The 57,256-nt window shown below is 64.1% G+C and carries 52 protein-coding genes (2 of these 52 cut by a window edge); 25 read left to right on the top strand and 27 right to left on the bottom strand.

What is annotated here, in order from left to right; all coding sequences use genetic code 11:
- The 3 genes from HU772_RS24460 to HU772_RS24470 all read left to right on the top strand — a co-directional run.
- Positions 1-537: the 3' portion of a hydrogen peroxide-inducible genes activator gene (locus HU772_RS24460; protein ID WP_186653019.1), read on the top strand. The gene continues 390 nt to the left of window position 1, outside the view; only the last 537 of its 927 coding nucleotides appear in the window; its start codon lies beyond the left edge, outside the window; its stop codon occupies positions 535-537.
- Between the two features lie 4 nt (positions 538-541).
- Positions 542-2,620 carry an ATP-dependent DNA helicase RecG gene (gene recG / locus HU772_RS24465; RefSeq protein ID WP_186653017.1) on the top strand — a complete coding sequence of 693 codons (2,079 nt, stop codon included), beginning with the start codon at positions 542-544 and terminating at the stop codon, positions 2,618-2,620.
- A gap of 78 nt (positions 2,621-2,698) precedes the next feature.
- On the top strand, positions 2,699-4,102 hold the full coding sequence (locus HU772_RS24470) for an aminoacyl-tRNA deacylase and HDOD domain-containing protein (RefSeq protein WP_186653014.1): 1,404 nt from the start codon (positions 2,699-2,701) through the stop codon (positions 4,100-4,102).
- Positions 4,103-4,163: 61 nt separating this feature from the next.
- Here the strand turns inward: HU772_RS24470 and HU772_RS24475 are convergent, their stop codons facing one another.
- From HU772_RS24475 to HU772_RS24490, 4 genes are all read right to left on the bottom strand, one after another.
- On the bottom strand, positions 4,164-4,538 hold the full coding sequence (locus HU772_RS24475; RefSeq protein WP_186653011.1) for a helicase: 375 nt from the start codon (positions 4,536-4,538) through the stop codon (positions 4,164-4,166).
- Between the two features lie 135 nt (positions 4,539-4,673).
- A complete protein-coding gene (locus HU772_RS24480) occupies positions 4,674-4,970 on the bottom strand; it encodes an HU family DNA-binding protein (protein ID WP_050707543.1) in 297 nt (98 codons plus the stop codon).
- A gap of 188 nt (positions 4,971-5,158) precedes the next feature.
- A complete protein-coding gene (locus HU772_RS24485; RefSeq protein ID WP_186653008.1) occupies positions 5,159-6,307 on the bottom strand; it encodes an NAD(P)/FAD-dependent oxidoreductase in 1,149 nt (382 codons plus the stop codon).
- A 35-nt stretch (positions 6,308-6,342) separates the two neighbouring features.
- On the bottom strand, positions 6,343-6,510 hold the full coding sequence (locus HU772_RS24490) for a rubredoxin (RefSeq protein ID WP_028689962.1): 168 nt from the start codon (positions 6,508-6,510) through the stop codon (positions 6,343-6,345).
- 215 nt (positions 6,511-6,725) lie between these two features.
- Between HU772_RS24490 and HU772_RS24495 the strand changes: the two genes are divergently transcribed.
- Positions 6,726-7,283 (top strand): chorismate--pyruvate lyase family protein, encoded by a 558-nt coding sequence (locus HU772_RS24495; RefSeq protein WP_186652994.1) that lies wholly within the window; start codon positions 6,726-6,728, stop codon positions 7,281-7,283.
- Entirely contained in the window at positions 7,283-8,173 is an 891-nt protein-coding gene (gene ubiA, locus HU772_RS24500; protein WP_186652992.1) for a 4-hydroxybenzoate octaprenyltransferase, read from the top strand. Before HU772_RS24495 ends, ubiA begins: the two co-directional genes overlap by 1 nt.
- 119 nt (positions 8,174-8,292) lie before the next feature.
- On the opposite strand, the gene HU772_RS24505 is transcribed toward ubiA, so the two are convergent.
- Positions 8,293-8,664, bottom strand: a complete 372-nt coding sequence (locus tag HU772_RS24505) for a COG4315 family predicted lipoprotein (protein WP_102684594.1) — start codon at positions 8,662-8,664, stop codon at positions 8,293-8,295.
- A 174-nt stretch (positions 8,665-8,838) separates the two neighbouring features.
- On the opposite strand from HU772_RS24505, the gene phoB reads away from it, so the two are divergent.
- The 3 genes from phoB (at position 8,839) to HU772_RS24520 (ending at position 12,432) form a co-directional block, all read left to right on the top strand.
- Positions 8,839-9,528, top strand: coding sequence for a phosphate regulon transcriptional regulator PhoB (phoB, locus tag HU772_RS24510; RefSeq protein WP_003253341.1), 690 nt, complete (start codon positions 8,839-8,841; stop codon positions 9,526-9,528).
- A gap of 128 nt (positions 9,529-9,656) precedes the next feature.
- On the top strand, positions 9,657-10,964 hold the full coding sequence (gene phoR / locus HU772_RS24515; RefSeq protein WP_186652990.1) for a phosphate regulon sensor histidine kinase PhoR: 1,308 nt from the start codon (positions 9,657-9,659) through the stop codon (positions 10,962-10,964).
- Positions 10,965-11,091: 127 nt separating this feature from the next.
- Positions 11,092-12,432, top strand: a complete 1,341-nt coding sequence (locus tag HU772_RS24520) for a hemolysin family protein (protein WP_186652988.1) — start codon at positions 11,092-11,094, stop codon at positions 12,430-12,432.
- Positions 12,433-12,538: 106 nt separating this feature from the next.
- Here HU772_RS24520 and HU772_RS24525 read toward each other — a convergent pair whose 3' ends face one another.
- The 8 genes from HU772_RS24525 to HU772_RS24560 all read right to left on the bottom strand — a co-directional run bounded on the left by HU772_RS24525 (position 12,539) and on the right by HU772_RS24560 (position 23,406).
- Entirely contained in the window at positions 12,539-13,438 is a 900-nt protein-coding gene (locus HU772_RS24525) for a peptidoglycan DD-metalloendopeptidase family protein (RefSeq protein WP_186652986.1), read from the bottom strand.
- Positions 13,439-13,728: 290 nt separating this feature from the next.
- Complete coding sequence (locus tag HU772_RS24530) at positions 13,729-14,637, bottom strand: response regulator (protein ID WP_186652984.1); 909 nt, start codon at positions 14,635-14,637, stop codon at positions 13,729-13,731.
- Between the two features lie 163 nt (positions 14,638-14,800).
- Positions 14,801-15,571 carry a phosphate signaling complex protein PhoU gene (gene phoU, locus HU772_RS24535; RefSeq protein ID WP_023630537.1) on the bottom strand — a complete coding sequence of 257 codons (771 nt, stop codon included), beginning with the start codon at positions 15,569-15,571 and terminating at the stop codon, positions 14,801-14,803.
- Between the two features lie 129 nt (positions 15,572-15,700).
- On the bottom strand, positions 15,701-16,534 hold the full coding sequence (gene pstB, locus HU772_RS24540; RefSeq protein WP_186652982.1) for a phosphate ABC transporter ATP-binding protein PstB: 834 nt from the start codon (positions 16,532-16,534) through the stop codon (positions 15,701-15,703).
- Positions 16,535-16,638: 104 nt separating this feature from the next.
- Positions 16,639-18,309, bottom strand: a complete 1,671-nt coding sequence (pstA, locus tag HU772_RS24545; RefSeq protein WP_186652981.1) for a phosphate ABC transporter permease PstA — start codon at positions 18,307-18,309, stop codon at positions 16,639-16,641.
- Positions 18,310-18,326: 17 nt separating this feature from the next.
- Complete coding sequence (locus tag HU772_RS24550) at positions 18,327-20,615, bottom strand: ABC transporter permease subunit (RefSeq protein ID WP_186652979.1); 2,289 nt, start codon at positions 20,613-20,615, stop codon at positions 18,327-18,329.
- A 148-nt stretch (positions 20,616-20,763) separates the two neighbouring features.
- Complete coding sequence (locus HU772_RS24555) at positions 20,764-21,762, bottom strand: phosphate ABC transporter substrate-binding protein PstS (RefSeq protein WP_011536436.1); 999 nt, start codon at positions 21,760-21,762, stop codon at positions 20,764-20,766.
- Between the two features lie 354 nt (positions 21,763-22,116).
- Positions 22,117-23,406 (bottom strand): MFS transporter, encoded by a 1,290-nt coding sequence (locus tag HU772_RS24560; protein WP_186652972.1) that lies wholly within the window; start codon positions 23,404-23,406, stop codon positions 22,117-22,119.
- Between the two features lie 361 nt (positions 23,407-23,767).
- On the opposite strand from HU772_RS24560, the gene HU772_RS24565 reads away from it, so the two are divergent.
- Together HU772_RS24565 and HU772_RS24570 are read left to right on the top strand one after the other, a co-directional pair.
- Positions 23,768-24,166, top strand: a complete 399-nt coding sequence (locus HU772_RS24565; protein WP_003253317.1) for an acyl-CoA thioesterase — start codon at positions 23,768-23,770, stop codon at positions 24,164-24,166.
- A gap of 73 nt (positions 24,167-24,239) precedes the next feature.
- Complete coding sequence (locus HU772_RS24570) at positions 24,240-25,136, top strand: D-hexose-6-phosphate mutarotase (RefSeq protein ID WP_186652970.1); 897 nt, start codon at positions 24,240-24,242, stop codon at positions 25,134-25,136.
- A 130-nt stretch (positions 25,137-25,266) separates the two neighbouring features.
- Here HU772_RS24570 and HU772_RS24575 read toward each other — a convergent pair whose 3' ends face one another.
- From HU772_RS24575 to HU772_RS24595, 5 genes are all read right to left on the bottom strand, one after another.
- Positions 25,267-25,800 (bottom strand): DUF3299 domain-containing protein, encoded by a 534-nt coding sequence (locus HU772_RS24575; protein ID WP_186732178.1) that lies wholly within the window; start codon positions 25,798-25,800, stop codon positions 25,267-25,269.
- Positions 25,801-25,851: 51 nt separating this feature from the next.
- A complete protein-coding gene (locus tag HU772_RS24580) occupies positions 25,852-26,097 on the bottom strand; it encodes a GlsB/YeaQ/YmgE family stress response membrane protein (protein ID WP_186652966.1) in 246 nt (81 codons plus the stop codon).
- A 97-nt stretch (positions 26,098-26,194) separates the two neighbouring features.
- Positions 26,195-27,277, bottom strand: a complete 1,083-nt coding sequence (locus HU772_RS24585; RefSeq protein WP_186652964.1) for a 5-(carboxyamino)imidazole ribonucleotide synthase — start codon at positions 27,275-27,277, stop codon at positions 26,195-26,197.
- 10 nt (positions 27,278-27,287) lie between these two features.
- Positions 27,288-27,779 (bottom strand): 5-(carboxyamino)imidazole ribonucleotide mutase, encoded by a 492-nt coding sequence (gene purE, locus HU772_RS24590; RefSeq protein ID WP_050707559.1) that lies wholly within the window; start codon positions 27,777-27,779, stop codon positions 27,288-27,290.
- A gap of 171 nt (positions 27,780-27,950) precedes the next feature.
- Positions 27,951-28,880: a LysR substrate-binding domain-containing protein gene (locus HU772_RS24595; protein WP_186652963.1), complete on the bottom strand. Its 930-nt coding sequence runs from the start codon at positions 28,878-28,880 to the stop codon at positions 27,951-27,953.
- A gap of 181 nt (positions 28,881-29,061) precedes the next feature.
- Between HU772_RS24595 and aspA the strand changes: the two genes are divergently transcribed.
- From aspA to HU772_RS24615, 4 genes are all read left to right on the top strand, one after another.
- On the top strand, positions 29,062-30,486 hold the full coding sequence (gene aspA / locus HU772_RS24600) for an aspartate ammonia-lyase (RefSeq protein WP_186652961.1): 1,425 nt from the start codon (positions 29,062-29,064) through the stop codon (positions 30,484-30,486).
- 179 nt (positions 30,487-30,665) lie between these two features.
- Complete coding sequence (locus tag HU772_RS24605; RefSeq protein WP_186652960.1) at positions 30,666-31,658, top strand: AraC family transcriptional regulator; 993 nt, start codon at positions 30,666-30,668, stop codon at positions 31,656-31,658.
- 183 nt (positions 31,659-31,841) lie between these two features.
- Positions 31,842-32,882 carry a histone deacetylase family protein gene (locus HU772_RS24610; protein WP_186652959.1) on the top strand — a complete coding sequence of 347 codons (1,041 nt, stop codon included), beginning with the start codon at positions 31,842-31,844 and terminating at the stop codon, positions 32,880-32,882.
- Positions 32,883-32,884: 2 nt separating this feature from the next.
- Positions 32,885-33,988 carry a polyamine ABC transporter substrate-binding protein gene (locus tag HU772_RS24615; protein WP_186652958.1) on the top strand — a complete coding sequence of 368 codons (1,104 nt, stop codon included), beginning with the start codon at positions 32,885-32,887 and terminating at the stop codon, positions 33,986-33,988.
- Between the two features lie 30 nt (positions 33,989-34,018).
- Here HU772_RS24615 and pdxR read toward each other — a convergent pair whose 3' ends face one another.
- Complete coding sequence (pdxR, locus tag HU772_RS24620; RefSeq protein WP_186652956.1) at positions 34,019-35,539, bottom strand: MocR-like pyridoxine biosynthesis transcription factor PdxR; 1,521 nt, start codon at positions 35,537-35,539, stop codon at positions 34,019-34,021.
- 91 nt (positions 35,540-35,630) lie between these two features.
- Here pdxR and HU772_RS24625 point away from each other — a divergent pair, with 91 nt between their 5' ends.
- The 3 genes from HU772_RS24625 to HU772_RS24635 are packed head-to-tail and all read left to right on the top strand — an operon-like array spanning position 35,631 to position 37,398.
- Positions 35,631-36,260: an FMN-binding negative transcriptional regulator gene (locus HU772_RS24625; RefSeq protein WP_186652954.1), complete on the top strand. Its 630-nt coding sequence runs from the start codon at positions 35,631-35,633 to the stop codon at positions 36,258-36,260.
- A gap of 12 nt (positions 36,261-36,272) precedes the next feature.
- Positions 36,273-36,719 carry a GNAT family N-acetyltransferase gene (locus HU772_RS24630; RefSeq protein ID WP_186652952.1) on the top strand — a complete coding sequence of 149 codons (447 nt, stop codon included), beginning with the start codon at positions 36,273-36,275 and terminating at the stop codon, positions 36,717-36,719.
- Positions 36,720-36,726: 7 nt separating this feature from the next.
- Entirely contained in the window at positions 36,727-37,398 is a 672-nt protein-coding gene (locus tag HU772_RS24635; RefSeq protein WP_186652950.1) for a GNAT family N-acetyltransferase, read from the top strand.
- A 184-nt stretch (positions 37,399-37,582) separates the two neighbouring features.
- Here the strand turns inward: HU772_RS24635 and oadA are convergent, their stop codons facing one another.
- Both oadA and HU772_RS24645 read right to left on the bottom strand, forming a co-directional pair.
- Entirely contained in the window at positions 37,583-39,391 is a 1,809-nt protein-coding gene (gene oadA / locus HU772_RS24640; protein ID WP_186652948.1) for a sodium-extruding oxaloacetate decarboxylase subunit alpha, read from the bottom strand.
- 97 nt (positions 39,392-39,488) lie between these two features.
- Positions 39,489-40,904 carry an acetyl-CoA carboxylase biotin carboxylase subunit gene (locus HU772_RS24645; RefSeq protein ID WP_186652946.1) on the bottom strand — a complete coding sequence of 472 codons (1,416 nt, stop codon included), beginning with the start codon at positions 40,902-40,904 and terminating at the stop codon, positions 39,489-39,491.
- Positions 40,905-41,108: 204 nt separating this feature from the next.
- Between HU772_RS24645 and HU772_RS24650 the strand changes: the two genes are divergently transcribed.
- On the top strand, positions 41,109-42,056 hold the full coding sequence (locus tag HU772_RS24650) for a LysR family transcriptional regulator (RefSeq protein ID WP_186653179.1): 948 nt from the start codon (positions 41,109-41,111) through the stop codon (positions 42,054-42,056).
- On the opposite strand, the gene HU772_RS24655 is transcribed toward HU772_RS24650, so the two are convergent.
- Positions 41,998-42,216, bottom strand: coding sequence for a PA3496 family putative envelope integrity protein (locus HU772_RS24655; RefSeq protein ID WP_186652944.1), 219 nt, complete (start codon positions 42,214-42,216; stop codon positions 41,998-42,000). The genes HU772_RS24650 and HU772_RS24655 overlap by 59 nt on opposite strands.
- Positions 42,217-42,414: 198 nt before the next feature.
- Positions 42,415-43,281, bottom strand: coding sequence for a transcriptional regulator HexR (gene hexR / locus HU772_RS24660; RefSeq protein WP_023630201.1), 867 nt, complete (start codon positions 43,279-43,281; stop codon positions 42,415-42,417).
- A 103-nt stretch (positions 43,282-43,384) separates the two neighbouring features.
- Between hexR and zwf the strand changes: the two genes are divergently transcribed.
- Complete coding sequence (gene zwf, locus HU772_RS24665) at positions 43,385-44,827, top strand: glucose-6-phosphate dehydrogenase (RefSeq protein ID WP_186652942.1); 1,443 nt, start codon at positions 43,385-43,387, stop codon at positions 44,825-44,827.
- 90 nt (positions 44,828-44,917) lie between these two features.
- A complete protein-coding gene (locus HU772_RS24670) occupies positions 44,918-45,235 on the top strand; it encodes a hypothetical protein (RefSeq protein ID WP_186652940.1) in 318 nt (105 codons plus the stop codon).
- Positions 45,236-45,256: 21 nt separating this feature from the next.
- Here the strand turns inward: HU772_RS24670 and HU772_RS24675 are convergent, their stop codons facing one another.
- On the bottom strand, positions 45,257-48,133 hold the full coding sequence (locus HU772_RS24675; protein ID WP_186652937.1) for a putative bifunctional diguanylate cyclase/phosphodiesterase: 2,877 nt from the start codon (positions 48,131-48,133) through the stop codon (positions 45,257-45,259).
- Between the two features lie 239 nt (positions 48,134-48,372).
- Between HU772_RS24675 and uvrD the strand changes: the two genes are divergently transcribed.
- The 3 genes from uvrD (at position 48,373) to HU772_RS24690 (ending at position 52,157) form a co-directional block, all read left to right on the top strand.
- Positions 48,373-50,556: a DNA helicase II gene (gene uvrD / locus HU772_RS24680; protein WP_186652935.1), complete on the top strand. Its 2,184-nt coding sequence runs from the start codon at positions 48,373-48,375 to the stop codon at positions 50,554-50,556.
- 231 nt (positions 50,557-50,787) lie between these two features.
- Entirely contained in the window at positions 50,788-51,636 is an 849-nt protein-coding gene (locus HU772_RS24685) for a Tim44 domain-containing protein (RefSeq protein WP_186652933.1), read from the top strand.
- Between the two features lie 113 nt (positions 51,637-51,749).
- Positions 51,750-52,157, top strand: coding sequence for an SMI1/KNR4 family protein (locus HU772_RS24690; protein ID WP_186652926.1), 408 nt, complete (start codon positions 51,750-51,752; stop codon positions 52,155-52,157).
- Between the two features lie 170 nt (positions 52,158-52,327).
- Here the strand turns inward: HU772_RS24690 and HU772_RS24695 are convergent, their stop codons facing one another.
- Entirely contained in the window at positions 52,328-54,085 is a 1,758-nt protein-coding gene (locus HU772_RS24695; RefSeq protein WP_186652924.1) for a cation:proton antiporter, read from the bottom strand.
- A gap of 326 nt (positions 54,086-54,411) precedes the next feature.
- Between HU772_RS24695 and HU772_RS24700 the strand changes: the two genes are divergently transcribed.
- The gene (locus HU772_RS24700; protein WP_050707577.1) at positions 54,412-54,897 is read left to right on the top strand and encodes an acyl-CoA thioesterase; all 486 of its coding nucleotides are present in this window, start codon (positions 54,412-54,414) and stop codon (positions 54,895-54,897) included.
- 79 nt (positions 54,898-54,976) lie between these two features.
- On the opposite strand, the gene pdxY is transcribed toward HU772_RS24700, so the two are convergent.
- Entirely contained in the window at positions 54,977-55,852 is an 876-nt protein-coding gene (gene pdxY, locus HU772_RS24705; RefSeq protein WP_186652922.1) for a pyridoxal kinase PdxY, read from the bottom strand.
- Positions 55,853-55,972: 120 nt separating this feature from the next.
- On the opposite strand from pdxY, the gene HU772_RS24710 reads away from it, so the two are divergent.
- Complete coding sequence (locus HU772_RS24710) at positions 55,973-56,365, top strand: DUF3301 domain-containing protein (protein WP_186652921.1); 393 nt, start codon at positions 55,973-55,975, stop codon at positions 56,363-56,365.
- Here HU772_RS24710 and HU772_RS24715 read toward each other — a convergent pair whose 3' ends face one another.
- Positions 56,366-57,256, bottom strand: the 3' portion of a protein-coding gene (locus HU772_RS24715; protein ID WP_186652919.1) for a CobW family GTP-binding protein. It continues 78 nt past the right edge of the window; 891 of the gene's 969 nt are visible here — the last part of the coding sequence; its start codon lies off the right edge, out of view — the gene reads right to left on this strand; it ends in the stop codon at positions 56,366-56,368.

Raw genomic sequence — 57,256 nt, forward strand, 5'->3', positions numbered from 1 at the left:
GTGCTGCGCGAGAAACTGCGCAATGGCGAGCTGGACGCAGTGATCATCGCCCTGCCGTTCAACGAAGCCGATGTGCTGACCCTGCCGCTGTACGACGAGCCCTTCTGTGCGCTGATGCCGGCCGACCACCCGTGGACCGCCAAGGACACCATCGACACCGCCATGCTCAACGACAAGAGCCTGCTGCTGCTGGGCGAAGGCCATTGCTTCCGCGACCAGGTGCTGGAGGCTTGCCCGACCCTGAACAAGGGTGGCGAAGGCGCCAAGCACACCACGGTCGAATCCAGCTCGCTGGAAACCATCCGCCACATGGTCGCCTCGGGCCTGGGCGTGTCGATCCTGCCGCTGTCGGCGGTGCACAGCCACCATTACGCGCCGGGAGTGATCGAAGTGCGCCCACTGACCGCGCCCGCGCCGTTCCGTACCGTCGCCATCGCCTGGCGCGCCAGCTTCCCGCGGCCGAAGGCCATCGAGATCCTCGCCGACTCGATCCGCCTCTGCTCGGTAGCCAAGCCACCCGTGGAACAACCGGCCTGAGCCCATGACCGAGCTGTCGAACGTCCCGGTCACCGCGCTCAAGGGCGTAGGTGAGGCCATGGCGGAGAAACTCGCCAAGGTCGGCCTGGAGAACCTGCAGGACCTGCTGTTCCACCTGCCGCTGCGCTACCAGGACCGCACCCGCGTGGTGCCCATCGGCCAGCTGCGCCCGGGCCAGGACGCGGTGATCGAGGGTGTGGTCAGCGGTGCCGATGTGACCATGGGCAAGCGCCGCAGCCTGGTGGTACGCCTGGGCGATGGCAGCGGCTCGCTGAGCCTGCGCTTCTACCATTTCAGCAACGCGCAGAAGGAAGGCCTCAAACGGGGTACCCACCTGCGTTGCTATGGTGAAGCCCGCCCCGGCGCCTCGGGCCTTGAGATCTACCACCCGGAATACCGCGCCCTCAACGGCGACGAAGCCCCTCCACCGGTGGAGCAGACCCTGACGCCGATCTACCCGACCACCGAGGGCCTGACCCAGCAGCGCCTGCGCCTGCTGTGCCAGCAAAGCCTCGGCCAACTGGGGCCGCGCAGCCTGCCCGACTGGCTGCCCGATGAGCTGGCCCGCGACTACCAGTTGGCGCCGCTGAGCGACGCCATCCGCTACCTGCACAACCCGCCGGCCGATGCCGACCTCGACGAACTCGCCGAAGGTCATCACTGGGCCCAGCACCGCCTGGCCTTCGAAGAACTGCTGACCCACCAGTTGTCGCAACAGCGTCTGCGCGAAAGCCAGCGTGCCCTGCGCGCGCCGGTACTGCCCAAGGCCACGCGCCTGCCGGCACAGTACCTGGCCAACCTCGGCTTCAGCCCGACCGGCGCCCAGCAGCGGGTCGGCAACGAAATTGCCTACGATCTCAGCCAGCCCGAGCCGATGATGCGTCTGGTGCAAGGCGACGTCGGCGCCGGCAAGACCGTGGTCGCCGCGCTGGCCGCCCTGCAGGCCCTGGAAGCCGGCTACCAGGTGGCACTGATGGCGCCCACCGAGATTCTCGCCGAACAGCACTTCATCACCTTCAAGCGCTGGCTCGAGCCCTTGGGTATCGAAGTCGCCTGGCTGGCCGGCAAACTCAAGGGCAAGGCCCGCGCCAGCGCCCTGGAACAGATCGCCAGCGGCGCGCCGATGGTGGTCGGCACCCACGCGTTGTTCCAGGACGAAGTGCAGTTCAAGCACCTGGCCCTGGCGATCATCGACGAACAGCACCGCTTTGGTGTGCAGCAGCGCCTGGCCCTGCGCAAGAAGGGTGTGATGGGCCAACTGTGCCCGCACCAATTGATCATGACCGCCACGCCGATCCCACGCACCCTGGCCATGAGCGCCTATGCCGACCTCGACACCTCGATCCTCGACGAGCTGCCGCCTGGCCGCACCCCGGTGAACACCGTGCTGGTTGCCGACAGCCGCCGCTTCGAAGTGGTCGAGCGCGTCCGCGCCGCCTGTGCCGAAGGGCGTCAGGCATACTGGGTGTGCACCCTGATCGAAGAGTCCGAGGAACTGACCTGCCAGGCCGCCGAAAGCACCTACGAGGAGCTGGGCAGCGCCCTGGGCGAGCTGCGCGTGGGCTTGATCCATGGGCGCATGAAGCCCGCGGAAAAAGCCGCGGTAATGGCCGAGTTCAAGGCCGGTGCCCTGCAACTGCTGGTAGCCACCACGGTGATCGAAGTCGGCGTGGACGTGCCCAACGCCAGCTTGATGATCATCGAAAACCCCGAGCGCCTGGGCCTGGCCCAGTTGCACCAGCTGCGTGGCCGGGTTGGCCGGGGCAGCGCGGTGAGCCACTGCGTGCTGCTCTACCATCCGCCGCTGTCGCAGATTGGCCGCGAGCGCCTGGGAATCATGCGGGAAACCAACGACGGTTTCGTCATCGCCGAGAAGGACCTGGAGCTGCGCGGCCCCGGCGAGATGCTCGGGACCCGCCAGACCGGCCTGCTACAGTTCAAGGTCGCCGACCTCATGCGCGACGCCGACCTGCTGCCGGCCGTGCGCGATGCCGCCCAGGCCCTGCTGGCGCGCTGGCCGGCGCATGTCAGCCCGCTGCTCGACCGCTGGCTGCGCCACGGCCAGCAATATGGCCAGGTGTGACGCCCGTCCCATAATGGATCCAGCTTGCCGGTCAGGCTGGTTATACTTCGCGTTTAAAAGAATCAATGGATACAGACCATGACTGAAGTTGCCCTGGATACCGCAACCCCACACGCACCGTCTGTCATCCGGCTGTTGCTCGACAAACTTGGCGTGACCTACCGCGAGGTGCCCGAGCACCCGGGGTTGCCAGCCGCCTCGCGGGTCCAGGCCGTGCTGCTCGACGACGAGATCGGCGCGCTGATGGTGCTGTTCCCGCACAGCCAACTGCTGGACCTCAAGCGCCTCGAGGAACTCACCGGCCGCAAGCTGACCGCCGTGCCGCTAGCGCGTCTGAAGCAGATGCTCGACAAGCATCACCTCAAGACCCTGCCCGCCATCCCGGCGCTGACCAGCTCGCCGTGCCAGTACGAGAAAAGCCTGCTCGACAACGAGACCCTGCTGATCCAGTCCGGTGAAGCCGGCCTGCTCCTGGAAATCGGCCGCACCGCCTTCAAGAAGATGCTGGCCAAGGCCAGCGCCAGCACGTTCGGCCAGCCGATCAGCGATATTCGCCTCAGTTTCGAACAACTGGACGGCCCACCCAAGGAAGTCATCCGCGCCGTCCAGGCCTTCACTGCCCGGCGCATCCAGCAGCGCCTGGAACAGACCATTGAGATCCCGCCGCTGGCCGACACCGCGCAGAAGATCATCAAGCTGCGCGTCGACCCCAACGCCAGCATCGACGACATCACCGGCGTGGTCGAGACCGACCCGGCCCTGGCCGCGCAGGTGGTCAGCTGGGCCGCCTCGCCCTACTATGCCTCGCCCGGCAAGATCCGCTCGGTGGAAGACGCCATCGTCCGCGTGCTGGGCTTTGACCTGGTGATCAACCTGGCCCTGGGCCTGGCCCTGGGCAAAACGCTCAGTCTGCCCAAGGACCACCCGCAGCAAGCCACCCCGTACTGGCAGCAATCGATCTACACCGCCGCTGTGATCGAGGGCCTGACCCGCGCCATGCCGCGTGCCGAGCGCCCGGAAGCCGGCCTGACCTACCTGGCCGGGCTACTGCACAATTTCGGCTACCTGTTGCTGGCGCATGTCTTCCCGCCGCACTTCTCGCTGATCTGCCGGCACCTGGAGGTCAACCCACACCTGTGCCACAGCTATGTGGAGCAACATCTGCTGGGTATCAGCCGCGAGCAGATCGGTGCCTGGCTGATGAAGTTGTGGGACATGCCGGACGAGCTGTCCACGGCCCTGCGTTTCCAGCACGACCCGGCGTACGACGGTGAGTATTCGGCCTTCCCCAACCTGGTGTGCCTGGCGATCCGCCTGCTGCGCTCGCGGGGCATCGGCTCGGGGCCACAGGACGAGATTCCCGACGCCCTGCTCGAACGCCTGGGGCTGACCCGGGACAAGGCCGATGAAGTGGTGAACAAGGTGCTGGAGGCCGAGGCGCTGCTGCGCGAGCTGGCGTCGCAGTTCCACACGTCACATTGATGCAGCCCTCCTGTGGGAGCGGTTTACCCACTCCCACAGGCGCTTTGTTCTGTGTTGTATATCAGCCCTTCTTCTTCGGCTTGAGGTACTTCATCAAGCCCTGGAACCAGATCACCAACGCCGGATTGCCCTTGATCTGGATGTTCTTCTCCTGAATCCCCTGCATGAACGCCAGCTGCTTGTTGCCCGCCTGCAGCGTGGCGAAGCCGTAGGCGGCGTCCTTGAAGGCGATGGCGAAGGCCGGCTGTGGATGCAGGCCGCCGTGGCTGCTGATGCGCAGGTCCTTGACGATGAAGTGCCGGGCCACCTTGCCGTCCAGGGTCTGCATCTGGAACACCAGGTCCTTGTCCTGCAGCTGCTGCTGGAACGCCGGGTTGTTGCGGCTGGCCTTGGCCATCAGCCAACCCATGGCCCAGAGAAGAAAACGAAACTTCATCAACACGCCTCGAATGAAAAGTGACTGAGTCGGGCAGTTTATCCGTTTCTTGGTCTATTTATGCAAGTTCGCTGCATTTCCCCCCAGAAACGCAACGGGCGCCACCAGGGCGCCCGTTTGAACCGTTGAGGGGAATCACTTTTTCTTGGCGGGCTTGGCCGGTGCGTTGACGCTGTCGCGCAGGTTCTTGCCAGGTTTGAAGGCAACGGTGTTGCTGGCCTTGATCTTCACTGGCTGGCCGGTTTGCGGGTTCTTGCCGGTGCGAGCGCCACGGTGGCGTTTTTCGAAGGTGCCGAAACCAACCAGGGTGACGGTGTCCTTGTCGAGCGCGCCGGTGATGCTATCGAGAATCGCGTTGAGGACCTGGTTGGCCTTTTCCTTGGTCAGATCGGCCTTTTCGGCGATGACGGCGGCGAGTTCTGGTTTACGCATAGTGAAGCCTCTTTGACGGGATTTCTTGTTGTTATGCCGTGCTGCCGAAAGGAGCAGCGTTCAAGGCACCGCAGGCTCTAGCCTGGGGTAGACGTCAGTGAGGATGGCACGCCGGCCAGGGCCGCGCCAGTATCTGGGCGGCCATTGTCGCGGCAAGAACAGGATAATTCCGACAGAACGCCCGCTATTTACGCCATCAGGGCCGGCAACTGTCGATTCAGCGCCAGTTTTTCCATGACCGCGCCGCCGGTCAGGGCGTAGCCCAGCAACTGCCCATCCGCGCCGTGGCAGAGCACTTTCAGGTCGGCGCCCACGCCCTCCACCATCCAGGTGCCGTCGTGACCGGCAGGTGGCGGCGACACCACCAGCGGGCAGGCCGGGGTTTTCACCGTGACCGGCATCGGCCCGTAGCTGACCGTGGTCGGGTTGCCGGCCAGGGTCTGGGCCAGGGCGCGGGCGCAGGTCATCAATGGCATCACGTACAGCAGGTTGATGCCGTCGACCTCAGCACAGTCGCCCAGGGCGAAGATATTGGCGTGGGAAGTGCGCAGTTGGCGGTCGACCACCACCCCACGGTTGACCTGCAAGCCCGCCGCAGCAGCCAGGTCGGTGCGTGGGCGCAGGCCGATGGCCGAGACCACCAGGTCGCAGCCAACTACGCTGCCATCGGACAACTGCGCCTCGAGCGCCGCGCCGGCCCGCTGCAGGCGGGTCAGCACCGGGCCGAGGTGGAAGCGCACGCCCAGCCCTTCCAGGCCAGCCTGCACCGCAGCGGCAGCGGCGGGATGCAGCAAGGTCGGCATGACTTGCTCGCAAGGAGCCACCACCTCGCACTGCAGGCCACCCAGGGTCAGATCATTGGCGAACTCACAGCCGATCAGGCCGGCACCAAGGATCAGCACCCGCTGCTTGCCGGTGGCCGCTGCGCGGAAACGGGCGTAGTCCTCGAGGTCGTTGATCGGGAAGACCAGCTCGCTCGCATCGCCTTCGATCGGCACCTGCACGGTCTGTGCGCCCCAAGCCAGCACCAGGTCGCGGTACTCGACCGCTTCCTCACCAATCCACAGGCGTTTGTGGCCCGGATCGATGCCGCTGATGCGGGTATGGGTGCGGATCTCGGCCTTGAGCTGCTCGGCCATGGCTCCCGGCTCGGCCATGCACAGGCCATCGGCGTCCTTCTGCTTGGCAAAACCGGTGGACAGCATGGGCTTGGAATACGAGCGACCATCGTCGGCGGTGATCAACAGCAGCGGCGTATCGCCATCGAGCTTGCGAAATTCCCGCGCCAGGTTGTAACCGGCCAGGCCGGTGCCAATGATCACCACAGGGGACGTCATGTCGTGCATTCCTTCTTCAGAACTTGGGGGTGCGATCAGCCGATGGCGATCATTTCGAAGTCGCTCTTGCCCACGCCGCAGTCAGGGCACAGCCAGTCTTCCGGTACGTCTTCCCAGCGGGTGCCAGGGGCGATGCCGTCGTCCGGCCAGCCTTGGGCCTCGTCGTAGATCAGGCCGCAGACAATACATTGCCACTTTTTCATCGCTTCTTTTCCTCGGTACAGGCTCAGGCTTTGTGTTGTCGCTGATAGCCCTTTCGCGGGCAAGCCCGCTCCCACAGGGGGCGCGAGCCATACTCGTGAAGGGGCCACCGCGCAATTCGTGGGGGCTTTTTTACTGGCCCTGCTGGCAGGATGCAAGCAGCAAGGGCAAACATGCTAAGCTCGCCGCCTCTCTGGCCTGTCTCAAGCATACCCACGTGCCGTACGAAACCCCGCAAGCAGCCGCTGTCGCGTGGCTGCCGTATCCACAGCTGGCGAACACCCTCGACCAGCCGACTCTCGACTGGCTGTTCGACGAAGGCTCCCTCACCCGCCGCCTGACCCGCCTCTCTCACGACCATTTCAGCGTCACGCCCCTGTTCGAAGGCTGGCAAGGGCTGCGTGCCGATGAATGCGCCGCTCTCGGACTGGCGCCGGGCGCGCAAGGCTGGGTGCGCGAGGTCTACCTGCGTGGCCATGGCCAGCCGTGGGTATTCGCCCGCAGCGTGGCCAGCCGCGCGGCGCTGGAGCGCGGCGGGCTGGACCTGGAAACCCTGGGCAGCCGTTCGCTGGGCGAGCTGCTGTTCTGTGACCAGGCATTCGTCCGCCACCCTATCGAGGTGTGCCGTTATCCACAGGCCTGGCTGCCCGCCGAGGCCGCCCATTCCGGGCTTTGGGGGCGGCGCTCGCGCTTTGAGCGTGATGGCCTCGACCTGCTGGTGGCCGAGGTGTTCCTGCCCACCTTGTGGCACGCGGCCAAGGAGGAGAACCGCTGATGTACCTGAACCTGCTCAAGTCGCTCAATCGCCTGCACCCCCGGGCCTGGGACTTCATCCAGCTCAGCCGCATGGACCGGCCCATCGGCATCTACCTGCTGCTGTGGCCGACGCTGGTGGCGGTGTGGATCGCCGGCAACGGCGCACCCAGCGTGAAAAACGTGCTGATCTTCGCCCTCGGCGTGGTACTGATGCGCGCCGCCGGTTGTTGCATCAACGACTTCGCCGACCGCAAGGTCGATGGCCACGTCAAGCGCACCGCCGACCGGCCCCTGGCCAGTGGCCGGGTCAGGCCGCGCGAAGCCCTGGCCTTGTGCGCGGCGTTGGTGGGGGTGAGCTTCCTGCTGGTGCTGTGCACCAACGCCACGACCGTGTGGCTGTCGTTCGGCGCCGTGGCCCTGGCATTCTGCTACCCGTTCATGAAGCGCTATACCTACTACCCGCAGGTGGTACTGGGCGCCGCGTACTCCTGGGGCATCCCCATGGCCTTCACCGCCGCAGGCGGCGAGCTGCCGGCCAGCGCCTGGCTGCTGTACATCGCCAACCTGCTGTGGACGGTGGGCTACGACACCTACTACGCCATGGTCGATCGCGACGACGACCTGAAGATCGGCGTGAAGTCCACGGCGATCCTGTTCGGCGAGGCCGACCGGGTCATCATCCTGACCTTGCAATTGCTGTCGCTGGGCTGCCTGCTGCTGGCCGGCAATCGCTTCGAGCTGGGCGGCTGGTTCCACCTGGGGCTGCTGGCGGCGCTGGCGTGCTTTGCCTGGGAGTTCTGGTCGACGCGCACGCTGGACCGCGACGCCTGCTTCAAGGCGTTCCTGCACAACCATTGGGCGGGGATGCTGATCTTTATCGGCGTGGTGCTGGATTACGCGTTGCGCTGAAGCTCATCGGCCTTGAGGCTGGCATGGCCTCTGTGGGAGCGGGCTTGCCCGCGAATGCGCTGGTGCTGCCACTACCGCCTTCGCGGGTGAACCCGCTCCCACAGGCTTGGTGCCTACGGCTAAGGCTTGGCCACGTGCCAGACGTCCTTCATGCCATCGCCGGTGGTCTCCCCGGCCTTCTTGTCCTTGACGAAGGTGTACAGCGGCTTGCCGTCGTAGGCCCATTGCATCGAACCATCGTCGCGGGTGACATGGGTCCATTTGTCCTTCGGTGCCTCGTCGTCCTTCTTGACCATCAGCGGTGGCCAGTTCTTGGCGCACTCGCCGTTGCACATGGACTTGCCACCGGCGTCCTTGTCGAAGGTGTACAGGGTCATGCCGTCGTGATCGACCCACATGCCATCTTTTTCCATGGCGTGATGAGCCGACGCCACCCCCGGCACTGCCAGCGCAGCGCAAAGGGCCATCCAGCTCAGCGTATGTCGTGTCATTGGAATCACCATTGTTTCGGGAGTGGAAGAGTTCGCAGTGCCGCCGCGGCGGCCCTTTGTAGCCTAGTCCAGACACGCAATGTCGCCAGAGTCGCCCATGACCTGTCACACAGCTGCAATAATTCCGTTATCTAATGCGGGCCAAGACATCGTTCCTGGGAGAGGTAATTGAGCATGGTTGGCAGAAACATTCTGATCGTCGACGACGAAGCGCCTATCCGCGAGATGATCGCCGTTGCATTGGAAATGGCTGGCTATGACTGCCTCGAGGCCGAGAACTCGCAACAGGCCCACGCCATCATCGTCGACCGCAAGCCGGACCTGATCCTGCTCGACTGGATGCTGCCGGGCACCTCGGGCATCGAGCTGGCCCGGCGCCTCAAGCGCGACGAGCTGACCGGCGACATCCCGATCATCATGCTCACCGCCAAGGGCGAAGAGGACAACAAGATCCAGGGCCTGGAAGTCGGTGCCGACGACTACATCACCAAGCCGTTCTCGCCCCGCGAACTGGTCGCGCGCCTGAAGGCCGTGCTGCGCCGCACCGGCCCGAGCGACAGCGAAGCACCGATCGAAGTCGGCGGCCTGCTGCTCGACCCGATCAGCCACCGCGTGACCATCGACGGCAAGCCTGCCGAAATGGGCCCCACCGAATATCGCCTGCTGCAGTTCTTCATGACCCACCAGGAGCGTGCCTACACCCGTGGGCAACTGCTCGACCAGGTCTGGGGCGGCAACGTCTACGTCGAGGAACGCACCGTCGACGTGCACATCCGGCGCCTGCGCAAGGCGCTGGGTGAAGCCTACGAAAATCTGGTACAAACCGTCCGCGGCACCGGCTATCGCTTCTCGACCAAGAGCTAGCCCCAAGCTGCAAGCTGCAAGTAAAAGCTCGTAGCGTCAGGCTCGCCAAAGGACTATCAGCACCACCGATCCGCTTCTACTTGCAGCTTGAAGCTTGCAACTTGCAGCTGGACCCGAAGGATCCGTAATTGAACCAGAACTGGCACGCGACCCTGATTCGCCACCTGCTGCTGCTGATCACCGCCTGCCTGATCGGTGGGCTGGTCAGCGGCTACTACGGCTGGTGCCTGGCCATCGGCCTGGCGCTCTACCTGGCCTGGACGCTGAAGCAACTGCTGCGCCTACATGACTGGCTGCGCAATCACCAGCCCGATGAAGCCCCGCCCGATGGCTACGGCCTGTGGGGCGAAGTGTTCGACAGCATCTACCACCTGCAGCGCCGCGACCAGCGTGTGCGCGGCCGCCTGCAGGCGGTGATCGACCGGGTCCAGGAGTCCACCGCAGCGCTGCGCGACGCGGTGATCATGCTCGACAGCGACGGCAACCTGGAATGGTGGAACCGCGCCGCCGAGACCCTGCTGGGCTTCAAGACGCCGCAGGACGGCGGCCAGCCGGTGACCAACCTGGTGCGCCACCCTCGGTTCAAGGAGTACTTCGAGTCGGAGAACTACGCCGAGCCGCTGGAGATCCCCTCGCCGATCAACGACCGCCTGCGCGTGCAACTGCACCTGACCCGCTACGGCAACAACGAGCACCTGATGCTGGTGCGCGATGTCACCCGCATCCACCAGCTCGAGCAGATGCGCAAGGACTTCGTCGCCAACGTTTCCCACGAGCTGCGCACACCGCTGACGGTGATCACCGGCTACTTGGAAACCCTGCTGGACAACGTCGAGGACGTGAACCCGCGTTGGGGCCGCGCCCTGCAACAGATGAGCGCGCAAGGTTCACGCATGCAGACCCTGCTCAACGACCTGTTGCTGCTGGCCAAGCTCGAGGCCACCGACTACCCGTCGGACAACCAGCCGGTGCTGGTCGACACCTTGCTCGGCGCCATCAAGAACGACGCCCAGGCCCTGTCCGGCCCGCGCAACCAGCGCATCACCCTGGAGGCCGCGCCCGGCATACGCCTGAAGGGCAGCGAATCGGAGCTGCGCAGCGCGTTTTCCAACCTGGTGTTCAACGCGGTCAAATACACCCAGGACGAGGGCAACATTCGCATCCGCTGGTGGGCCGACGAACAGGGCGCGCACTTGAGCGTGCAGGACTCGGGGGTGGGCATCGATGCCAAGCACCTGCCGCGTCTCACCGAACGCTTCTACCGGGTCGACTCCAGCCGCGCCTCCAACACCGGCGGTACCGGGCTCGGCCTGGCAATCGTCAAGCACGTGCTGATGCGCCATCGCGGGCGCCTGGAGATCAGCAGCGTGCCGGGGCATGGCAGCACCTTCACCTGTCATTTTGCCCCGGCACAATTGGCGGCGAACAAGGGCTGAAACCCAGGGGCTGCTGTGCAGCCCTTTGCTTTTACGGCCTCAGCCGCTACATTGGATCCCCTGTGCCAGCCATCGCTGGCACTTTTTTTCTCCCATTCTCAAAGACGGACCCCGTAAAAACCCCATCATGGACCCTTCCCCTGGTATCAGCCTCACCTCGTTGTTCGCCGATTTCGGCATGATTCTCTTTGCCTTGTTCCTGGTGCTGCTCAACGGCTTCTTCGTTGCCGCCGAGTTCGCCATGGTCAAGCTGCGCGCCACCCGCGTCGAGTCCATCGCCGAGCTGCATGGCTGGCGCGGCAGCATCCTGCGCAAGGTGCACAACCAGCTCGACGCCTATCTCTCGGCCTGCCAGCTGGGCATCACCCTCGCCTCGCTGGGCCTGGGCTGGGTTGGCGAGCCAGCGTTCGCCCACCTGCTCGAGCCGCTGCTGGCCTATTTCGGCGTCGACACCCCCGAGCTGATCAAGGCCATCTCGTTCTTCGTCGCCTTCTTCGTGATTTCCTACTTGCACATCGTGGTCGGCGAGCTGGCGCCCAAGTCCTGGGCGATCCGCAAACCCGAGCTGCTGTCGCTGTGGACCGCCGTGCCGCTGTACCTGTTCTACTGGGCGATGTACCCGGCGATCTACCTGCTCAACGCCAGCGCCAACACCATCCTGCGCATCGCCGGGCAAGGTGAACCGGGCCCGCACCATGAGCACCACTACAGCCGCGAGGAGCTCAAGCTGATCCTGCACTCCAGTCGCGGCCAAGATCCGAGCGACCAGGGCATGCGCGTGCTGGCCTCGGCGGTGGAAATGGGCGAGCTGGAAGTGGTCGACTGGGCCAACTCGCGCGAGGACATGGTCAGCATCGATGCCCGCGCGCCGCTCAAGGAAATCCTCGCGCTGCTGCGCCGGCACAAGTTCAGCCGCTACCCGGTGTACGACGCCGAGCGCGAGGAATTCACCGGCCTGCTGCACATCAAGGACTTGCTGCTGGAGCTGGCCGAGCTGGATCACTTGCCCGAGACCATCGACCTCGAAGACCTGGCCCGCCCGCTGGAGCGTGTTTCCCGGCACATGCCGCTGTCCCAGCTGCTGGAGCAGTTCCGCAAGGGTGGCGCGCACTTCGTGCTGGTCGAGGAAGCCGACGGCAAGGTCATCGGCTACCTGACCATGGAAGACGTGCTGGAAGTCCTGGTCGGCGACATCCAGGACGAACACCGCAAGACCGAGCGCGGCATCCTCGCCTACCAGCCCGGCAAGCTGCTGGTGCGGGGCGATACGCCGCTGTTCAAGGTCGAGCGCCTGCTGGGCATCGACCTCGACCACATCGAGGCGGAGACCCTCGCCGGGTTGATCTACGAGACCCTCAAGCGGGTGCCCGAGGAAGAGGAAGTGCTGGAGGTCGAAGGCCTGCGCATCATCATCAAGAAGATGAAAGGGCCGAAGATCGTGCTGGCCAAGGTGCTCAAGCTCGATTGATATCCCTGGGGCTGCTTTGCAGCCGTTCGCGGCACAAGGCCGCTCCTACAGTAGATCGCATTCCCCTGTAGGAGCGGCCTTGTGCCGCGAACGGGCCGCAAAAGCCTCAAGGGTTGCCGGCAGTGAAATCCGGCAACCCACCAATCGGCCGGTCGAACTGATACGGGATCGACTCCAGCGCCAGCCCCACATTGCGCTGCACCACGAAATGCAGGTGCGGCCCGCTGCTGTTGCCGGTATTGCCCGACTTGGCCAGCGCCTGCCCCTGGACCACCCGTTGCCCCTCGCCCACCACCACCGACCCGCGCATCAGGTGCAGGTACACACCCATGGTGCCGTCAGGGTGCAGGATCCTCACGAAATTACCCGACGGGTTGGTGCCACGCCCGCTCTGGTTGTTCTCGATCTTCACCACCACCCCGCCGCGGGCGGCAATGATCGGTGTGCCCTCGGGCATGGCGATGTCCATGGCATAGCGGCCCTTTGGCCCGAAGTGGCTGAAACGGCCATTGGGCCCCTGGCTCAGGCGAAACGGCCCGCCCTTCCACGGAAACGGGTAGCGGTAGCCCTGCGGGCGCTGGCCCGGATCGCCCATGGCATAACGGAACTTGGTGTCGTACTTCAGCCGGGCCCCCTGGCGGGTCTGCACCACACTGAGCACCTGGGTCGAACGCGCGGGCACCAGGCGTCGTACGATACGTGGCGCATTGCCGCCCTGGGCGTTGGCCAGGCGCTCGATCCGCAGTTCCACCTCCATCGCCACGAACAGCTCGTTACGCGCGACAAAGCGCACGCCGCCGGCAAATGCTTCAGTTTGCAGGCGAACCTGGCCGTCTAGGCGCTCGACCATCGGCTCGCGAAACACGAAGGCCTTGGCGCCGGGGCTGGGGCGGTCGGAATAGGAAACCACGCCAAAATTGTCGGTGGTCTTGTAGATGGTCATGCCCAGGCTCGACGCCGAGGCCGTGAGCAAGGCACAGAACAGCAGCAGGCGGGCGGGCGGCATGATGGTGGCTTTTTGACAGTTGTGTTCTGTCGAAGCCTAGCAGCCCGAATAAAGACAAGTTGTGACAGTTGGTCGGAAGTTTCAGAGGATCAAGCAGAGAGCATTGATCCCTGTGGGAGCGGGCTTGTCGGACCACCGCACCGCCGCGAAGCAAGCGACGCGGTGTCTGGCACCGGCTACGCAGGTGTTCGCGGCTGAAGCCGCTCCCACAGCGACCGCGCTAGCTTTAGCAGTTGAGCAAGACAGTTGCTCCCACAGGGTTCACGCCCACCTACCCAATCCAGGGGCCATCAGGCCCCGGGCGTGAAGTGCTTCTGCGCGGTGCCGCGGGCGATCAGCCGCGACAGGTAGTCGAGCTTCTGCGCATCCTGGTCGACGAACTTGAAGGTCAGTTGCAACCAGTCGCTCTCGGGCTTGGGCTCCAATGCCGCAATGGCGTGCAGGTAGCCGTTCAGCCGCGCAGTCTCGGCGTTCTCGCCCTGCTCCAGGTCAAGCACCGCGCCTTCGAGCACCTGCGGCAGGTTAGCGCTGCGACGCACCACCAGCAGCGCCTCTTTGAGGCTCAGGGCCTTGATCACGCACGGCTGGGTGCCGCTGGCCAGGCGCAACTGGCCTTGGCCACGGCCGCTCGGCGCCGAGGCGGCGGCGGCCCTGGGCGTCGGTGCGTTGATCAGCGGCTTGGTCGCAGGCGCGGCGGCCACGGCTGGGGCTGCAACCTTGGCGGCGTCCGGACGGCCGCCGGTCAGGGCACTCAGCGAGTCGTTGGCGAACGCCGAGTTGACCCGGGCCGGAGCGCTGGCCACCAGGCTGTCGAGCTTGCCGATCTTGGTCAGGGATTTCTTTACCTTGGTCAGCAGCTGCTCGTTGGTGAACGGCTTGCCGACAAAGTCGGAGACGCCGGCCTGAATGGCCTGGATCACGTTCTCCTTGTCACCACGGCTAGTCACCATGATGAACTGCATGGTCTTCATCTCTTCCTGCTGGCGGCACCAGGTCAGCAGTTCGAGGCCGGACATTTCCGGCATCTCCCAGTCGCACAGGACCAGGTCGAAACGTTCCTTGCTCAGCATGGCCATGGCTTTGCGGCCGTTGACCGCATCCTCGATCACCATGCCCGGGAAGGCATTGCGCAGGCACTTCCTCACCAGGTCGCGGATGAACGGGGCGTCATCCACAACCAGTACATTGACTTTACTCATCGATACTCCTCTTGAATCCCGGCTAGCATACCGCCGACTGATGGCCATTTGCCAAACCACTGGTCACGCCGGGACTTCTCACACGGTTCGCGGGTGCCTGCTGGTGCTCGACCGCAAACGAAAACGCCCGGCGGTTGCCGGGCGTTCATGCTCGGGAGCAATCCTATTTATCGTCCGGTTCAGCCGGAACATTAGCGATTTCACCCTCATCGAATGCCTCGCCCTGCACCTCGGCTTTCATGCGCTTGAGGCCCATGTGGCGCACATCGGTGCCGCGCACCAGGTAGATCACCAGCTCCGAGATGTTGCGTGCGTGGTCGCCGATGCGCTCCAGCGAACGCAGGGCCCAGATCACGCTGAGCACGCGGGAGATCGAGCGTGGATCTTCCATCATGTAGGTGACCAGCTCGCGCAGCGCGGTCTTGTACTCACGGTCGATGGTCTTGTCGTACTGCGCCACCGACAATGCCAGGTCGGCGTCGAAGCGGGCGAAGGCGTCCAGCGCGTCGCGGACCATGTTGCGCACCTGGTCGCCGATGTGGCGCACCTCGACATAGCCGCGCGGCGACTCGCCTTCCTCGCACAGTTGGATGGCGCGGCGGGCGATCTTGGTGGACTCGTCGCCGATCCGCTCAAGGTCGATCACCGACTTGGAGATGCTGATGATCAGCCGCAGGTCGGAGGCCGCCGGCTGGCGACGGGCGAGGATGCGCACGCACTCCTCGTCGATGTTGCGCTCCATCTGGTTGATCTGTTCGTCGACCTCGCGCACCTGCTGGGCCAGGCCCGAGTCGGCCTCGATCAGCGCGGTGACGGCGTCGTTCACCTGTTTCTCGACCAGCCCGCCCATGGCCAGCAGGTGGCTGCGCACCTCCTCGAGTTCGGCGTTGAACTGCTGGGAGATGTGGTGGGTAAGGCTTTCTTTGTTGATCATCGTTCGCTCCGCGAAGTTGCAAGCTTCAAGCCGCAAGCTTCAAGTAGTTCGTGTCGTTCTCCGGCTCCGCGCTAACCGCTCTTTCTTGAGGCTTGTAGCTTGAAGCTTGCAGCTGCGCCAAAGGCGCCGTTAACCGTAGCGACCGGTGATGTAGTCTTCGGTCTGCTTCTTCGCCGGGTTAGTGAACAGGGTATCGGTATCACCGAACTCGATCAGTTTGCCCATGTACATGAACGCGGTGTAGTCCGAAACCCGGGCCGCCTGCTGCATGTTGTGGGTCACGATAACGATGGTGTACTTGGATTTCAGTTCGTAGATCAGCTCTTCGACCTTCAGCGTCGAGATCGGGTCCAGCGCCGAGCATGGCTCGTCGAGCAGCAGTACTTCCGGCTCCACGGCGATGGTGCGGGCGATCACCAGACGCTGCTGCTGGCCACCGGACAGGCCCAGGGCCGAGTCGTGCAGGCGGTCCTTCACCTCATCCCACAGCGCCGCGCCCTTGAGCGCCCACTCGACAGCTTCGTCGAGCACGCGCTTCTTGTTGATGCCCTGGATGCGCAGGCCATAGACCACGTTCTCGTAGATGGTCTTGGGGAATGGGTTGGGCTTCTGGAACACCATGCCCACACGGCGGCGCAGCTCGGCCACGTCCTCGCCCTTGCGGTAGATGTTGTTGCCATACAGGTTGATGGCGCCCTCGACACGGCAGCCGTCAACCAGGTCGTTCATGCGGTTGAAGGTGCGCAGCAGGGTCGACTTACCGCAGCCGGACGGGCCGATGAAGGCCGTCACGCGCTGCTTGGGGATGTTCATGCTGACATCGAACAGCGCTTGCTTGTCGCCGTAGAACAGGGACAGCCCGGGTACTTCGATGGCCACGGTCTCTTCGGCCAGGCGCAGGCTCTGCTTGTCGCGGCCCAGGGCCGACATGTCGATACCGTGGGTATGAGCTTCGTGTTGCATGTTCTTACTCCTTTTGTAGCTGCAAGCTATCAGCTGCAAGCTGCAAGTTTGAGCAAAGCGGCGAGCAGCTTGGCGCTTGCCGCTTGTGGCTTAAGGCTTGGAAATCAGTGGTCGAGGGCCTTGTACTTCTCGCGCAGGTGGTTACGGATCCACACCGCCGAGAGGTTGAGGATGGCGATCACCAGCACCAGCAGCAGTGCGGTGGCGTACACCAGCGGCCGCGCGGCCTCGACGTTGGGGCTCTGGAAGCCGACGTCGTAGATGTGGAAGCCCAGGTGCATGATCTTCTGGTCCAGGTGCAGGTACGGGTAGTTGCCATCCAGCGGCAACGACGGCGCCAGCTTCACCACGCCCACCAGCATCAACGGGGCCACTTCGCCGGCGGCACGGGCCACGGCGAGGATCATGCCGGTCATCATGGCCGGGCTGGCCATCGGCAGGACAATCTTCCACAGGGTCTCGGCCTTGGTCGCGCCCAGGGCCAGCGAGCCCTCGCGCACGGTGCGCGGAATCCGCGCCAGACCTTCCTCGGTGGCCACGATCACCACCGGTACCGCCAGCAGCGCCAGGGTCAGCGAGGCCCACAACAGGCCCGGGGTGCCCAGGGTCGGCGCCGGCAACGATTCGGGGAAGAACAGCCGGTCGATCGAGCCACCCAGCACATAGACGAAGAAGCCAAGGCCGAACACGCCGTAGACGATCGCCGGAACGCCCGCCAGGTTGTTCACCGCGATGCGGATCAGCCGGGTCACCGGGCCCTGCTTGGCATATTCGCGCAGGTACACCGCGGCCAGCACACCGAACGGGGTGACGATCACGGCCATGATCAGGGTCATCATCACGGTGCCGAAGATGGCCGGGAAGATACCGCCTTCGGTGTTGGCCTCACGCGGGTCGTCGCTGAGGAACTCCCACACCTTGCTGAAGTAGGCGCCCATCTTGGTCAGGCCGGACATGGCGTTCGGCTGGATGGCGTGGACCACCTTGCTCAGGTTGATCTCCACTTCGCGGCCGTTGCCGTCGCGGGCCACCAAGCTGTCGCGAGCGAAGGCCTGGTGCAGGCCGGTCAGGCGCTCTTCGATCGCCTTGTAGCGGTTGTTCAGCTCGGCGCGCTCGGCGTCCATGTCGGCCTGGGCGGCGGCATCCAGCTTGCCGTTCAGCTCCAGCTTGCGACCATGCAGACGCAGGCGCTCGAGGCCATGGTTGATGGCACCGATGTCCTTCTTCTCCAGCTGCACCAACTGGTCGTTGAGCTGGCTGGCCCGCTTGAGGCGCGCCTGCAACTCGTTCCAGGCCTCAGGGCCCTGGGCGACCACGCGACCTTCTTCCTTGACGCTGACCAGGTAGCCGTAGAAGTTGCCCCATTCGCGGCGCTCCAGGGCGATCAGGTCCGCCGGCTTTTGCTGGTCCACCAGCCAGTCGCCGACCAGCCAGGTGAAGTCGCTGCCGTTGAGGTCGCGGTTGCCGATCTTGACCAGTTCGCGGGTCATGAACTCCGGGCCCTGCTCAGGAACCGGCAGGCCGGCCCCTTTGAGGCGCTCGCGGGGGACCTCTTCCTTCTGCACCACTTCACCGATGATCACATGGTCGGCCTGGCCCGGCACCTTGTAGGTGGCCTGGATCAGGTCGGCCGGCCAGAAGTGGCCCAGGCCGCGCACAGCGATCACGGCCAGCAGGCCGACGGTCATGATCACCGCCATGGCGACCGCGCCACCACTGATCCAGACGCCTGGGGCGCCGCTCTTGAACCAGCCTTTGAGGGAATCCTTTTTCACGGATCTCTACCTTTCTATCAAAGCGACGAGTATTTCTTGCGCAGGCGCTGGCGAATCAGCTCGGCCAGGGTGTTCATCACGAAGGTGAACAACAGCAGCACGAGGGCGGCGAGGAACAGCACACGATAGTGGCTGCCGCCGACTTCCGATTCGGGCATTTCCACGGCCACGTTGGCGGCCAGGGTGCGCATGCCCTCGAACAGGTTCATCTCCATCACCGGGGTGTTGCCGGTGGCCATCAGCACGATCATGGTCTCGCCCACCGCACGACCCATGCCGATCATCAGCGCCGAGAAGATGCCCGGGCTGGCGGTGAGGATGACCACGCGGGTCAGGGTCTGCCAGGGCGTGGCGCCCAGGGCCAGGGAACCCAGGGTCAGGCTGCGCGGCACGCTGAACACGGCGTCTTCGGCGATGGAATAGATGTTCGGGATGACCGCGAAGCCCATGGCGATACCGACCACCAGGGCGTTGCGCTGGTCGTAGGTGATGTTCAGCTCGTGAGTGATCCACAGGCGCATGTCACCCTGGAAGAACCAGCTCTCGAGGAATGGGCTCATCGCCAGGGCGAACCAGCCGATCGCCAGGATCACCGGAATCAGGATGGCGGCTTCCCAACCATCCGGGATGCGCAGGCGAATCGACTCCGGCAGGCGGCTCCAGCTGAAGCCGGCGACCAGGATGCCGATGGGCATGATCACGAACAGGCTGAACACGCCTGGCAGGTGGCCTTCCAGGTACGGCGCGAGGAACAGGCCGGCGAAGAAGCCGAGGATCACCGTCGGCATCGCTTCCATCAGTTCGATCACCGGCTTGACCTTGCGGCGCATGCCCGGGGCCATGAAGTAGGCGGTGTAGATGGCAGCGGCGATGGCCAGCGGCGCCGCCAGGATCATCGCGTAGAACGCGGCCTTGAGGGTACCGAAGGTCAGCGGCGACAGGCTCAGCTTGGGCTCGAAGTCAGTGTTCGAGGCGGTCGACTGCCAGACGTATTTAGGCTCGTCGTAGTTCTCGTACCAGACCTTGCCCCACAGCGCGCTGACGGAAATCTCCGGGTGCGGGTTGCGCAGGCTCAGGGGCAGCAGCTTGCCGCCTTCCTCGATGATGATGCGGTTGGCCCGCGGCGACAGGGCGAGGATGCCCGCGCCTTCGGCCACCGGCTCGACCAGCAGGGTCCGGTGCGCGGTGCTGTGGAACACGCCAAGCTTGCCGTCGCTGTCCAGGGCAATGAAGCCCTTGCGGCGCTCTTCGGCGTCGATCTGCACCACCGGCGCCTTGCCCAGCTGGAAGCTGCGGATCAGTTTCAGGCGCGACTCGCCGTCCGGATCGCGGGCCATGAACCACTGGCTCAGGCCGCCCTTGGAGTCACCGAAGATCAGCGAAATACCACCAACCAGCTGGGCGGTCGCGGTGATTTCGGCGTTGCCGTCTTCCAGCAGCTTGTAGCGGCCGTTCAGGCTCTTGTCGCGCAGGCTGAACACGTCGGCGGTGGCGCGGCCGTTGACCACATACAGCCACTGCTGACGCGGGTCGATGAAGATGTTCTTCACCGTCTCGGTCATCTGCGGCAGCTCGATGCGGTTCTGCTCGACCGTGACCTCGTCGGTCATCATGTTCTCGGTGCGCGACAGCTCGATCACCTGCAGGTGGGCACCGGTGGAACCGGCCAGCAGCAGCGTGTCGCCATTGACGTTGACGCTCACGTGCTCCAGCGCACGGCCCTGGTCATCCAGGGTGAACAGGTCCTGACCATAGGGGTAGTCGATACCGGCCTCGATGGTCTTCTTGTTGTCCGGGTAGGTGATCTTGTAGGTGTGGTGGAACACCAGCGCCTGGCCGTTGGACAGGCCCAGCACCACCAGCGGGCTGCCGGGCTGGTCGGTGCTGATCGAGCTGACCTGGGTACCGGCGGGCAGCGGAAGGTCGACGCGCTTGAGTTCGCCACCGGTCTTGGTGTCGAAGAACAGCGCCTGGCCCTTGTCGGAAACGCGCATGCCCACGAGGTTCTGCTCCTCGAGGGCGATCATCAGCGGCTTGCCGGCATCCTGTTGCAGCCAGGTCGGCTCCAAGGCTTTCTTGCTGGTCAACTCGGCGCCCTGGAACAGCGGCAGCACCACGTAGGCCAGGTAGAAGAAGATCAGCGTGATCGCCGCCAGCACGGCGAGCCCGCCCACCAGGACGTACCAGCGGGTCAGGCGATCCTTGAGCGCGCGCAGGCGGCGCTTGCGTTGCAACTCGGGCGTATTGAAATCAATCCGCACGGGAGGGGAATTTTGGGTCATGGTGGAGTTGGCCAGATCATTCATGCGCACACCCTAGCGGTCCCGTATGACAAAAACATGACAGTGCAGTGACGCAACAAAGCCCGACGCGCAGGAGCCCTGGCCTCGGACTGACGAATTCGTGGAAAGAGGCCGATGCATTCGCCGTCGGCCTCTTCCGGTTACTGCCTAATTACTTCTTTGCAACGTTGCCAGCGTGGGACAGGCCCAGGTCAGCCAGGGTCTTGTCGACCACCTTGGCCGGCAGCGGGATGTAGCCGTCCTTCACGACAACTTGCTGGCCGGCCTGGGACAGGACCAGCTTGACGAACTCGGCTTCCAGCGGGGCCAGAGGCTTGTTCGGCGCCTTGTTGACGTAGACGTACAGGAAGCGCGACAGCGGGTAGGTGCCGTTCAGGGCGTTGGCTTCGTTGTCTTCGACGAAGGCGCCGCCTTCTTTCTTGGCCAGGGCCACGGTCTTGACGCTGGCGGTCTTGTAGCCGATGCCCGAGTAGCCGATGCCGTTCAGCGAGGAGCTGATCGACTGCACCACCGAGGCCGAGCCAGGCTGTTCGTTGACGTTAGGCTTGAAGTCGCCTTTGCACAGGGCTTCTTCCTTGAAGTAGCCGTAGGTGCCCGATACCGAGTTGCGGCCGAACAGCTGGATTGGCTTGTTGGCCAGGTCGCCGGTCACGCCGACGTCACCCCAGGTCTTGATCTCGCTCTTGCCACCGCACAGGCGGGTGGAGGAGAAGATGGCGTCGACCTGAGCCATGGTCAGGCCCTTGATCGGGTTGTCCTTGTGCACGAACACGGCCAGGGCGTCGACGGCAACCGGGATGGCGGTTGGCTTGTAGCCGTACTTCTGCTCGAAGGCCTGCAGCTCGACGTCTTTCATCTTGCGGCTCATCGGGCCCAGGTTGGCGGTGCCTTCGGTCAGCGCGGGTGGCGCGGTCGAGGAGCCAGCAGCCTGGATCTGGATGTTTACGTTCGGATATTCCTTCTTGTAGGCCTCGGCCCACAGGGTCATCAGGTTCGCGAGGGTGTCGGAACCGACGCTGGAGAGGTTGCCCGATACACCGGTGGTCTTGGTGTAGGTCGGGATTGCAGGATCGACAGCGGCGACCGCATTGGCGGCAGCGACGCCAGCGGCGGCAAAGGTCAGGGCCGCCATCAAACGCTTCAGTTTCATGCCTTGCTCCTAGCAGGAATATCGTGGGGTTTGTGATGGAACGGGCCCAAGTATCTGCAGGCCGCATGAACACTCTATGACTCGAATATGACAATTGGATGAAAGGCCATCACCCGTAGTCGGGGATGGTCTTTTCAGGATATTTCGGAAGGGATTACCTGGCCCTTAGGGCTGCGCTTTCACGCGGAGAGTCAGGCTCTGAAGTACACCGCGCACTCTGTAGTAGCGGCCTTGTGTCGCGATAGGGCTGCATAGCAGCCCCGGCAGTTTTGCATGATGCGCAGATCCTGGGGCTGCTTCGCAGCCCTATCGCGACACAAGGCCGCTCCTACAGGTCCGCGTGAATTGCTCGGCTCAGCGCTTGTTGACGAGCAGATAGGTACCCACCAGCAGACCAACGGCACACAGGCAAGCCACGTAATAGGCCGGTGCCATCGGGCTGAACTTGAGCAGCGCGGTCACCACCATCGGCGTCAAACCGCCGAAAATGGCATAGGCCAGGTTGTAGGAGAACGACAGGCCACTGAAACGCACCACCGGTGGAAACGCCTTGACCATCACATAAGGCACCGCGCCAACGATACCGACGCACAGGCCGGTCAGCGCGTACAGCGGGAACAGCAGGTCCGGACGGGTCGGCAAGCTGTGGTAGAAGGCCCAGGACGACGCCAGCAAGGCCAGGCTGCCGACGATGAACACGCGCCCGGCACCGAAGCGATCGGCCAGGCTACCGGCGCCAATGCAGCCGATGCTGAGCAGGACGATGGCCAGGCTGTTGGCCTTGAGCGAGTCGGTGGGGCTGACGTGGTACAGGCTCTGCAGCAACGCCGGGGTCATCAGGATCACCACCACGATGCCGGCCGACAGCAGCCAGGTCAGCAGCATCGACAGGATGATCGCGCCGCGGTGGTCGCGCAGCACCGCGCGCAGCGGCAGCTCCTCGGCCAGCGCCTTGCGCGCCTGCATCTCGGCGAACACCGGGGTTTCATGCAGCCAGCGGCGCAGGTAGACCGCGAAGAAGCCGAACACCCCACCGAGCAGGAACGGAATACGCCAGGCGTAGTCCGCCACTTCCTCGGGGCTGTAGAGCGTGTTGATCAGCGTCGCCACCAGCGAGCCGAGCAGGATGCCCGAGGTCAGGCCGGCGGTCAGGGTGCCGCAGGCATAACCGGTGTTGCGCGCCGGCACGTGCTCGGAGACGAACACCCAGGCGCCCGGCACCTCGCCACCGATGGCCGCGCCCTGGATCACCCGCATCAGCAGCAGCAGGATCGGCGCCCACAGGCCGATCTGCGCGTAGGTCGGCAGCAGGCCCATCACCAGGGTCGGCACGGCCATCAGGAAGATGCTCAGGGTGAACATCTTCTTGCGCCCGAGCAGGTCGCCGAAGTGGGCCATGACGATGCCGCCCAGGGGCCGCGCCAGGTAGCCGGCGGCGAAAATGCCGAAGGTCTGCATCAGGCGCAACCACTCGGGCATGTCGGCTGGGAAGAACAACTTGCCCACCACCGTGGCGAAGAACACGAAGATGATGAAGTCGTAGAACTCCAGGGCGCCACCCAGAGCGGACAGCGAGAGAGTCTTGTAGTCACTGCGGGACAGCGGCCGGGATGGCTGCTCGATACGGGTCTGCACGGAGGTCATCGCTGTTGTTTCTCTTATAGGTCTGCGGACCGCTTGGCATGCGGCTTCTCGGAGGTCAGGCAGGGAAGATAGCAAATTGCCGAGCCGCGCTCATAGCGGTACAAAATCCATACAGATATTCATGAATGTGCGGTCGTCGCTGGCTGTGCGGGTATATATACTGCTCGCTCGTAGGAAAAGACTGCTTCTGCCAAGGGATATTGTGCGAAAACGTCGGTCAGTATCGTCGGACTGTTTCGCAGAGTCTCCCTTCGGCCGCCTCCTGAAGCGAAATCAGCGTAGTATGCGTGTTGCTGAATCGTTTTTACGGCGTCCACTACTGCGCCACCAACGAAGCGTCACGGGTCAGAGGCCCCACGGCATGATTGAGCTCGAACAAGAAGATCCTATCCCGCAGGGCGACCTGGCCTTGCAGATCACCGCGCTGCCGCGCGAAACCAACGGTTTCGGCGATATCTTCGGCGGCTGGCTGGTCGCCCAGATGGACCTGGCCGGCACCGCCATGGCCAGCCGCGTCGCCGGTGGCCGGGTGGCCACGGTGGCCATCGACCGCATGGCCTTCCTGGTGCCAGTGGCCGTGGGCGCGCAGTTGTCCTTCTATACCCAGACCCTGGAAATTGGCCGCAGCTCGATCCAAATGATGGTCGAAGTGTGGAGCGACGACCCGCTGTCCAGCGAATGGCGCAAGGTCACCGAAGCCGTGTTCGTGTTCGTCGCCATCGACGGCAGCGGTCGCACCCGCTCGGTGCCTCGTCGCTGAGCCACGCGGGCGTTAAACTCATTGCACGTCACCGGGTCCAACGGCCCGACAGGCAACCAATGAGACGAGCGCAATGGCTAACTTCCAGGTCGACACCGAGCAACACGGCGAACTCAACTGCTGGCGCATCACCAGCGACCACGCCGAACTACTGATCGCCCAGCAGGGCGCGCAGGTCCTCAGCTACCAGCGGATCGGCGAACCGCCGCTGCTGTGGCTGAGCGACCAGGCCATTTTCCGCCAGGGCAAGTCGGTGCGTGCCGGCGCTCCGGTGTGCTGGCCCTGGTTCGGCATCTTCGAGCGCAACCCCGATTCGGTCAAAGCCATGTTCAAAGGTGGGCAAGCACCGGCCCACGGCCTGGTGCGCGGGCGCGACTGGCAGTTGCTGGGCGTCGAGGAGGCCGGCGACACCTTGCGCATCGAGTTCGCCCTACCCGAAGCCCTGGGCGATCTGCCGGGCTGGCCGCACGAAGTCGAACTCAAGCTCGTGGTGGAGTTGGGCCAACAACTGAAGCTGACCCTCACCAGCTATAACCTTGGCAACACCGATGTCACCCTGAGCCAGGCCCTGCACAGCTACTTTGCCGTGAGCGACGTGCGCCAGGTGCAGGTGGAAGGTGTGGATGGGTTGGCCTATATCGAAACCCTGGCCAACTGGGAGCAACGCCAGCAGCAGGGCAACCTGGGCTTCGCCGGCGAGACCGACCGCATCTACGTGAATGCCCCCGAGCGCCTGGCGATCGTCGATCCGCACTGGAACCGACGCATCACCTTGCAGGCTGGCGGCTCACGCACCGCGGTGATCTGGAACCCCTGGAGCGAGCGCGCCCGCGAACTGCCGGACATGGCCGACGATGGCTGGCAGCGCATGCTGTGCATCGAGACAGCGAATGTGCTGGATGATGTGGTGGTGCTCAAGCCTGGGGCGAGCCATGCGATGAGCGTGGCGATCGGTAGCGAAGCGCTCTGATCTGAAGGTTTCAGGGTCAGGGCCGGCCCTTTCGCGGGCAAGCCCGCTCCCACAGGCACTCCACTGTTCTCAAGGTCAGTGAAATGCCTGTGGGAGCGGGTTTACCCGCGAAGAGGCCGGCACAACCAACTCAGAGGTCGGCGTCTTCCACCACCCTCACCTGCCCCGCCTCCAGCGCATACGCCGCATCCGCCAGGTCATTGCTGACCGTCTCCACCTTCAGCGTGCCGGTCACCCACAACGGCGTGTAGATGTCGTCGATCTTCAACCCTTTCGGATAACGCACCAGCACCAGCTGGTTCGGCGGCGGCGGCGGCACATGGATGCACGCCCCTGGGTACGGCACCAGGAAGAACAGTGTGCTGTTGCCCTTGGCATCGCTTTCCAGCGGCACCGGATAGCCGCCCAGGCGGATCTGCTTGCCGTTCATCGCGGCCACTGTCTTGGTCGAATACATCACCGCCGGCAGGCCCTTGCTTTGCTTCAGGCCGCCCTTGGCGGTGAAGGTTCCTTGGGCTTCCGGGGAGTTGTGATCGATCTCGGGCATCTGCTCGAGGGCTTTCTGGTCCGACTTGGGCATCAGCTCCAGCCAGTCGGTCTCGGGCAGTTCGGCATGGGCCAGGGCACTGGCCAGCAGCAGGGGAACGAGGAATAACGCACGCATGGGAATGCTCGGCAACTCGAGGATTGAATTGCCGGGCATTCTAGCCTGTGTTCAGTTCTTCTTGATGAAGCCGTAGATCACCAGGAGGATGATCGCGCCCACCAGTGCGCCGAAGAAGCCCGCCGCCTGGCCTGCCTGGTAGATGCCAAGGGCTTGCCCGCCATAGGTGGCGGCCAGGGAGCCGGCAATGCCGAGGAGGATGGTCATGATCCAGCCCATGCTGTCGTCCCCCGGTTTCAGGAAACGCGCCAGCAGGCCAACGATCAGGCCGACGAAAATGGTTCCAATGATGCCCATGGCAAACCCTCTGTGGTGAAAAATGCAACAAGCCAAAGCCTAGACAGCGCTTTGGCTTGTTGCCATTTCAGAGCGGTGTTGCCCTGCAGAAGTTCGCTCAGCCGGCGATCAACGCCTCTACTTCGGCAATCTTGGCCTTGAGGGTGGCCATGTCGGCGCAACGCAGGGTGGCGTGGCCAACCTTGCGTCCGGCCTTGAAGGCCTTGCCGTAGTGATGCAGGTGGCAGTCATCGATGGCGACGACCTTGTCCACCGCCGGCACTTCGCCGATGAAGTTGAGCATGGCACTCTCGCCGACCTTGGCGGTCGAGCCCAGCGGCAGGCCGGCCACGGCACGCAGGTGGTTCTCGAACTGGCTGCACTCGCTGCCTTCGATGGTCCAGTGCCCGGAGTTGTGCACGCGCGGGGCGATCTCGTTGGCCTTCAGGCCGCCGTCAACCTCGAAGAACTCGAACGCCATCACGCCGACATAGTCCAGCTTCTGCAACACCCGGCCGACATAGTCCTCGGCCAGGGCCTGCAGCGGATGCGCCTCGCTGGCCACCGACAGTTTCAGAATGCCGCTGTCGTGGGTGTTGTGCACCAGCGGGTAGAAACGGGTTTCGCCATCGCGGGCACGCACGGCCACCAGCGAGACTTCACCGGTGAACGGCACGAAGCCTTCCAGCAGGCACGGCACGCTGCCCAGCTCGGCGAAGGTGTCGATCACGTCTTCAGGCTTGCGCAGGACCTTCTGGCCCTTGCCGTCATACCCCAGGGTGCGGGTCTTGAGCACGGCCGGCAGGCCGATGCTGGCCACGGCGGCGTCGAGGTCGGCCTGGGACAGGATGTCGGCGAAGGCCGGGGTCGGGATGCCCAGGTCGCGGAACATGCTCTTCTCGAACAGGCGGTCGCGGGCAATGCGCAGGGCCTCGGCGCTCGGGTAGACCGGCACGAACTGCGAGAGGAAGGCGACGGTCTCGGCCGGCACGCTCTCGAACTCGAAGGTCACCAGGTCGACTTCGTCGGCCAGTTGGCGCAGGTGATCCTGATCGCCGTAGTCGGCGCGCAGGTGCTCGCCCAACGGCGCGGCGCAAGCGTCCGGCGCCGGGTCGAGGAAGGCGAAGTTCATGCCCAGCGGGGTGCCCGCCAGGGCCAGCATGCGGCCCAGCTGGCCGCCACCGATTACACCGATCTTCATAGCGTCACCCTCAAGCCTGGCGCGGATCTGGATTGTCCAGCACGGTGTCGGTCTGCTCGGTGCGGAACTGCTTGAGCGCCGCATGGAACTGCGGGTACTTGGCGCCCAGGATGCTCGCCGACAGCAGCGCGGCATTGATCGCGCCGGCCTTGCCGATGGCCAGGGTAGCCACGGGGACACCCGCCGGCATCTGCACGATCGACAGCAGCGAGTCGACGCCCGACAGCATCGACGACTGCACCGGCACGCCGAGCACCGGCAGGTGGGTCTTGGCGGCGCACATGCCTGGCAGGTGAGCGGCGCCACCGGCACCGGCGATGATCACCTCGATGCCGCGGCCCTCGGCCTCCTCGGCGTACTGGAACAGCAGGTCCGGCGTGCGGTGGGCGGACACCACCTTCACTTCGTAGGGAATGCCGAGTTTTTCCAGCATATCGGCGGTGTGGCTAAGGGTGGACCAATCGGACTTGGAGCCCATGATCACGCCAACCAGTGCACTCATCGTCGAGCCTCTTCGCTTGTGCGCCCGCAGGCGCGTCAAAAAACAACAAGCCACGCGGGACGACCGGCGTGGCTTGTTTGCTGATCATGACCGGATCTATCCGGTCGAGGGGCCGCGCAGTATAGCGTAACGAAGGGCGATCACGGCACCCCCGGCGACCAACTGTCGGCCTTATTTTTCGGGGGTTTGGCTGACTTTTGGGTCAACTGAACCGCCCTCCAGCTTGCGCCACAGCAAGCGCACGTTGGCCTTGCGCACCAGGGCGCAGCGGTACAGGCGAATCTCCAGGGGCACATGCCACTGGCTGGCGCCACAGATCACCAGTTCGCCACGCTCCAGCTCGCCGCGCATCGACAGCTTCGGCACCCAGGCGATACCCATGCCTTCGAGGGCCATGCTCTTGAGACTGTCGGCCATGGCCGTTTCATAAACAGTGGTATAGCGCAGGTTGCGCTGGCGCAGCAGCAGGTTGACCGAACGGCCAAGGAAGGCGCCGGCACTGTAGGCCAAGAGCGGCACGCTGCCCTCGCCTTCCAGGTCGAACAACGGCTTGCCATCGGCGCCCACGGCGCACACCGGGAGCATTTCGGTGTTGCCCATATGTAAGGAGGGGAAGATTTCGGCGTCCATCTGCAGCGCCGCGTCCGGGTCGTAGAAGGCCAGCATCAGGTCACAGCCACCTTCGCGCAGAGCGTGCACGGCATCTCCGACGTTAGTCGCAACCAGGCGGGTGGCGATGTTCAGGCCATCGTTGCGCAGCTGCGCCACCCAACGGGGGAAAAAGCCCGAGGCCAGCGAGTGCGCCGCCGCCACCTGGATCACCTCACCCTGGCCACCTTCGAGGTGATGCAAGTGGCGAAGCACTTCGCTCAACTGGTCGACAACGGTGCGCGCGGTGACGAGAAACAGCTGCCCGGCTTCGGTCAACTCAATCGGGGTGCGGGAACGATTCACCAAGGTCAATCCCAGCGCCGCCTCCAGGCTGCGGATGCGCCGACTGAAGGCCGGTTGGGTGACGAAGCGGCGCTCGGCCGCCTGCGAAAAACTACGGGTGGAGGCCAGGGCACTGAAGTCTTCCAGCCACTTGCTTTCGAGGTTCATCGACTACTCCGCAACGCGTGCACCAAAATGGAACACGCTCGATTGTCAATCGGCGTCACATCAAACCGTATGCCGTTTGCGCATAGGTTAGCGTGCAACAGCATTGGCCGCAAAATCCGGGCAGCCCTAGGATTGGCGCCATTCCGGCAGGTGCCGGGTCAAAATCGAGATGATATCCATCATGTCCTCCGCTGCATCGTTCCGCGTCGAAAAAGATCTGCTTGGTACCCTTGAAGTCCCTGCCGATGCCTACTACGGCATCCAGACCCTGCGCGCTGCCAACAACTTCCACCTCTCCGGCGTTCCGCTGTCGCACTACCCGAAACTGGTAGTCGGCCTGGCGATGGTCAAGCAGGCCGCTGCTGACGCCAACCGTGAGCTGGGGCACCTGAGCGATGCCAAGCACGCTGCCATCAGCGCAGCCTGCGCCCGACTGATCAAGGGCGACTTCCACGATCAGTTCGTCGTGGACATGATTCAAGGCGGTGCTGGCACCTCCACCAACATGAACGCCAACGAAGTCATCGCCAACGTTGCGCTGGAGCACATGGGCCACCAGAAAGGTGAGTACCAGTACCTGCACCCGAACAACGACGTGAACATGGCGCAGTCGACCAACGACGCCTACCCGACCGCGATCCGTCTGGGTCTGCTGCTGGGCCACGACGCCCTGCTGGCCAGCCTCGACAGCCTGATCCAGGCCTTCGCCGCCAAAGGCAAAGAGTTCGACCACGTCCTGAAGATGGGTCGCACCCAGCTGCAAGACGCCGTGCCCATGACCCTGGGCCAGGAATTCCGCGCCTTCGCCACCACCATGACCGAAGACCTGCAGCGCCTGCGCTCGCTGGCTCCTGAGCTGCTGACCGAAATCAACCTGGGCGGCACTGCCATCGGTACCGGCATCAACGCCGACCCGGGCTACCAGGCCCTGGCCGTGCAGCGCCTGGCGACCATCAGCGGCCAACCGCTGGTCCCGGCCGCCGACCTGATCGAAGCCACCTCCGACATGGGCGCCTTCGTGCTGTTCTCCGGCATGCTCAAGCGCACCGCGGTCAAGCTGTCGAAGATCTGCAACGACCTGCGCCTGCTGTCCAGCGGCCCGCGTACCGGCATCAACGAGATCAACCTGCCGGCGCGCCAGCCAGGCAGCTCGATCATGCCAGGCAAGGTCAACCCGGTAATCCCGGAAGCCGTCAACCAAGTGGCCTTCGCCATCATGGGCAACGACCTGGCCCTGACCGTCGCCGCCGAAGGTGGCCAACTGCAGCTGAACGTGATGGAACCGCTGATCGCCTACAAGATCTTCGACTCGATCCGCCTGCTGCAACGCGCCATGGACATGCTGCGCGAGCACTGCATCGTCGGCATCACCGCCAACGAACAGCGCTGCCGTGAACTGGTCGAGCACTCGATCGGCCTGGTCACCGCCCTGAACCCGTACATCGGCTACGAAAACGCCACCCGTATCGCCCGCGTCGCCCTGGAAACCGGCCGCGGCGTGCTGGAACTGGTGCGCGAGGAGAAGCTGCTGGACGAAGCGATGCTCAACGACATCCTGCGTCCGGAAAACATGATCGCTCCCCGTCTGGTACCGCTGAAGGCGTAATCCGACGATCGCAACACGTCTCACCAGGTCGAGGGACTAGACACCTCTCAACCTTTCAAGGGCCCGAGCGCACGCTCCGGGCCCTTTTTTTATGTCTGCGCTTCAAGCCCTGCGCCATCCCTGTAGGAGCGGCATACAACTTGCTCGCTAAAGCTTCTCAGCCCAACGGGACGCCGAGCATGCTGCACAGCCACCTCACCACCCTCAACGCGGTTTCGCTGATCCTCCAGGTGTTCCAGGAGGCCGGCGTCGCTCCCCAGCAGATGCTCGCCGGCAGCGGTATAAGCCCGGCAGACCTGGGCCACGCCGATGCGCGCATCACCACCCAGCAGGAGCTGCAGGTGTGCGCCAATGCCGTGGCCCGCCGTGAGGACATAGGCCTGGAGCTGGGCCGGCGCATGCATGTGTCGTGCTACGGCATGCTCGGCTACGCCCTGCTCTCCAGTGCCACTTTGGGTGACGCCCTGCGCCTGGCGCTACGCTTTCCGGCACTGCTGGGAACAGTCTTCCAACTGCGCCTGGTGGACGATGGCCAGCGAATCTGGCTCAGCGCCAGCGAGCATTACGACGCACCGGGCCTGGCCGCGTTCAACGCCGAGTTCTGTCTGGGCTCGCTCAAGGTGATCTGCGACGACCTGCTGGGCCGTCCGCTGCCCTTGCTGGCGGCGCGCTTCGAACACTCTCGCCCCCATTATCACCCGCTCTACGACGATGCTTTCCAATGCCCGTTGGGGTTTTCGGCGCAGGACAACGCGTTCGCCTTCGAGCGCCGTTGGCTGGACATGCCGCTGCCGTTAGCCGACCCGATCACCCATAAGGCGATGAGCGAACGCTGCCGACGCCTGAACCTGGAGTTCACCGGACGCCAGGCCTGGCTGGGGCGGATTCGCCACCTGCTGCTCCAGCAACTGGATGCGACGCCCGGGCTGGAGGGGTTGGCACGGCAGATGAACTGCTCGTCGCGCACGTTGCGGCGGCACCTGCAGGCGCTGGGCAGCAGTTATCAACAGTTGCTGGACGAGCTGCGCTTCGAGCGGGCCAAGCAATTGCTGGCCGAGGACCAGATGCCGATCTACCGCATCGCCGAGACCCTGGGATTCAGCGAGACCGCGAGCTTCCGCCATGCCTTCCAGCGTTGGAGCGGCGTGGCGCCCAGTCATTTTCGCGGGTAAACCCGCTCCCACAGGTACAGCGCAAGCCTGAGATTTTGCGCAACCCTGTGGGAGCGGGCTTGCCCGCGAAGGGGCCAGGCCGCACTTGGCCACATCGATCCCCTTTTGGCCGTTTGCATCGTTCTCCCCCACTTGGCCGCGCACCAGAATGGCCCCACGCCAGTGACTCCCGGAGAACAATAAATGCTGACGATCTATTCCGATGACCACCGCCTGCACCACGGACGCTGCGAGCTGATCGATGGCAAGCTGATGCCGTGCTTCGAAATGCCCTCCCGTGCAGATCACGTTCTGCAACGCGTGCAGCAGCGCAACCTTGGCCCGGTGCAAGCCCCCAGCGACTTCGGCCGCGCGCCGCTGCAGCGCATCCACGGCGCCGACTACCTGGACTTCTTCGAAGGCGCCTGGGCACGCTGGGCAGCCCTCGGCCAGGACGGCGACCTGCTGCCGTTCACCTGGCCGGCTCGCACCCTGCGAAAGGTCAAGCCCAGCGGTTTGCACGGCGAGCTCGGCTACTACAGCTTCGACGCCGGCGCGCCAATCACCGCCGGCACCTGGCAGGCCGCCTACAGCTCAGCGCAAGTGGCCCTGACCGCCCAGGCCGCGATCCAACAGGGCGCCCACTCGGCCTTCGCCCTGTGCCGCCCGCCAGGGCACCACGCCGCCGCCAACGTGATGGGCGGCTACTGCTACCTGAACAACGCCGCCATCGCCGCCCAGGCCTTCCTCGACCAGGGGCAGCGCAAGGTGGCGATCCTCGATGTCGATTACCACCACGGCAACGGCACGCAGGACATCTTCTACAGCCGCGACGATGTGTTCTTCGCCTCGATCCACGGCGATCCACAGGACGAGTTTCCGTTTTTCCTGGGCTATGCCGACGAGGTCGGTGAAGGCGCGGGCGAAGGTTGCAACGTCAACTACCCCCTGCCCGCCGGCAGCGACTGGCGTGTCTGGAGCGCCGCACTGGAGGACGCCTGTCAACGCATCGCCGCCTATGACGCCGACGTGCTGGTGATCTCCCTGGGCGTGGATACCTTCAAGGACGACCCGATCTCCCAGTTCAAGCTGGACAGCCCCGACTACCTGGCCATGGGCGAGCGCATTGGCCGGCTCGGCAAGCCGACCCTGTTCGTGATGGAAGGTGGCTACGCCGTGGCGGAAATCGGCATCAACGCGGTCAACGTGCTGGAAGGCTTCCAACGTATCCAGCCAGGAGCCTGAACATGATCCGACTCAAGCAACTGCTCACCCCGCTCATCACTGCCGGCCTGCTCGCCGGGTTGCTCCCGGCCCATGCCGAACAGCGCACCCTGCGGGTCTTCAACTGGTTCGACTACATCACCCCACAGACCCTCAGCGGGTTCCAGCAGGACAGCGGCGTGAAGCTGGTGTACGACATCTTCGATACCAACGAGGCATTGGAGGCCAAGCTGCTCACCGGCAATTCCGGCTACGACGTGGTGGTACCGTCCAACGTGTTTCTCGCCAAGCAGATCGAGGCCGGCGTATTCCAGCCCCTGGACCGCGCCAAGCTGCCCAACTGGCAGCATCTGGACCCGGCGCTGATGAAGCTGATCGAGGCCAACGACCCTGGCAACCGGCATGCGGTGCCCTACATGTACGGCACCGTGCTGATCGGCTTCAACCCGGCCAAGGTCAAGGCCGCGCTCGGCGACAACGCGCCGGTGGATAGCTGGGACCTGATCTTCAAGCCCGAGAACATCGCCAAGCTCAAGCAATGCGGCGTCGCGCTGCTCGACTCGCCGTCGGAGATCCTGCCGCTGGCCTTGGCGTACCTGGGCCTGGACCCCAATAGCGGCAAGCCGGCCGACTACCAGAAGGCCCAGGACCTGCTGCTGAAGATTCGCCCGTCCATCACCTACTTCCACTCCTCCAAGTACATGGCCGACATCGCCAACGGCGATATCTGCGTGGCGGTGGGCTACTCGGGCAGCTTCTCCCAGGCGGCCAACCGCGCCCGCGAAGCGAACAATGGCGTGGTGGTGGACATGCGCCTGCCCAAGGAGGGCGCGCCTATCTGGTTCGACATGCTGGCGATTCCGAAGAATGCCGCGAACCCGGACGATGCCCACGCGTTCATCAACTACCTGCTCAGGCCCGAGGTGATAGCACCTATCAGCGACTTCGTCGGTTATCCCAACCCGAACAAGGATGCCACCGACAAAGTCAGCCCGGCGATCCGCGACAACCCGAACCTGTACCCCACGGCACAGGCGATGGCCAAGCTGTACACCTTGAAACCGCTGCCACGTGACGCCGAGCGCGCGCGCACCCGTGCCTGGACCAGGATCAAGTCGGGTACCTGATGGATTCGGGGCTGCCCCGCAGCCCCGAACTCAGCGCTTCCACACCTTGCGCAGGCGCATCAGCGCGGCCGCGATCTGGGCTTCCGGCACTGCGGCGAACCCCAGCACCAGCCCGGCCCGCTTATCCACAGGCACGCTGCTGTCCTCCAGCCAAAACGAACTCAGCGGATTCATCTCGACCCCGACCGCCTCCGCCAAGGCCAGCAGCTCCTGCTCTCTAGCAAGGTTATCCACAGCCACTTTCACATGCAGCCCCGCCGCCACCTCCGGCATCGCCCCCAGCCCCGGCACATCCACCGGCCAGCCAGCCATCAGCACATTGCGCCGCGCCAATGCCGCTCGCCGCATGCGTCGGATGTGCCGCTGGAAATGTCCCTGGGCCATGAACTGCGCCATGACCCACTGAGTGCCCACCTCCGAGTGCCGCACCGCCAGTGCCCGCGCCTGGCTGAACCCCTGCACCAGCCGCGGTGGCAGCACCAGGTAACCCAGGCGCATCGCAGGGAAGGCGATCTTGCCGAAAGTACCGACGTACAGCACCCGGCCGTGCCGGTCCAGCGTGGCCAGCGGAGCCAATGGCGCGCCGCTGTAGCGGTACTCGCCGTCGTAGTCGTCCTCGATGATCCAGGCATCCTCCCGCTCGGCCCAGGCCAGCAGCGCCAGACGCCGCGCCAGGCTCATGGTGACCCCGGTCGGGTACTGGTGGGCCGGCGTGACATAGGCCAGGCGGCAACCTGCCAGGTTCGTGCAGTCCATGCCTTCGGCGTCCACCGGCATGCCCCTGGGTTGCGCCCCGGTCATGGCAAAGGCATGCCCGGCCGCCCGGTACCCAGGGTTTTCCACAGCCACGCCATCACCCGGCTGCAACAGCAACTGTGCACAAAGGCTGATGGCCTCCTGCGCGCCACTGGTGATCACAATTTGTTCAGCCATGCAGGAAAGCCCGCGTGAGCGACGCAAGTAGGTTGCGATCAGCGTGCGCAACGACAGCTCCCCTGCCGGGTCTCCATAACCCAGCAACGCAGGGTCGGGGTTACGCCATAAACCCGCGTGCAGCTTGGCCCAGGTCTCGAAAGGAAACAGATCGTACGCCGGCACGCCCACTCGGAAGGCCCGAGGAGGACCACTTTTGGGCGGTGGCAGATGATGATTTTCCAGGCGCCGAAACGGCTCGCTGGGCACTGCGAAGCTGGATAAATCCTCAGTATCAGAAGGCGAAAATGTGGATAACCCTGTTGATAAACCCAGGGATAACCCTGTGGACAGTTGTGTGGATAGTTTCGGTAGCTGGCTCACATAGGTGCCATCCCCGACCCGGCTTTCAATGAAACCCTCGGCATACAACTGGTCATAGGCCCGCATCACGCTATTGCGCGACAGCGCCAGGATGGCAGCCAGGTCGCGCGTGGCAGGCAAGCGCGTGCCGCTGCCCAGGCGACCATCGAGCACCCGGGCGCGCAAGGCCTGGTAAAGCTGCTGGCTTAAGCCACGCCGTCGATCGAGGACGATACCGGCGGGATCGAACGGCAACGCATGGGACAGCTCACGCATGGCATTGGACCTATGAAAATGACCATTAATGGCTCTTACACAGAACCAATAGCCTGCCTAGCATGGAGCCATTCGACAAGGACCCTGCCCCATGTACAACAGCAAACCGCACCAGGAACACGACCTCTGCCGGCTGCACCTGCACATGCAGCAGACCCGCCTGGCCCTGCTGGTCAGCCACGGCGAACAGGGCCTGCTGGCCACCCATCTGCCAGTGCTGGTCGCCCCAGAGGAAGGCGAGTTCGGCACCGTCTACGGCCATCTGGCCCGGGCCAACCCGCAGTGGCACGACCTGGAGCAAGGCGGCGAGGCGCTGCTGGTATTCCCCGGCGTCGATGCCTATGTCAGCCCGGGCTACTACCCGAGCAAGCACGACAACCCCCGCGTGGTACCGACCTGGAACTACACCGCCGTGCACGCCTATGGCCCGGTCGAGGTGATTCACCAGGCCGCGCCGCTGCTGGATATCGTCAGCCGCCTGACCGATCGCCACGAACAGGGCCGCGACCGCCCCTGGCAAGTGGCCGATGCCCCCGCTGACTACCTGGAAGGCATGCTCCGCGCCATTGTCGGCATCCGCCTGCCCATCACCCGCCTGCAAGGTGCACGCAAGCTCAGCCAGAACCGCTCCCAGCAGGATATCGCCGGCGTGCGCGAGGGCCTGGGCGCCAGCGCTGATTTTCTCGATAGCCAACTCGCCGCGCAGATGCGCAATCTCTGAAGGAAACGCCCAATGACCCACGTTACCTTGCGCCCGGTCGGCGCCGACGACCACACTGCCTGGCTGCCTCTCTGGCAGGCCTACCTGCGCTTCTACCAGACCGAACTGGCCGACAGCGTCAGCGCCAATACCTGGCAACGCCTGCTCGATCCCAACGAGCCGACCCACTCGACACTCGCCTGGGTCGATGGCAAGGCAGTGGGCATGGTCAACTTCATCTACCATCGCTCCAACTGGAGCATCGAGAATTCCTGCTACCTGCAGGACCTTTATGTGAACAGCGAAGTCCGCGGCCTGGGCATTGGCCGCCAGCTGATCGAGCATGTGTACGCCACGGCCAAGGCCGCAGGCTGCAGCAAGGTGCACTGGCTGACCCATGAGACCAACGCCACCGCCATCGGCCTTTACGAGCAGGTCGCCGAGCGCCCGGGCTTCATCCAATTTCGCAAGGCACTATAGGCCGACCATGAGCGACGTATTGAACTGGACACCCGCCGGCACGCCCAAGGCCGAACCCATCGAAGGCCGCTTCATCCGCCTGGAAAAGCTCGACCCGGGGCGTCATGGCGATGATCTTTGGGACGTGCTGCAAGGGCCGGGCTCGGACCCGGTACTGTGGGACTACCTGCCTTATGGGCCATTCCATGAACGCGCCAGCTTCGACCGTTGGCTGGAGGCTAACGCCGCCAGTCGCGATCCGCTGTTCTACAGCGTCATCGACCGATTCAACGGCCAGGTCCAAGGCATTCTCAGCTACATGTCGATCGTCCCGGAACAAGGGCGTTTCGAAATCGGCCATATCGCCTTCGGCGCCGCCATGCAGCGCACGCCAAAGGGCACCGAAGCCGTGTACCTGCTGGGCAAGCTGGGCTTCGAGCTGGGCAATCGGCGGCTGGAGTGGAAGTGCAACAACGCCAATGCTCGCTCCAAGCGCGCGGCCGAGCGGTTTGGCTTCGCCTTCGAGGGCGTGTTCCGCAACCACATGGTGGTCAAGGATCGCAATCGGGACACGGCGTGGTATGCGATCACCGATACCGAATGGCCAGCGGTGGCGGCAGGGTTCGAGCGCTGGTTGAGCGTGGAGAACCAGCAGCCCGAAGGCCAGGTGCGAACCTTGGAGAAATGCCGTCAGGGCTGAGCCTTGCTCAAACCTCACCGGCCCCTTCGCGGGTAAACCCGCTCCCACAGGTGTGGTGCATGCCCTGAGGTCAACGCAGCCTCTGTGGGAGCGGGTTTACCCGCGAAAGGGCCAGAAAACCCAGCACAAAAAAAGGGGAGCCTTCGCTCCCCAGAGGTTAACCACTTGCAGATGAAGGCGTCTGTCAGCCTTCGATCTCGATCAGGATTTCGCCCGGGGTGACCCGGTCGCCCTTGGCCACGTGGATGGCCACGACCTTGCCGGCGATAGCCGCCTGCACTTCGGTCTCCATCTTCATTGCCTCGGTGATCAGCACCGCCTGGCCGGCCTTGACCACATCGCCCTCCTTGACCAGCACATCGACGATGTTGCCCGGCATGCTGGTGCTGACATGGCCCGGCGCGCTGGCCTGCTTGCGCTTGCTGCCGCCACCACCGACGAACTCGTTGAGCGGCTCGAACACCACCTCTTCCGGCATGCCATCGATGGACAGGTAGAAGTGACGCTTGCCTTCGGCCTTGACGCCGACACCGGTGATGTCGACGCGGTAGGTCTCACCGTGCACATCGATGACGAACTCGGTCGGCACGCCCTCGCCGCCTACCGACGCCACGGCGCCGGCTTCCGGAATTGGCAGCAGCACTTCAGGGGTCAGGGTGCCGGCGGCACGCTCCTCGAGGAACTTGCGCCCGATGTCCGGGAACATAGCGAAGGTCAGCACATCCTCTTCGTTCTGGGCCAAGGCGCCGATATCGGCACGCAACTTGGCCATTTCCGGTTTGAGCAGGTCGGCCGGGCGTACGTCGATCACGTCCTCGCTGCCGATGGCCTGGCGACGCAACTGCTCGTTGACCACGCCCGGGGCCTTGCCGTAGCCGCCCTGCAGGTACAGCTTCACCTCGTTGGTGATGGTCTTGTAGCGCTCGCCGGCCAGCACGTTGAAGAACGCCTGGGTGCCGACGATCTGCGAGGTCGGCGTGACCAGCGGCGGGAAACCGAGGTCTTCGCGCACCCGCGGGATCTCCGCCAGCACTTCGTTCATGCGGTTGAGAGCACCCTGCTCCTTGAGCTGGTTGGCCAGGTTGGAAATCATCCCACCCGGCACCTGGTTGACCTGCACGCGGGTGTCCACGGCGGTGAACTCACTCTCGAACTGGTGGTACTTCTTGCGCACGGCGTAGAAGTACAGGCCGATCTCCTGCAGCAGCTCCAGGTCCAGGCCGGTGTCGAACTCGCTGCCCTTGAGCGCGGCGACCATCGACTCGGTGCCTGGGTGGCTGGTGCCCCAGGCGAAGCTGGAGATGGCGGTGTCGATATGATCGGCGCCGTTTTCCACCGCCTTGAGCTGGCACATGGCGGCCAGGCCGGCGGTGTCGTGGGAGTGGATGAACACCGGCAGCGATTGCTCGGCCTTCAGTGCCTTGACCAGCTCGCCGGTGGCGAACGGGGTCAGCAGGCCGGCCATGTCCTTGATCGCCACCGAGTCGCAACCCATCGCTTCCATCTGCTTGGCCTGCTTCACGAAGGCGTCGATGGTGTGCACCGGGCTGGTGGTGTAGGCGATGGTGCCCTGGGCGTGCTTGCCGGCGGCTTTCACCGCCTCGATGGCCACGCGCAGGTTACGCACGTCGTTCATGGCGTCGAAGATGCGGAACACATCGATGCCGTTGACCGCGGCCTTGGCGACGAAGGCCTTGACCACGTCGTCGCTGTAGTGGCGGTAGCCGAGCAGGTTCTGGCCACGCAGGAGCATCTGCAGCCGAGTGTTGGGCAAGGCATTGCGCAACTTGCGCAGGCGCTCCCAAGGGTCTTCCTTCAGGAAGCGCACGCAGGCGTCGAAGGTGGCGCCGCCCCAGACTTCCAGCGACCAGTAGCCGACCTTGTCGAGCTTGTCGCAGATCGGCAGCATGTCTTCGGTACGCATGCGGGTGGCCAGCAGGGACTGGTGGGCGTCGCGCAGGATCGTGTCGGTTACGTGAATTTTCTTGGACATTGTTATCTCCTCGTAGCGGCAAGTTTCAAGCTACAAGCCGCAAGAAAAAGCTGACCTGCTTTACTTGCGGCTTGCCGCTTACAGCTTGCAGCTGCATTCATAGGCCTGCGTGGGCGGCGATGGCGGCGGCGATGGCCAGGGCCAGCTCTTCGGGTTTGCGCTTGATCGAGTAGTTGGTCAGTTCGGGGTGGCTTTCGACGAAGCTGGTATTGAACTGGCCGCTACGGAATTCCGGATTGCGCAGGATTTCCTGGTAGTACGCGGCGGTGGTCTTCACCCCTTGCACGCGCATGTCGTCCAGGGCCCGCAGGCCGCGGTCCATGGCTTCTTCCCAGGTCAGCGCCCAGACCACCAGTTTCAGGCACATGGAGTCGTAGAACGGCGGGATGGTGTAGCCGGTATAGATGGCCGTGTCGGTGCGCACGCCCGGGCCGCCCGGGGCGTAGTAGCGGGTGATCTTGCCGAAGCTGGGGAGGAAGTTGTTCTTCGGGTCCTCGGCATTGATACGGAACTGCAGGGCGTAGCCGCGGTGCTGGATGTCTTCCTGCTTGATCGACAGCGGCAGGCCCGAGGCAATGCGAATCTGCTCGCGGACGATGTCGATGCCGGTGATTTCCTCGGTAATGGTGTGTTCCACCTGCACCCGGGTGTTCATTTCCATGAAGTACACCTCGCCTTCGGCGAGCAGGAACTCCACGGTACCGGCGTTCTCGTAGTTCACCGCCTTGGCCGCGCGCACCGCGAGGTCGCCGATGTAGGCGCGCTGCTCAGGCGTCAACTGCGGGCTCGGGGCGATCTCGATGAGCTTCTGGTTGCGACGCTGGATCGAGCAGTCGCGCTCGAACAGGTGCACGACGTTGCCGAAGCTGTCACCGAGGATCTGCGCCTCGATGTGCTTGGGGTTGACGATGCATTTTTCCAGGAACACTTCCGCGGAGCCGAAGGCCTTGGTGGCCTCGGAGATCACCCGGGGGAAGTTCTGCTCCAGTTCCTCACGGCTGTTGCAACGGCGAATGCCGCGCCCGCCACCACCGGAGGTGGCCTTGAGCATCACCGGGTAACCGATGCGGTCGCCTTCGCGCAGGGCTTCGTGGATATCGGCGACGTTGCCTTCGGTGCCCGGCGTGACCGGCACCCCCGCCGCGATCATGGTGCGGCGCGCTTCGGTCTTGTCGCCCATGCGGCGGATGACCTCAGCGGAAGGGCCTATGAACTTGATCCCGCGTTCAGCGCAGATCTCCGCCAGCTCGGCATTTTCCGACAGGAAACCGTAGCCCGGGTGCAGGGCGTCACAGCCGGTTTCCACAGCAAGGTTCACCAGCTTGCGCGGGTTCAGGTAGCCGGCCAGCGGCTCGGCCCCGATGCTGTAGGCCTCGTCGGCGCGCTTGACGTGCAAGGCGTGACGGTCGGCGTCGGCGTAGATCGCCACGGAGCGAATGCCCATTTCGGCGCAGGCACGCACGATCCGAACTGCGATTTCACCCCGGTTGGCGATCAGGATTTTTTTTATCACTGGATTCTTCCCAAAGCCGTAGGAACAGACGATCCGGTTCTACCGGTCGGCGCGTGACCAGATGTCGCTGGCCAGTCGCACAATCACCCTAGCGCTGAAGGACGATAAACAAAAATCAATAATTGTTAGAGGCAGTATTAGCAAAAGCTTATAGTGAGGTAACAAGGTTTTGCCGGAGCCCCGCAATAAATGCGTAAGTCCTTGATGCGTATGACTTTACGTCAGCTTCAGATCTTCAACGAAGTCTGTGATCTGCGTTCCTACAGCCGGGCGGCCGAGGAGATGGCGCTGACGCAACCCGCCGTTAGTCTACAGATCCGTCAGCTCGAGGAACTGGTCGGCCAGCCTTTGTTCGAGTACGTCGGCAAGAAGCTCTACCTGACCGAAGCCGCCGAGGCGCTGCAACGCGCCAGCCGCGACATTTTCGGGCGCCTGGAAAACCTCGACATGCAGCTTTCGGACATGCAGGGCTCACTGCAGGGTCAGCTGAAACTGGCAATCGAGTCCAGCGCCAAGTACTTCGTGCCACACCTGTTCGCCGCCTTCAAGCAGCGCCACCCGGAGGTCAACCTGACCCTGACCGTGGTCAATCGGGCCCAGGCAATTCGCAGGCTGTCGGACAACCGCGACGACCTGGTGATCATGTCCATGGTGCCCCAGGACATGGGGCTTGAGTTCCTGCCCTTCCTCAACAACCCGATCGTCGCCGTGGCGCCGCCGGATCATCCGCTGTGCCTGCTCGAGCAACTGCGCTTGCAAGATCTCGAGCCTCATACCCTGTTGGTCCGCGAACAGGGTTCGGGCACGCGCAAGGCCTGCGAGGAGTTTTTCAAGGACAAGCGCGTGCATTTCAGCCAGACCCTCGAGGTGGCTTCCACCGATTCGCAGCGCGAGTGCGTGGTCGCCGGGCTGGGCATCGCCTTGCTGACTCGCCATGCGGTGAACCTGGAGCTGGCCACCGGCGTGCTCCGCGAGCTGCCGGTCGAGGAACTGCCGCTGTACCGCAGCTGGTGCCTGGTGCAATCCAAAAGCAAGCGCCAGTCACCGGTGGCGCTGGCGTTCCAAGCGTTCATTCGCGGCGAACGTGCGCAGATCAGCGGGCTTGTGGAGCGTTTCTCGGGGAAGCTGCCGCCGATACCTGCCACACCGTGATCTCTTGCAGGTCGGGGTAATCGGCGATATCGCGCAGCAGCTGGCGCTGGTCGCAGTAGCTCTCTATCGCGCGACGGAACTCCATGCGCCGCTGGTCCTTTTCCTGCTGCTTGCGAGCCTTGGCGTTGGGTTGGTACACACTTGCGTGATCATGTGCCATTGCCTGTCTCCCAGATAGGGTGCGGGAGTTTCAGACTGGCAAGCTTGTTTTGCCGTTTCGCTGCCAAAGGGTGACAGATCGATGAATTCTTTCAGCCCTTTCGCGGGTAAACCCGCTCCCACTGGTTCGCCGCCGACTGCAAGCAAGGCAATACATCTGTGGGAGCGGGTTTACCCGCGAAAAGGCTCGAACGGGCGATCAGTCGTCAGTCGCCTTGATCGACTTGGGCGACAACCGCAGGCTGCGCAAGCTGCGCTTCACGCTCTTGAGATGGTTGACCAGGCTCGGTCCACGGGCCATGGCCACGCCCATGGCCAGCACGTCGATCACCACCAGGTGGGCGATACGCGAGGTCAGCGGCGTGTAGATTTCGGTGTCTTCGTGTACATCGATGGCCAGGTTGACCGTCGACAACTCCGCCAGTGGCGTCTGGCTCGGGCACAGGGTGATCAGGTTGGCACCGCTCTCGCGCACCAGGTTGGCGGTGATCAGCAAGTCCTTCGAACGCCCCGACTGCGAAATGCACACGGCCACGTCACCCGGCTTCAAGGTGACCGCCGACATCGCCTGCATGTGCGGGTCGGAGTAGGCCGCGGCGCTGAGCAGCAGACGGAAGAACTTGTGCTGGGCATCAGCCGCCACCGCGCCGGAGGCGCCAAAGCCATAGAACTCCACGCGCTGGGCCTGGGCCATGGCCGTCACCGCCTGCTGCAAGGCTTGCGGGTCAAGGTGCTCGCGCACCTCCATCAGCGTATGCAGGGTTGTGTCGAAGATTTTCAGGCTGTAGTCGGCGACCGAATCGTCTTCATGGATGGCGAACTGGCCAAAACTGGCACCCGCGGCCAGGCTTTGCGCCAGCTTGAGCTTGAGGTCCTGGAAGCCCGAACAACCGATCGCCCGGCAGAAGCGCACGATGGTCGGCTCGCTGATTCCCACGCTGTGCGCCAGGTCGGCCATCGAGCTGTGCATGACGGCAGCCGGATCGAGCAGCACGTGGTCGGCCACTTTGAGTTCCGATTTGCGCAGCAGGTGGCGCGATTGGTCGATATGTTGCAACAGATTCACGGGCTGGACTCGGTTATGATCGGCGTGCCGGGATGTAGCTTTCTTGTAGTTATACTACATGCTTGCCAACCCGCCCAGCTAATCGAACGTGGAGAGTGGTGGTTTGACGATTCCTTGCGACATCCTGGTTTTCGGCGGCACTGGCGACCTGGCCCTGCACAAGCTGCTGCCGGCGCTCTACCACCTGTATCGCGAGGCCCGCCTGCACAATGCCGTGCGGATCATTTCCCTGGCCCGGCGCCACCTGTCGCGCAACGACTACGTCAAGCTCGCCGAGCGCCATTGCCGAGCGCAGATCGCCCGCCAGGACTTCGACGAGGACGTCTGGCAGCGCTTCTCGGCACGGCTCGACTACTTCCCCATGGACGCCGCGCAGAGCGCCGACTTCGGCCGCCTGGCCCGCTACCTGGGCGAACCCGGCGGCTTGACCCGCATCTACTACCTGGCCACTGCGCCCAAGCTGTTCGTGCCCATCGCCAATCACCTGCGCATCGCTGGCCTTGCCGACAGCGAGGCGCGCATCGTGCTGGAAAAGCCGATCGGCCATTCGCTGGCGTCCGCCACCGCCATCAACGAGGCGATCGGCGAGGTGTTCGCCGAGTCCCACGTATTTCGCATCGACCACTACCTGGGCAAGGAAACCGTGCAGAACCTCATGGCCCTGCGCTTCGCCAATGCCCTGCTGGAGCCCGTGTGGCGCAACAGCCAGGTCGACCATGTGCAGATCAGCGTGTGCGAGACCCTCGGCGTGGAAAACCGCGGTGCCTATTACGACCGGGCCGGCGCCACCCGCGACATGCTGCAGAACCACCTGCTGCAGTTGCTGTGCCTGGTGGCGATGGAGCCGCCGGCGCAGTTCGAAGCCGAAGCGGTGCGTGACGAGAAAGTGAAGATCCTCCGCGCGCTCAGGCCCATCACCGGCCAGGACGTGCAGGACACCACCGTGCGCGGCCAATACGGCGCCGGCAAGATCGGCGGCCAGGAAGTCCCGGCCTACTACTTCGAAAAGGATGTGGATAACGACAGCGATACCGAGACCTTCGTCGCGGTCCAGGCGCATGTCGAGAACTGGCGTTGGGCCGGCGTGCCGTTCTACCTGCGCACCGGCAAGCGCATGGCACGGCGCTCGTCGCAGATCGTCATCCAGTTCAAGCCCGTGCCCCACGAGCTGTTCAGCGGTGGCCAGGTCAACCAGTTGCTGATCCAGCTGCAGCCGGACGAGCACATCAGCCTGCGCATGATGACCAAGAGCCCAGGCAAGGGCATGCGCCTGGCACCAGTCGAGCTGGACCTCAACCTGGCCCAGGCGTTCGCCCAGACCCGCCGCTGGGAAGCCTACGAACGCCTGTTGCTGGATGTACTGGAAGGCGATTCGACGCTATTCATGCGCCGCGACGAAGTCGAGGCCGCCTGGGCCTGGGTCGATCCGATCCTGCAGGGCTGGGCGGAACACTTCCAGGCACCACGCCCCTACCCCGCCGGCAGCAATGGCCCGGAGCAGGCCAACAGCTTGCTGGCGCGCCAGGGCACTCATTGGCATAGCTGAACGCCTTCCCGCTGCCGGTGACGTCCTGGCCTGGGCATTCTTAGGTCCTTAGCGACGCATTCCGCGTCGCCCGGTAGACAAGGAAGCACCATGTACATCCAATCCAAAGACTGGACCGCCCGCAACGACAAGATGCCAGGCAACAGCGCCCTGCGCGTTTTCGGCACCGTGACCGTCGCCCATCCAGGCATCCAGCCGGTGCTGCGCGTACGCGCCGTACAGGACAAATCCTTCGCCCTGGCACTGGAACTCAACCTGCAGCAGATCGAAGGCTCCGTCCTGCAGGTAGTCACTGACAAGCCTGTACGCTTCGAGCTGCCTGGTGTTCACGGCTTCATTCCAGCAGTGGATATCTTCCACGAGGGCGAGCTGATCACCCGTATCACCGACGTCATCGTCACCCACTGATCAAGACGCAGCGACCGATACTCATGCCTTGAGATGCGCATGCGGCCGCTGCAACAAGGCCTTGAACGCACCGGCGTCCACTGGCCGACTGATCAGGTAGCCCTGGACTTCATCGCATCCGTGTTCACGCAGGAATGCCAGTTGCTCCAGGGTTTCGACCCCTTCGGCCACCACCTTCAGTTGCAGGCTCTTGGCCATGGCGATGATCGCCCGCGTGATCGCTGCATCCTGGCTGCCTTCGAGCAAACCGCGGATGAATGCCTGGTCGATCTTCACGTAGTCCACCGGGAAGCGCTTGAGGTAGCTCAACGACGAATAACCGGTGCCAAAATCATCGATCGCCAGTTTCACCCCCAGCGCGTGCAACTGCTCGAAGGTGACGATGATGTGCTCGACGCTGTCGATCAGCTGGCTCTCGGTCAGCTCCAACTCCAGCAGGTGTGGCGCCAGCCCTGACTCCTGCAGGACCTGGCGCACCAGGCTGACCAGCTTGCCCTGGCGCAGCTGGTATACCGACAGGTTGACCGAAACCCGTACCTCCATGCCTTGGCGCAGCCATTCGCAGGCTTGCCAGCACGCCTGGCGCAGGACGAATTCTCCCATCGGCGCGATCAACCCGGTTTCCTCGGCCAGGCCGATGAACTCGCTGGGTGGCACCATGCCCCACTCCGGGTGCTGCCAGCGCACCAACGCCTCGGCCGCATGCAACTGGCCAGTGCGCAGACACAGCTTGGGCTGGTAGTAGACCAGCAACTGGCCCTCGTCGATCGCCTTGCGCAGCTGGTTCTCCAGCTGCAGCCGCTCCAGGGTGCTGGCACGCAGGCTCTCGGTGTAGAACTGGAAACTGTCGCCGCCCAGGTGCTTGGCATGTTGCTTGGCCATGTCGGCCTGGCTGACCAGTGCGTTCAGGTCGAAGCTGGCATCGGACAGCAGGCTGATACCCACCGAAGCGCTGATGACCACCTCATGACCACCCACCCGCTGGGGCACCCGCAACTTGTCCAGCAAACGCGTGGTGACACGCACCAGGCTGGACAAGTTGGTGTAGCCATCGAACAGCACCGCGAACTCATCACCGGACAACCGTGCGACGGTGTCGGCCTCGGGTACCGCATTGGCCAGGCGCTGGGCCATCTTCTTCAGCAACTGGTCGGCCAGCTCGTGGCCCAGGCTTTCATTGAGCAGCTTGAAGCGGTCTAGGTCGACATGCAGCAACGCCAGGCTACGGCCGTTCAAGCGAATGCGCTGCGCCGCCTCGTGCAAGCGCATGCGGAACAGCGCGCGGTTGGCCAGGCCGGTAAGTTCGTCGTAATGGGCCAGGTAGCGCAGGCGCTCTTCGGACTCGCGACGCGCCGATAGGTCGGTATAGAACCCCACGATATTGACGGTTCCGCCTCGACCATCGCGCACGCTGTTGAGCTGCAGCCACTGTGGATAAAGCTCGCCGCTCTTGCGCGCCTCGACCAACTCACCCTGCCAGCGGCCCTGCTGCTCCAGGGCCTGGTCGATGGCCTGGCTGTGGCGCCGCGCATCGCGGCTGCTGGGTAACTCCAGCGCGTTACGGCCTATCAGCTCGGCGCGGCCATGGCCGGTGACGTCGCAAAACGCCTGGTTGACCGCCAGCAGCTGGAAATCGGCATCGAGGATGGCGATGCCCTCGCTGGCCGCCTCGAACACCGTGGCGGCCAGGCGCTGTTGTTCCTCCTGCTCCTTTTGCGCGGTGATGTCACGACGGGTGCCCAGCATGCGCAGGACCTTACCCTCGGCGTCGGTTTCCACCGCCCGGCCGCGGTCCTCGATCCAGCACCAGCGGCCCTGGGCGTGACGCACGCGGTACTCGACCCGGTAATCCTCGGTGCGCCCCTTGAGGTGTTCGACCAGCGTGCGCCGCAGTAGCGGTAGGTCATCGGGGTGCAGGCGCGGCTTGAGGTCGGCGGCCACTGTGCGCACCTGCTCCGCGTCCAGGCCGAACAACGCGTGCAACTGGGTGTGGTGAACCTCGTCGGTCTCCAGGTTCCAGTCCCACAGGCCCAGTTCACTGGCCTGCAGCGCCAGGGCCAGACGTTGCTCGCTCTTGCTCAGGGCCTGGTTGGCCAGGTCCAGCTCCAGGCTGCGCTGGACCACCCGCTGTTCGAGACCGGCCTGGGCCTGACGCAACTCGTCCTCGGCCTGGCGACGTTGGCGCACCTCGGCACTGAGCTGGTGGTTGAGGTCCTCGCCGTGCCGTTGGGCACTTTGCAGATGCTCGATCAGCGCCTGGTTCTGGAAACGCCGCAGCAGGCCGCGTTCGATCAGACGGTTGACCTGCCAGGCGACCACCACGAACGCCGCCAGCAGGATCAAGCCGAGCCAGCCCCAGCCACGCAGTTGGCCGGCGTCGTAGACGAACAGGAAGGCGATCGGCGGCAACAGGCAAGGCAGGGCGAAACTGAGAAACGCCGGCAGGCTGACGGCATAGGCGACGCTGGCCGACAGCGCCGCCGCGCCGAGCAGGCCGAACACCCAGGCCTGCTGCACGAAATTGTCCACTGGCGCCAGGGCGATCGCCGCGCAGGCCAGGGTCAGGCCGCTGAAGGCCGAGCCGAGCAGGAACATCCGCCGCCAGGCCGGCTTGGCCTGGCGCGCCGGGGAAGCAGCCTCGAAGGCTGCCACCTGGATCACCCGCAACGCCACCAGCGCCACCAGCCAGGCCAGCCACACGCCCACCAGCAGGTAGCGCGCAGGGCTCCACAGCAACCAGGCGCATAGCAGGCCGTTGAGCAGCATGAACAGGGTGGGCAACAGAGAGCCCTGATAAAGCAGGCGGGTACGCTCGATCGACAACTGTGTGGCGAATTGCCTGCGAACGCTCCGTGTCGTCTGCGGCGATACTCCGATCGCCATGCAATCCTGGGTCATATGGCTGGATTCTTGTTGTGTTCTTGTTATGGCTGACCGCAAATGTGCAGCGAGCATACACAAGCGTCGCCCCGGACCAAACTGCTCTGCGTCATGATTTCGAAAATGTCCCGTCCGTCTAACTGCGACCGCTCAACCACGCGCTCTGGCCAGCGACTCCGATGAACGGTTGAATACTCGCATGGCGATTTGCGCCGCAGGCGTTTGCCCCTGCCTGCGCGCGGCCATAGAATGCCCGGATGCACAATGATGACCTCTCCCTCCTGCTGAACTCCCTCAACGACGCCCAACGCCAGGCCGTAGCCGCCTCGCTGGGGCGCCAACTGGTATTGGCCGGCGCCGGCTCGGGCAAGACCCGGGTACTGGTGCACCGTATCGCCTGGCTGATCCAGGTCGAACAGGCCTCGCCGCATTCGATCCTGTCGGTGACCTTCACCAACAAGGCCGCGGCGGAAATGCGCCAGCGTATCGAGCAACTGCTGGGTATCAACCCGGCCGGCATGTGGGTAGGCACCTTCCACGGCCTGGCGCACCGCTTGCTGCGCGCGCACTGGCAGGAAGCGGGGTTGGCGCAGAACTTCCAGATCCTCGACAGCGACGACCAGCAGCGCCTGATCAAGCGAGTGATCCGCGAGATGGGCCTGGACGAGCAGAAGTGGCCAGCGCGCCAGGTGCAGTGGTTCATCAACGGGCAGAAGGACGAAGGCCTGCGCCCACGGCACATCCAGGCCAGCGGCGACCTGTTCCTGGCCACCATGCGCGACATCTATGTGGCCTATGAGCAGGCCTGCGACCGCGCCGGGGTCATCGACTTCTCCGAGCTGCTGCTGCGCGCCCTCGACCTTTGGCGCGACCAGCCAGACCTGCTGCGCCATTACCAGCGCCGCTTCCGGCATATCCTGGTGGATGAGTTCCAGGACACCAACGCCGTGCAGTACGCCTGGCTGCGCCTGCTCGCCTCCGGCGGCGACAGCCTGATGGCGGTGGGCGACGACGACCAGTCGATCTACGGCTGGCGCGGCGCGAAAATCGAGAACATCCACCAGTACACCGCCGACTTCCCCGACGCCGAGCTGATCCGCCTGGAGCAGAACTACCGCTCCACCGGCGGCATCCTCAAGGCCGCCAACGCCTTGATCGCCAACAACAGCGGGCGTCTGGGCAAGGAGCTGTGGACCGACATGGGCGAAGGCGAGCCGATCACGCTGTACGCCGCCTACAACGAGCACGACGAAGCGCGCTACGTGGTCGAGACCATCGAGAGCATCATCAAGCAGGGTAGTGCGCGCAATGAAATCGCCATCCTGTACCGCTCCAACGCCCAGTCGCGGGTGCTGGAAGAAGCCCTGCTGCGCGAGCGCGTGCCCTACCGCATCTATGGCGGCCAGCGCTTCTTCGAACGCGCCGAGATCAAGAACGCCATGGCCTACCTGCGCCTGCTCGAAGGCCGCGGCAATGACGCGGCGCTGGAGCGGGTGATCAACGTGCCGCCGCGCGGCATCGGCGAGAAGACCGTCGAGGCGATCCGCGAACACGCCCGCCACGGTCAGCTGTCGATGTGGGACGCAATGTGCCAGCTACTCGCCGCCAAGGCCCTGAAGGGCCGTGCCGCCAGCGCCCTGGGCGCGTTCATCGAACTGCTCGAGAACCTGGCCGCCAAGGTCCTGGACATGCCGCTGCACCTGATGACCCAGACCGTCATCGAGCAGTCCGGGCTGATCATCTATCACCAGGAAGAAAAGGGCGAGAAAGGCCAGGCCCGGGTGGAGAACCTTGAGGAACTGGTCAGCGCCGCGCGCAACTTCGAGAGCAGCGACGAAGACGGCGACCTGTCGCCGCTGTCGGCCTTCCTCGGCCACGCGTCGCTGGAGGCCGGCGACACCCAGGCCGACGAGCACGAAGACAGCATCCAGCTGATGACCCTGCACAGTGCCAAGGGCCTGGAATTCCCCTACGTATTCCTGGTGGGCATGGAGGAAGGGCTATTCCCGCACAAGATGAGCCTGGAAGAACCCGGCCGCCTCGAGGAAGAACGCCGCCTGGCCTATGTCGGCATCACCCGGGCCATGCGCCAGCTGGTCATGACCTATGCCGAAACCCGCCGCCTGTATGGCAGCGAGACCTACAACAAGGTGTCGCGTTTCGTCCGCGAAATCCCGGCCGGGCTGGTGCAGGAAGTACGCCTGTCGAATACCGTCAGCCGCCCGTTCGGCGGCGCCAAGACGCCCGCCAGCAGCCTGTTCGCCAATGCCAGCATCCCGCAGACCGCCTTCAGCCTGGGCCAGCGGGTGCAGCATGCGGTGTTCGGCGAAGGCGTGATCCTCAACTTCGAAGGCTCCGGCGCCCAGGCGCGGGTGCAGGTGAACTTCTCCGAGGGTAGCAAGTGGCTGATGCTTGGTTACGCCAAGCTGGAAGCTATATGACTGCCGCTCCCACAGGCCTTGCGGCCCCTGTGGGAGCGAGTTTACCCGCGAACACGGGCGGAGCCCGTGCCAGACGCCGCGTCGCCTTCTTCGCGGGTAAACCCGCTGCCACACGACCCTGACCATCCTTACGATCAGGCAAAAGCTCGAAACATCTTGTCGCTGGCTATGTCTGACAGTTCATGTGCACCATGACGCGCGTGCAATCCACACAAACGGGAATCCCCATTTATGCAACGTTTTCTTAGCATCGCTCTGGCGCTCTGCGTCGGCCTGACGCTGAGCCTCGACGCCAACGCCAAGCGCTTCGGTGGCGGCAAGAGCTCGGGCTCCGCGCCAATCCACCAGACCCGCCAGGCCACCCCGACCACGCCTGCTGCCGCGCCGACCGCGCCAGGCCGCGCACCGGCCGCCGCCAGCGGTGCTTCGCGCTGGCTGGGCCCATTGGCCGGCATCGCCGCCGGTGGCCTGCTGGCCTCCATGTTCATGGGCGACGGCTTCCAGGGCATGCAGATCCTCGACTTCCTGATCATGGGCCTGATCGCCTTCCTGGTCTTCCGCTTCATCGCCGCGCGCCGTCGCCAGCAGCAGCCGCAACACGCTGCCGCCGGCCACGCCCCGTACCAGCGCGAAGCGCAACCGCAGGCCGCACCGCAATCGATCTTCGGTGGCTCCGCCGCACCGGCTGCCGCGCCGGTGATCAACGCCCCGGCCTGGTTCAACGAAGCCAGCTTCCTGGCCGCCGCCCGTTCGCACTTCCAGTCGCTGCAGCAGCACTGGGACGCCAACGAGATGGACAAGATCGCCGAGTTCGTCACCCCGCAGATGCTCGACTTCCTCAAGCGCGAACGCGCTGAGCAAGGTGAAGGCTTCCAGTCCACCTACATCGACGACCTCGATGTGCAACTGGATGGCGTCGACGAGCGCGCCGACCAAACCGACGCCACCCTGACCTTCCGTGGCGTGTCGAAGACCTCGCGCTTCGACCAGGGCGAAGTGTTCAGCGAAAGCTGGCACATGGTTCGCGCCCATGGCGAAAACCAGCCGTGGCTGCTGGCCGGTATCCGCCAAAACGGTTAACCGCCGCACGTTGCACAAAAAACCCCGGGCCTGTCCCGGGGTTTTTGCTTTTGCCAGAGCGGCCTACTAGGGTATAACGCGCAGCGTTGTCATAAGGTCAGAGGATGTGAACCGTGGAAGAAGTGATCGAACAACTCCGTGAAGCCAACGAGCCGGTGCCGGTGCCGCTGGAACTGCCGGACGAAGATCAACTGGTGGAGATCGAGGAACAGCTGTTCATCAACATCCCCTTCGTGTTCAAGGAATATCTGCTGACCGTCAGCGACGTGGTATACGGCAGCCTGGAGCCGGTGACCGTCACCGATCCGCAGTCCCACACCTACCTGCCGGAAGTGGCGGCCAACGCCTGGGATTCCGGCGTGCCCCGCGACCTGATCCCGATCTGCCAGGACGGCGACGACTACTACTGCGTGGAAGAAGACGGCACCGTGGTGCTGTGGTCCGGCGAAGAGGAGATCGTCACCGAGGAAAGCTGGGAATCGGTGTGGCATTGGGCGCGGGATGTCTGGCTGGAAAGCTGACCCTTGCGCGCCTGTGTAATGGCATGTCATGGGCAGAATAAACACAGGAAAAATAATGGCTTATAGCCATTAAAGCGCCTAATATCGCCAGGCTTTCTGCGCCTGGCGACATCGCTACCGCTCCATCCCCTCGGACGACGGTGAAAACTCGCGCAGAAAGCGATTCCCGCTCAATGCGGCTCGCGATTGTTTTCCAGGGTTTCCAGCAAGGCCACCTGCATACGTGTATGCACACGAATCAGCCAGCGCCACAGTACAGCCACCACCACCGCCGCCACCACCGCGATGATCAGCAACAGCTCGCTGGTCGGCAGGATGCTCGCCGACAAGGCCGACAGCAGCAGGAAGATCACCAGCAGCGACAGCAGCGGAATCACCTCGGCAATCACCCGCCGCACCCGCTGGGTGTGCCGCCCGGCCATCTCCGGCTTGACCCCCATCTCCGCCAGCAGCATCGACAGCGCCTTGAGCTTGCGATAGGCCGCGATCAGGAACGGCAGCGACAGCAGCAAGGCGGCGCCCCAGATCAATGCCTTCTGTTGGCCAACATCACCGACCCACTCGCTGAGCCAGGTGCCGATACGTCCGGCGAAGTAGCCACCACTGAAGAAGATCGCAATGACCAGCGCCAGGTTGACCCCCACCTGCAGCAAAATGCGCCGGATCATCGCCGCCAGCATGGCGCCTTCGCCCTGGGGCTGGATGCTGCGCAACCACTCGCCATACAGCGATAGCACCCGTGCCAGGCGACTGGGCACCACCTTGCCCAGCTTCAGCGACAGCGGATCTGCGGCGCGGATCAGGTAAGGCGTGAGCAAGGTAGTGATGGCCGATACCGCCACCGCCACTGGATAGAGGAAGTCACTGGTAACCTGCAAGGTCATGCCCAGGGCGGCGATGATGAAAGAGAACTCGCCAATCTGCGAAAGGCCCATGCCCACTCGCAGCGACGTGCGCCCATCATTGCCGGCGATGAACGCGCCCATGCCACACGACAGCATCTTGCCCAGTACAACCGCCAGGGTGATCACCACGATCGGCCAGGCATATTCGAGCAGGATCGACGGATCGATCATCAGGCCAATGGCGACGAAGAAGATCGCGCTGAACAAGTCGCGCACCGGTTCGATCAGGCGCTCGATCTTCAGCAGCTGCCGCGATTCGGCCATGATCGCGCCGATCAGGAAGGCGCCCAGCACCATGCTGTACTCCAGCTTGACCACCAGCAGGCAGAAACCGAAGCACAGCCCCAGCACGGTGATCAGCAGCATCTCGTTGCTTTCGAACTTGGCCACGTAGGCCAGTAGCCGCGGCACCAGCAGAATGCCGACGACCAGCGCGACGATCATGAACAGCGACAGCTTGCCCACTGTCGAGAACACCTCGCCGGAACTCACCGTGCCGCTGACGGCGATGCCCGAGAGCAGGGCGATGATGCCGATGCCAAGAATGTCCTCGACGATCAGTACACCGAAGATCAGCTGGGCGAAGCGCTCGTTCTTCATCTTCAGGTCATTGAGCGCCTTGACGATGATGGTGGTCGAGGAGATCGCCAGGATCGCGCCGAGAAACAGCGAGTCCATGGTATTCCAGCCGAACCAGCGACCGATCTCGAAGCCGATCCAGATCATCAGGACGATTTCCAGGAAGGCGGCGATGAACGCCGTGGCGCCGACCTTGAACAGCTTGCGCAGGCTGAATTCCAGGCCCAGGCAGAACATCAGGAAGATCACCCCCAGTTCGGCGAGGGTCTTGATGGTGTCTTCGTCGTGGATCAGGCCGAACGGCGGCGTATGCGGGCCGATGATGAAGCCGGCGACGATGTAGCCCAGCACCACCGGTTGCTTGAGCCGGTGAAAGAGGATGGTGACCACCCCGGCGACCAGCATGATCACCGCCAGATCCTGGATGAAGCTGATGGCATGCATGGCGTGGTACTCCTTGTATTGGGTGCAGGGGGCGAACCGTTCCTCCCCTGGAAAGGCCCGGGGCGCGGAGCAGGCACATACTGTCGTGATAGACGCACAAAGCCCACATTGCGTGGGCCCCGTCAGGTTAACATCGCGCCTTGCTACAAATTGCTAATGCAATAAGTAGAAACAGATCGGCATATTCGGCACCGCCGATGGCAAGATCAGCGTGACGATGGAGCGTCAGCCGACGTCCCGTACCAGGATGGGAAACCTCAAAGAGGGGAACAGAAGTGTCAGCAGATACCCGCCCCGATTCAGTGCAAATTCACCGTGAGCTCTCTATGGAACCTGGAAACGCCCAGCTGACCATGACCGTCCTGATGACACCGGACATGGCCAACTTCTCTGGCAACGTACACGGCGGCACGCTGCTCAAGTACCTCGACGAGGTCGCCTATGCCTGCGCCAGCCGTTACGCCGGCACCTACGTGGTGACCCTGTCGGTGGACCAGGTGATCTTCCGCGAACCGGTGCATGTCGGTGAACTGGTCACCTTCCTGGCCTCGGTCAACTACACCGGCAACACCTCGATGGAAGTGGGCATCAAGGTGGTCACCGAGAACATTCGCGAACGCTCGGTGCGCCATTCCAACAGCTGCTTCTTCACCATGGTCGCGGTGGACGACGACCGCCGCCCGGTAAAAGTGCCGCCACGCCAGCCACAGAGCAGCGAAGAGAAGCGTCGTTTTCTCCAGGGCCAGCAACGCCGTCAGATTCGCCAGGAGCTGGAGCAGCGCTACCAGAACCTCAAGGCCGATTCGATCTGACCCTGGCTTGTTGCTCTTCCCGTAGGGCCAGCCTAGCTGGCGAGAAACCCACAGGGATCGCGCGGACTCAGGTCATGCGTTACACCTGCGGGATTCGCTGCGCCTCGAAGCGCACGCGCGGATGGGCAATGCGATCCTGGGCCCGCACCAGTTGCAGTTCGTAGCTGGCGCAGGCTTGGGTTTCCAGCAGCACTTCGTGCACCGCTGCCGCCGCGAACTCGAACGCCTGTACATCGCTGTCTCCCAGCAGCAACCGGGCCAGGAACAACCCCGAGGTCAGGTCGCCCACTCCGACTGGCTGGCGTGGGAAGGCCAGCAGCGGCCGGCGCAGGTGCCAGCTCTCCTCGCGCGTCACCAGCAGCATTTCGAAGGCGTCGGCGTCGCGTCCTGGGTAGTTCAGGTGCTTGACCAGCACCACGCGCGGCCCACGCGCCAGCAAGCCACGGGCCATGCCCACGCAGTCTTCGAGGGACTCGGCACGCCGACCACAGAAGCTGTCCAGCTCGAGCTGGTTGGGGCAGAGTATGTCGGCCCTGGCCACCGCCTCTTCGAGTAGAAACGTACTGACCTCGGCCGGCACGATGCAGCCTTTCTCGGCATGCCCCATGACCGGGTCGCACAGGTACAGGGCCTTGGGGTTCACTGCCTTGATCCGCTCGACACCAGCCAGGATCGCCCGGCCTTGCTCAGCGCTACCCAGGTAGCCCGACAGCACCGCATCGCAGTGGCCCAGCTCGCCAATGTTGGAAATGCCTTCCACCAACGCTGGAATTTGCGCCGGGGCAAGCACTTCCCCGGCCCACTGTCCATACTGAGTGTGGTTGGAGAACTGCACGGTATTGAGCGGCCAGACATTGACCCCGACCCGCTGCATGGGAAACACAGCGGCGCTGTTGCCGGCGTGTCCGAAGACCACATGGGACTGAATGGCGAGCAAGTGCGGCGTACGTTTCATGCAGGACAATTCCGAAACAGTGTGAATAAGTGTGCGGCCCGCAGTATGAACCCGATTGCCATCTGTACGACAGGCCAGAGACGCAGTTAAGCTGGATCGACCTGTCTGGAGCTTACGCAAATGCTGACCCTGGAAAACCTCTTCGTCCTGCTGCTGCTGGCGACTGCGGGCGCCTGGCTGTGGCACAACCACGGGCTGCGCGAAAAGGCCCTGGCGCGGGTCAAGCAGCACTGCGCCAAGCTCGACCTGGAACTGCTCGACGACGCCGTGGCGCTCAAGCGCATCGGCTTTGTTCGCGACGCCAACGGCCGCAAGCGCCTGGCGCGCATCTACAACTTCGAGTTCACCGTTACCGGCGAACAGCGCCACCCCGGCACCGTCACCCAGTTCGGTGCCCATACCCTGCAGATCGAACTGGCGCCCTACCCCTTCGAGATCAAGACACCGCCCCGCACCGACAATGTCATCGAAATGCAGCAGTGGCGCCAGGAACATAACCGCTGGCGCAACTGATCACCCCTCCCGCCGACAGGCCTCGATCGCGGCCTGCAAGGCCGGCAAAGGCTGTGGCTGGGCAAAGATCAGCTCGATGCGCGAGTCTTTGCGCCATTCGCTGGTCCGCCAGTCCAGCGCTGCCCTCTCCAGGCCATTGAACGACAGCCACCCCTCGGTGCTGTGGATAACCCCTTTGGCCCGGCGCCACGGCCATTGCTCAAGCATGCTGCCCAGTGCCGCGGCATCGAAGCGTTGGCTGGGATGCCAGCGCCAGCCAACGCTCCAGCCACCGTCACCCTGTTGCGAAAGGCAGATTGGCTGACGCGGATCTGTCCACAAGGCAGGTAACGGTGTCGTGCCCTTGTCCACAGGCAGGGTGGCCGGCGCTGTTGAAGGTCCAGCCATCGACGCCGGTAAATCCGCGAGAGAAAGCGCGCCGTACTCGGTCCAGATCGCCGGAACATCGGGCAGCCGGGAAGTTATCAACAAGCGCTGTTGTTCATCCAGGGTATCCGCCTTGTTGATAACCAGCAGCGTCGCGCGCTCCAATGCCTGCTGCTGGGCGAGCGGCACAACCTCTCCACGCGCCAGCGCCGCGCCATCCAGCACCATCAGCAACGGCTGTACCGCCAGCACTCCGGTCCATGGCACCTGACGCAGTTGCTCCAGCAGTTGCAGTGGGTGACCGAGGCCGGACGGCTCGATAATCAGGCGGTCCGGGCGGGCCTTGCGCAACAGGCGCGTCAGGCCGACCTGAAATGGCGCGCCATTGACGCAGCACAGGCAGCCGCCTGCCACCTCGCCAATGGCGATGCCCGCGTCGTCACGGCTGAGCAGCGCGGCATCCAGGCCGATCTGGCCGAACTCGTTGACCAGCACGGCCCAACGCTCGTTGGCCGGGCGCTGGCC

Source organism: Pseudomonas xantholysinigenes (assembly GCF_014268885.2).
Taxonomy (GTDB): Bacteria; Pseudomonadota; Gammaproteobacteria; order Pseudomonadales; family Pseudomonadaceae; genus Aquipseudomonas; species Aquipseudomonas xantholysinigenes.

Bases quoted from the DNA above. Each gene is read 5' to 3' on its own strand.
- recG (WP_186653017.1), top strand. From the start codon at position 542: ATGACCGAGCTGTCGAACGTCCCGGTCACCGCGCTCAAGGGCGTAGGT.
- HU772_RS24470 (WP_186653014.1), top strand. From the start codon at position 2,699: ATGACTGAAGTTGCCCTGGATACCGCAACCCCACACGCACCGTCTGTC.
- HU772_RS24475 (WP_186653011.1), bottom strand. From the start codon at position 4,538: ATGAAGTTTCGTTTTCTTCTCTGGGCCATGGGTTGGCTGATGGCCAAG.
- HU772_RS24480 (WP_050707543.1), bottom strand. From the start codon at position 4,970: ATGCGTAAACCAGAACTCGCCGCCGTCATCGCCGAAAAGGCCGATCTG.
- HU772_RS24485 (WP_186653008.1), bottom strand. From the start codon at position 6,307: ATGACGTCCCCTGTGGTGATCATTGGCACCGGCCTGGCCGGTTACAAC.
- HU772_RS24490 (WP_028689962.1), bottom strand. From the start codon at position 6,510: ATGAAAAAGTGGCAATGTATTGTCTGCGGCCTGATCTACGACGAGGCC.
- ubiA (WP_186652992.1), top strand. From the start codon at position 7,283: ATGTACCTGAACCTGCTCAAGTCGCTCAATCGCCTGCACCCCCGGGCC.
- HU772_RS24505 (WP_102684594.1), bottom strand. From the start codon at position 8,664: ATGACACGACATACGCTGAGCTGGATGGCCCTTTGCGCTGCGCTGGCA.
- phoB (WP_003253341.1), top strand. From the start codon at position 8,839: ATGGTTGGCAGAAACATTCTGATCGTCGACGACGAAGCGCCTATCCGC.
- HU772_RS24520 (WP_186652988.1), top strand. From the start codon at position 11,092: ATGGACCCTTCCCCTGGTATCAGCCTCACCTCGTTGTTCGCCGATTTC.
- HU772_RS24525 (WP_186652986.1), bottom strand. From the start codon at position 13,438: ATGCCGCCCGCCCGCCTGCTGCTGTTCTGTGCCTTGCTCACGGCCTCG.
- HU772_RS24530 (WP_186652984.1), bottom strand. From the start codon at position 14,637: ATGAGTAAAGTCAATGTACTGGTTGTGGATGACGCCCCGTTCATCCGC.
- phoU (WP_023630537.1), bottom strand. From the start codon at position 15,571: ATGATCAACAAAGAAAGCCTTACCCACCACATCTCCCAGCAGTTCAAC.
- pstB (WP_186652982.1), bottom strand. From the start codon at position 16,534: ATGCAACACGAAGCTCATACCCACGGTATCGACATGTCGGCCCTGGGC.
- HU772_RS24550 (WP_186652979.1), bottom strand. From the start codon at position 20,615: ATGAATGATCTGGCCAACTCCACCATGACCCAAAATTCCCCTCCCGTG.
- HU772_RS24555 (WP_011536436.1), bottom strand. From the start codon at position 21,762: ATGAAACTGAAGCGTTTGATGGCGGCCCTGACCTTTGCCGCCGCTGGC.
- HU772_RS24560 (WP_186652972.1), bottom strand. From the start codon at position 23,406: ATGACCTCCGTGCAGACCCGTATCGAGCAGCCATCCCGGCCGCTGTCC.
- HU772_RS24565 (WP_003253317.1), top strand. From the start codon at position 23,768: ATGATTGAGCTCGAACAAGAAGATCCTATCCCGCAGGGCGACCTGGCC.
- HU772_RS24570 (WP_186652970.1), top strand. From the start codon at position 24,240: ATGGCTAACTTCCAGGTCGACACCGAGCAACACGGCGAACTCAACTGC.
- HU772_RS24575 (WP_186732178.1), bottom strand. From the start codon at position 25,800: ATGCGTGCGTTATTCCTCGTTCCCCTGCTGCTGGCCAGTGCCCTGGCC.
- HU772_RS24580 (WP_186652966.1), bottom strand. From the start codon at position 26,097: ATGGGCATCATTGGAACCATTTTCGTCGGCCTGATCGTTGGCCTGCTG.
- HU772_RS24585 (WP_186652964.1), bottom strand. From the start codon at position 27,277: ATGAAGATCGGTGTAATCGGTGGCGGCCAGCTGGGCCGCATGCTGGCC.
- purE (WP_050707559.1), bottom strand. From the start codon at position 27,779: ATGAGTGCACTGGTTGGCGTGATCATGGGCTCCAAGTCCGATTGGTCC.
- HU772_RS24595 (WP_186652963.1), bottom strand. From the start codon at position 28,880: ATGAACCTCGAAAGCAAGTGGCTGGAAGACTTCAGTGCCCTGGCCTCC.
- aspA (WP_186652961.1), top strand. From the start codon at position 29,062: ATGTCCTCCGCTGCATCGTTCCGCGTCGAAAAAGATCTGCTTGGTACC.
- HU772_RS24605 (WP_186652960.1), top strand. From the start codon at position 30,666: ATGCTGCACAGCCACCTCACCACCCTCAACGCGGTTTCGCTGATCCTC.
- HU772_RS24610 (WP_186652959.1), top strand. From the start codon at position 31,842: ATGCTGACGATCTATTCCGATGACCACCGCCTGCACCACGGACGCTGC.
- HU772_RS24615 (WP_186652958.1), top strand. From the start codon at position 32,885: ATGATCCGACTCAAGCAACTGCTCACCCCGCTCATCACTGCCGGCCTG.
- pdxR (WP_186652956.1), bottom strand. From the start codon at position 35,539: ATGCGTGAGCTGTCCCATGCGTTGCCGTTCGATCCCGCCGGTATCGTC.
- HU772_RS24625 (WP_186652954.1), top strand. From the start codon at position 35,631: ATGTACAACAGCAAACCGCACCAGGAACACGACCTCTGCCGGCTGCAC.
- HU772_RS24630 (WP_186652952.1), top strand. From the start codon at position 36,273: ATGACCCACGTTACCTTGCGCCCGGTCGGCGCCGACGACCACACTGCC.
- HU772_RS24635 (WP_186652950.1), top strand. From the start codon at position 36,727: ATGAGCGACGTATTGAACTGGACACCCGCCGGCACGCCCAAGGCCGAA.
- oadA (WP_186652948.1), bottom strand. From the start codon at position 39,391: ATGTCCAAGAAAATTCACGTAACCGACACGATCCTGCGCGACGCCCAC.
- HU772_RS24650 (WP_186653179.1), top strand. From the start codon at position 41,109: ATGCGTATGACTTTACGTCAGCTTCAGATCTTCAACGAAGTCTGTGAT.
- HU772_RS24655 (WP_186652944.1), bottom strand. From the start codon at position 42,216: ATGGCACATGATCACGCAAGTGTGTACCAACCCAACGCCAAGGCTCGC.
- HU772_RS24670 (WP_186652940.1), top strand. From the start codon at position 44,918: ATGTACATCCAATCCAAAGACTGGACCGCCCGCAACGACAAGATGCCA.
- HU772_RS24675 (WP_186652937.1), bottom strand. From the start codon at position 48,133: ATGACCCAGGATTGCATGGCGATCGGAGTATCGCCGCAGACGACACGG.
- uvrD (WP_186652935.1), top strand. From the start codon at position 48,373: ATGCACAATGATGACCTCTCCCTCCTGCTGAACTCCCTCAACGACGCC.
- HU772_RS24685 (WP_186652933.1), top strand. From the start codon at position 50,788: ATGCAACGTTTTCTTAGCATCGCTCTGGCGCTCTGCGTCGGCCTGACG.
- HU772_RS24695 (WP_186652924.1), bottom strand. From the start codon at position 54,085: ATGCATGCCATCAGCTTCATCCAGGATCTGGCGGTGATCATGCTGGTC.
- HU772_RS24700 (WP_050707577.1), top strand. From the start codon at position 54,412: ATGGAACCTGGAAACGCCCAGCTGACCATGACCGTCCTGATGACACCG.
- pdxY (WP_186652922.1), bottom strand. From the start codon at position 55,852: ATGAAACGTACGCCGCACTTGCTCGCCATTCAGTCCCATGTGGTCTTC.
- HU772_RS24710 (WP_186652921.1), top strand. From the start codon at position 55,973: ATGCTGACCCTGGAAAACCTCTTCGTCCTGCTGCTGCTGGCGACTGCG.